General features: G+C 70.5%; 51 protein-coding genes and 10 pseudogenes (1 of these 61 cut by a window edge). 29 read left to right on the top strand and 32 right to left on the bottom strand.

All coding sequences use genetic code 11. The annotated features are described in order from the left end of the window. Positions 1–293, top strand: the end of a protein-coding gene (locus AMK22_RS18495; RefSeq protein ID WP_073786374.1) for a DUF475 domain-containing protein. It extends 856 nt beyond the left edge of the window; 293 of the gene's 1149 nt are visible here — the last part of the coding sequence; its start codon lies beyond the left edge, outside the window; it ends in the stop codon at positions 291–293. Positions 294–427: 134 nt separating this feature from the next. On the opposite strand, the gene AMK22_RS18490 is transcribed toward AMK22_RS18495, so the two are convergent. Continuing rightward, positions 428–1045, bottom strand: coding sequence for a TetR/AcrR family transcriptional regulator (locus tag AMK22_RS18490; protein WP_073786372.1), 618 nt, complete (start codon positions 1043–1045; stop codon positions 428–430). Between the two features lie 166 nt (positions 1046–1211). Here AMK22_RS18490 and AMK22_RS18485 point away from each other — a divergent pair, with 166 nt between their 5' ends. From AMK22_RS18485 to AMK22_RS18475, 3 genes are all read left to right on the top strand, one after another. Beyond that, positions 1212–1433, top strand: coding sequence for a hypothetical protein (locus tag AMK22_RS18485; protein ID WP_073786370.1), 222 nt, complete (start codon positions 1212–1214; stop codon positions 1431–1433). A gap of 144 nt (positions 1434–1577) precedes the next feature. Further along, positions 1578–1943, top strand: a complete 366-nt coding sequence (locus AMK22_RS18480) for a transposase (protein WP_073786368.1) — start codon at positions 1578–1580, stop codon at positions 1941–1943. Continuing rightward, on the top strand, positions 1913–2773 hold the full coding sequence (locus AMK22_RS18475; RefSeq protein ID WP_073786366.1) for an IS3 family transposase: 861 nt from the start codon (positions 1913–1915) through the stop codon (positions 2771–2773). The genes AMK22_RS18480 and AMK22_RS18475 overlap by 31 nt, the downstream gene beginning before the upstream one ends. Positions 2774–3110: 337 nt before the next feature. On the opposite strand, the gene AMK22_RS18470 is transcribed toward AMK22_RS18475, so the two are convergent. The 9 genes and pseudogenes from AMK22_RS18470 to AMK22_RS18430 form a co-directional block, all read right to left on the bottom strand. After that, on the bottom strand, positions 3111–4142 hold the full coding sequence (locus tag AMK22_RS18470; RefSeq protein ID WP_073786364.1) for a GNAT family N-acetyltransferase: 1032 nt from the start codon (positions 4140–4142) through the stop codon (positions 3111–3113). Continuing rightward, the gene (gene tdh, locus AMK22_RS18465; RefSeq protein ID WP_073786362.1) at positions 4139–5185 is read right to left on the bottom strand and encodes an L-threonine 3-dehydrogenase; all 1047 of its coding nucleotides are present in this window, start codon (positions 5183–5185) and stop codon (positions 4139–4141) included. The genes AMK22_RS18470 and tdh overlap by 4 nt, the downstream gene beginning before the upstream one ends. Next, positions 5182–5754: a pyridoxamine 5'-phosphate oxidase family protein gene (locus AMK22_RS18460; RefSeq protein WP_073786360.1), complete on the bottom strand. Its 573-nt coding sequence runs from the start codon at positions 5752–5754 to the stop codon at positions 5182–5184. The genes tdh and AMK22_RS18460 overlap by 4 nt, the downstream gene beginning before the upstream one ends. Continuing rightward, a complete protein-coding gene (locus AMK22_RS18455) occupies positions 5754–6485 on the bottom strand; it encodes a class I SAM-dependent methyltransferase (protein ID WP_158072063.1) in 732 nt (243 codons plus the stop codon). Before AMK22_RS18455 ends, AMK22_RS18460 begins: the two co-directional genes overlap by 1 nt. A gap of 260 nt (positions 6486–6745) precedes the next feature. Further along, positions 6746–7729 (bottom strand): acyltransferase domain-containing protein, encoded by a 984-nt coding sequence (locus AMK22_RS18450; protein ID WP_079186245.1) that lies wholly within the window; start codon positions 7727–7729, stop codon positions 6746–6748. Then, on the bottom strand, positions 7708–8085 hold the full coding sequence (locus AMK22_RS18445) for a lipocalin-like domain-containing protein (RefSeq protein WP_073786355.1): 378 nt from the start codon (positions 8083–8085) through the stop codon (positions 7708–7710). Before AMK22_RS18445 ends, AMK22_RS18450 begins: the two co-directional genes overlap by 22 nt. 52 nt (positions 8086–8137) lie before the next feature. Beyond that, the gene (locus AMK22_RS18440; protein ID WP_079186243.1) at positions 8138–9193 is read right to left on the bottom strand and encodes a 3-oxoacyl-ACP synthase III family protein; all 1056 of its coding nucleotides are present in this window, start codon (positions 9191–9193) and stop codon (positions 8138–8140) included. Next, positions 9190–9666 (bottom strand): annotated as a pseudogene (locus AMK22_RS18435) (zinc-binding dehydrogenase); the annotation flags it as partial. The gene AMK22_RS18440 and the pseudogene AMK22_RS18435, both read right to left, overlap by 4 nt. Positions 9667–9696: 30 nt before the next feature. Further along, on the bottom strand, positions 9697–10146 hold the full coding sequence (locus tag AMK22_RS18430; protein ID WP_073786353.1) for an SDR family NAD(P)-dependent oxidoreductase: 450 nt from the start codon (positions 10144–10146) through the stop codon (positions 9697–9699). A gap of 321 nt (positions 10147–10467) precedes the next feature. On the opposite strand from AMK22_RS18430, the gene AMK22_RS18425 reads away from it, so the two are divergent. Continuing rightward, positions 10468–11811: a hypothetical protein gene (locus tag AMK22_RS18425; protein ID WP_073786351.1), complete on the top strand. Its 1344-nt coding sequence runs from the start codon at positions 10468–10470 to the stop codon at positions 11809–11811. Between the two features lie 109 nt (positions 11812–11920). On the opposite strand, the pseudogene AMK22_RS39540 reads toward AMK22_RS18425, so the two are convergent. The 7 genes and pseudogenes from AMK22_RS39540 to AMK22_RS18395 form a co-directional block, all read right to left on the bottom strand. Next, positions 11921–12127, bottom strand: a pseudogene (locus AMK22_RS39540) (hypothetical protein); the annotation flags it as partial. A 366-nt stretch (positions 12128–12493) separates the two neighbouring features. Further along, on the bottom strand, positions 12494–13429 hold the full coding sequence (locus AMK22_RS18420; protein ID WP_073786349.1) for an alpha/beta hydrolase: 936 nt from the start codon (positions 13427–13429) through the stop codon (positions 12494–12496). Positions 13430–13531: 102 nt separating this feature from the next. Further along, positions 13532–15403 (bottom strand): SWIM zinc finger family protein, encoded by a 1872-nt coding sequence (locus AMK22_RS18415; RefSeq protein WP_073786347.1) that lies wholly within the window; start codon positions 15401–15403, stop codon positions 13532–13534. Continuing rightward, complete coding sequence (locus AMK22_RS18410) at positions 15400–19170, bottom strand: vWA domain-containing protein (protein ID WP_073786345.1); 3771 nt, start codon at positions 19168–19170, stop codon at positions 15400–15402. The genes AMK22_RS18415 and AMK22_RS18410 overlap by 4 nt, the downstream gene beginning before the upstream one ends. Beyond that, positions 19167–20321, bottom strand: coding sequence for an ATP-binding protein (locus tag AMK22_RS18405; protein WP_073786343.1), 1155 nt, complete (start codon positions 20319–20321; stop codon positions 19167–19169). Before AMK22_RS18405 ends, AMK22_RS18410 begins: the two co-directional genes overlap by 4 nt. 152 nt (positions 20322–20473) lie before the next feature. Continuing rightward, positions 20474–25387 carry a DNA-binding protein gene (locus AMK22_RS18400; protein ID WP_073786341.1) on the bottom strand — a complete coding sequence of 1638 codons (4914 nt, stop codon included), beginning with the start codon at positions 25385–25387 and terminating at the stop codon, positions 20474–20476. Next, entirely contained in the window at positions 25384–26250 is an 867-nt protein-coding gene (locus AMK22_RS18395) for a DUF4132 domain-containing protein (RefSeq protein ID WP_073786339.1), read from the bottom strand. The genes AMK22_RS18400 and AMK22_RS18395 overlap by 4 nt, the downstream gene beginning before the upstream one ends. Positions 26251–26972: 722 nt before the next feature. Between AMK22_RS18395 and AMK22_RS42370 the strand changes: the two genes are divergently transcribed. Together AMK22_RS42370 and AMK22_RS37605 are read left to right on the top strand one after the other, a co-directional pair. Next, positions 26973–27083: a hypothetical protein gene (locus AMK22_RS42370; RefSeq protein WP_391835500.1), complete on the top strand. Its 111-nt coding sequence runs from the start codon at positions 26973–26975 to the stop codon at positions 27081–27083. Further along, positions 27083–27274 (top strand): hypothetical protein, encoded by a 192-nt coding sequence (locus AMK22_RS37605; RefSeq protein ID WP_079186242.1) that lies wholly within the window; start codon positions 27083–27085, stop codon positions 27272–27274. The genes AMK22_RS42370 and AMK22_RS37605 overlap by 1 nt, the downstream gene beginning before the upstream one ends. Positions 27275–27381: 107 nt before the next feature. Here AMK22_RS37605 and AMK22_RS18380 read toward each other — a convergent pair. Both AMK22_RS18380 and AMK22_RS18375 read right to left on the bottom strand, forming a co-directional pair. Beyond that, positions 27382–27678, bottom strand: a pseudogene (locus AMK22_RS18380) (class I SAM-dependent methyltransferase); the annotation flags it as partial. Positions 27679–27879: 201 nt separating this feature from the next. Beyond that, the gene (locus AMK22_RS18375) at positions 27880–28881 is read right to left on the bottom strand and encodes an Lrp/AsnC family transcriptional regulator (protein ID WP_073786333.1); all 1002 of its coding nucleotides are present in this window, start codon (positions 28879–28881) and stop codon (positions 27880–27882) included. Positions 28882–29011: 130 nt separating this feature from the next. Here AMK22_RS18375 and AMK22_RS18370 point away from each other — a divergent pair, with 130 nt between their 5' ends. From AMK22_RS18370 to AMK22_RS18350, 5 genes are all read left to right on the top strand, one after another. Further along, positions 29012–30286 (top strand): MFS transporter, encoded by a 1275-nt coding sequence (locus AMK22_RS18370; protein ID WP_199883256.1) that lies wholly within the window; start codon positions 29012–29014, stop codon positions 30284–30286. A gap of 81 nt (positions 30287–30367) precedes the next feature. After that, positions 30368–30802, top strand: coding sequence for a transposase (locus AMK22_RS18365; RefSeq protein ID WP_242434032.1), 435 nt, complete (start codon positions 30368–30370; stop codon positions 30800–30802). Positions 30803–31031: 229 nt separating this feature from the next. Continuing rightward, on the top strand, positions 31032–31211 hold the full coding sequence (locus AMK22_RS42085) for a flavin reductase family protein (RefSeq protein ID WP_073786331.1): 180 nt from the start codon (positions 31032–31034) through the stop codon (positions 31209–31211). Positions 31212–31670: 459 nt separating this feature from the next. Beyond that, positions 31671–32408 carry a maleylpyruvate isomerase family mycothiol-dependent enzyme gene (locus tag AMK22_RS18355; RefSeq protein WP_073786329.1) on the top strand — a complete coding sequence of 246 codons (738 nt, stop codon included), beginning with the start codon at positions 31671–31673 and terminating at the stop codon, positions 32406–32408. A 114-nt stretch (positions 32409–32522) separates the two neighbouring features. Further along, positions 32523–33227: a pyridoxamine 5'-phosphate oxidase family protein gene (locus AMK22_RS18350; RefSeq protein WP_073786327.1), complete on the top strand. Its 705-nt coding sequence runs from the start codon at positions 32523–32525 to the stop codon at positions 33225–33227. Here the strand turns inward: AMK22_RS18350 and AMK22_RS18345 are convergent. After that, a complete protein-coding gene (locus tag AMK22_RS18345; protein WP_073786325.1) occupies positions 33172–33627 on the bottom strand; it encodes a hypothetical protein in 456 nt (151 codons plus the stop codon). The genes AMK22_RS18350 and AMK22_RS18345 overlap by 56 nt on opposite strands. Positions 33628–34215: 588 nt before the next feature. Then, on the bottom strand, positions 34216–35478 hold the full coding sequence (locus AMK22_RS18340) for a beta-ketoacyl-[acyl-carrier-protein] synthase family protein (protein WP_073786323.1): 1263 nt from the start codon (positions 35476–35478) through the stop codon (positions 34216–34218). Positions 35479–35544: 66 nt separating this feature from the next. Here AMK22_RS18340 and AMK22_RS18335 point away from each other — a divergent pair, with 66 nt between their 5' ends. Further along, a complete protein-coding gene (locus AMK22_RS18335; protein ID WP_073786321.1) occupies positions 35545–36162 on the top strand; it encodes a TetR/AcrR family transcriptional regulator C-terminal domain-containing protein in 618 nt (205 codons plus the stop codon). Between the two features lie 294 nt (positions 36163–36456). Then, a complete protein-coding gene (locus tag AMK22_RS41005; RefSeq protein ID WP_242434030.1) occupies positions 36457–36618 on the top strand; it encodes a hypothetical protein in 162 nt (53 codons plus the stop codon). Here AMK22_RS41005 and AMK22_RS42080 read toward each other — a convergent pair. The 4 genes and pseudogenes from AMK22_RS42080 to AMK22_RS38460 all read right to left on the bottom strand — a co-directional run. Beyond that, positions 36615–36824: pseudogene (locus AMK22_RS42080) on the bottom strand (NF041680 family putative transposase); the annotation flags it as partial. The gene AMK22_RS41005 and the pseudogene AMK22_RS42080 overlap by 4 nt on opposite strands. 100 nt (positions 36825–36924) lie before the next feature. Further along, entirely contained in the window at positions 36925–37377 is a 453-nt protein-coding gene (locus AMK22_RS18320) for a ParA family protein (protein ID WP_073786317.1), read from the bottom strand. A 682-nt stretch (positions 37378–38059) separates the two neighbouring features. Beyond that, the gene (locus AMK22_RS18315) at positions 38060–38398 is read right to left on the bottom strand and encodes a hypothetical protein (protein WP_073786315.1); all 339 of its coding nucleotides are present in this window, start codon (positions 38396–38398) and stop codon (positions 38060–38062) included. Further along, positions 38362–38733: a hypothetical protein gene (locus AMK22_RS38460; RefSeq protein ID WP_143203581.1), complete on the bottom strand. Its 372-nt coding sequence runs from the start codon at positions 38731–38733 to the stop codon at positions 38362–38364. Before AMK22_RS38460 ends, AMK22_RS18315 begins: the two co-directional genes overlap by 37 nt. 392 nt (positions 38734–39125) lie before the next feature. Between AMK22_RS38460 and AMK22_RS18305 the strand changes: the two genes are divergently transcribed. After that, a complete protein-coding gene (locus AMK22_RS18305; protein WP_073786312.1) occupies positions 39126–39632 on the top strand; it encodes an RICIN domain-containing protein in 507 nt (168 codons plus the stop codon). Positions 39633–40285: 653 nt separating this feature from the next. Then, entirely contained in the window at positions 40286–40933 is a 648-nt protein-coding gene (locus tag AMK22_RS39180; protein ID WP_143203580.1) for a hypothetical protein, read from the top strand. Between the two features lie 42 nt (positions 40934–40975). Here AMK22_RS39180 and AMK22_RS42075 read toward each other — a convergent pair whose 3' ends face one another. Together AMK22_RS42075 and AMK22_RS18290 are read right to left on the bottom strand one after the other, a co-directional pair. Beyond that, complete coding sequence (locus AMK22_RS42075) at positions 40976–41509, bottom strand: Ku protein (protein ID WP_384411625.1); 534 nt, start codon at positions 41507–41509, stop codon at positions 40976–40978. A gap of 410 nt (positions 41510–41919) precedes the next feature. Then, the gene (locus tag AMK22_RS18290) at positions 41920–42417 is read right to left on the bottom strand and encodes a hypothetical protein (protein ID WP_073786309.1); all 498 of its coding nucleotides are present in this window, start codon (positions 42415–42417) and stop codon (positions 41920–41922) included. Between the two features lie 93 nt (positions 42418–42510). Between AMK22_RS18290 and AMK22_RS18285 the strand changes: the two genes are divergently transcribed. From AMK22_RS18285 to AMK22_RS18270, 3 genes are all read left to right on the top strand, one after another. After that, positions 42511–43002 (top strand): winged helix-turn-helix transcriptional regulator, encoded by a 492-nt coding sequence (locus AMK22_RS18285; RefSeq protein WP_073786307.1) that lies wholly within the window; start codon positions 42511–42513, stop codon positions 43000–43002. A 120-nt stretch (positions 43003–43122) separates the two neighbouring features. Next, positions 43123–43320 carry a transposase gene (locus AMK22_RS42365; protein ID WP_079186237.1) on the top strand — a complete coding sequence of 66 codons (198 nt, stop codon included), beginning with the start codon at positions 43123–43125 and terminating at the stop codon, positions 43318–43320. A 146-nt stretch (positions 43321–43466) separates the two neighbouring features. Then, on the top strand, positions 43467–44018 hold the full coding sequence (locus AMK22_RS18270) for a WD40 repeat domain-containing protein (RefSeq protein WP_073786304.1): 552 nt from the start codon (positions 43467–43469) through the stop codon (positions 44016–44018). Positions 44019–44471: 453 nt separating this feature from the next. On the opposite strand, the gene AMK22_RS18260 is transcribed toward AMK22_RS18270, so the two are convergent. Further along, complete coding sequence (locus AMK22_RS18260; RefSeq protein ID WP_079186235.1) at positions 44472–44948, bottom strand: hypothetical protein; 477 nt, start codon at positions 44946–44948, stop codon at positions 44472–44474. Between the two features lie 190 nt (positions 44949–45138). Here AMK22_RS18260 and AMK22_RS42360 point away from each other — a divergent pair. Next, positions 45139–45735: pseudogene (locus AMK22_RS42360) on the top strand (transposase); the annotation flags it as partial. A 7-nt stretch (positions 45736–45742) separates the two neighbouring features. Here AMK22_RS42360 and AMK22_RS18250 read toward each other — a convergent pair. Further along, entirely contained in the window at positions 45743–46576 is an 834-nt protein-coding gene (locus AMK22_RS18250) for an alpha/beta fold hydrolase (protein WP_073786298.1), read from the bottom strand. Positions 46577–46633: 57 nt separating this feature from the next. On the opposite strand from AMK22_RS18250, the gene AMK22_RS18245 reads away from it, so the two are divergent. Together AMK22_RS18245 and AMK22_RS18240 are read left to right on the top strand one after the other, a co-directional pair. Continuing rightward, complete coding sequence (locus AMK22_RS18245; RefSeq protein ID WP_073786296.1) at positions 46634–47107, top strand: MarR family winged helix-turn-helix transcriptional regulator; 474 nt, start codon at positions 46634–46636, stop codon at positions 47105–47107. A 184-nt stretch (positions 47108–47291) separates the two neighbouring features. Continuing rightward, positions 47292–47818, top strand: a pseudogene (locus AMK22_RS18240) (transposase); the annotation flags it as partial. Positions 47819–48019: 201 nt separating this feature from the next. On the opposite strand, the pseudogene AMK22_RS18235 reads toward AMK22_RS18240, so the two are convergent. Beyond that, positions 48020–48298, bottom strand: a pseudogene (locus AMK22_RS18235) (transposase); the annotation flags it as partial. A gap of 460 nt (positions 48299–48758) precedes the next feature. Between AMK22_RS18235 and AMK22_RS18230 the strand changes: the two are divergent. From AMK22_RS18230 to AMK22_RS18200, 7 genes and pseudogenes are all read left to right on the top strand, one after another. Next, positions 48759–49292 (top strand): hypothetical protein, encoded by a 534-nt coding sequence (locus AMK22_RS18230; protein WP_073786439.1) that lies wholly within the window; start codon positions 48759–48761, stop codon positions 49290–49292. Between the two features lie 59 nt (positions 49293–49351). Then, positions 49352–50365 carry a hypothetical protein gene (locus AMK22_RS18225; protein WP_073786292.1) on the top strand — a complete coding sequence of 338 codons (1014 nt, stop codon included), beginning with the start codon at positions 49352–49354 and terminating at the stop codon, positions 50363–50365. Positions 50366–50399: 34 nt separating this feature from the next. Then, positions 50400–51731: a Dyp-type peroxidase gene (locus AMK22_RS18220; RefSeq protein ID WP_073786291.1), complete on the top strand. Its 1332-nt coding sequence runs from the start codon at positions 50400–50402 to the stop codon at positions 51729–51731. 64 nt (positions 51732–51795) lie between these two features. Continuing rightward, positions 51796–52680, top strand: coding sequence for a bile acid:sodium symporter (locus AMK22_RS18215; protein WP_073786289.1), 885 nt, complete (start codon positions 51796–51798; stop codon positions 52678–52680). 191 nt (positions 52681–52871) lie between these two features. Then, positions 52872–53072: pseudogene (locus AMK22_RS40995) on the top strand (transposase); the annotation flags it as partial. After that, positions 53054–54522 (top strand): annotated as a pseudogene (locus AMK22_RS18205) (ATP-binding protein). The pseudogenes AMK22_RS40995 and AMK22_RS18205, both read left to right, overlap by 19 nt. A 131-nt stretch (positions 54523–54653) precedes the next feature. Next, positions 54654–54953, top strand: a pseudogene (locus tag AMK22_RS18200) (helix-turn-helix domain-containing protein); the annotation flags it as partial. A gap of 488 nt (positions 54954–55441) precedes the next feature. On the opposite strand, the gene AMK22_RS18190 reads toward AMK22_RS18200, so the two are convergent. Together AMK22_RS18190 and AMK22_RS38450 are read right to left on the bottom strand one after the other, a co-directional pair. Beyond that, positions 55442–55885: a hypothetical protein gene (locus AMK22_RS18190; protein WP_073786287.1), complete on the bottom strand. Its 444-nt coding sequence runs from the start codon at positions 55883–55885 to the stop codon at positions 55442–55444. 68 nt (positions 55886–55953) lie between these two features. Continuing rightward, positions 55954–56424 carry a hypothetical protein gene (locus tag AMK22_RS38450; RefSeq protein WP_143203579.1) on the bottom strand — a complete coding sequence of 157 codons (471 nt, stop codon included), beginning with the start codon at positions 56422–56424 and terminating at the stop codon, positions 55954–55956. Positions 56425–56505: the final 81 nt, after the last annotated feature.

Below are 56505 nucleotides of genomic sequence, written 5' to 3'. Positions count from 1 at the left end.
TCGGCATCGGCGCGATGTACGTCCGCTCGCTCACGGTCTACCTGGTCCGCCAGGGCACCCTCGACGACTACGTCTACCTGGAGCACGGCGCGCACTACGCGATCGGCGCCCTCGCCGTGATCCTGCTCGTCACCATCCAGTACGAGATCCACGAGGTCATCACGGGCCTCGTCGGCGTCGTCCTGATCGCCTGGTCCTTCTTCTCCTCGGTCCAGCGCAACCGCAGGCTAGCGGCGGCCGAGGGAAGGCGCACGGGGTCCAACGAGAAGGTTGAGGTCTCCTCCGGCGTCTGAGCCGGGCCGCCAGCGCGAGCCGCAGGCCGCCGCCCGGCGGACGGTGTTCTCCGCGAAACCCCACCGGTGGCCGACCACCACACCCACCTCTTCGCCGGGTTGTAGAGGACCATCAAACGGTCGAGCATGCTTCCTCAGACCGTTGCCTCGTGCTGGTCCGGTCCCAGGATCTGGTCGATGTGGTAGCCGAGCATGCGTTCGGCGGCATCCGGTGTGCGATACCCAAGGGCGACGTCCACTCCGAGACTCATGGCAAGTGACCAACAGATGTCGGCTTCAATGCGCGCGTCGCCGCAAGGCTCGCTGCCTCGCTCCTGCCGGGCCGCAGTGATAAGCCCGGCGGTGAAGGAGAGCAGTTCGTCGTCGCCCGGAGCAAGGACCTTGGCCATCGTCGGGTCGGAAACAGCTCGCCCGGCCGCCGCCAGGGAGAACCGCATGAGCCGCACGCTGGCCTCGTCCGGACTGATCAAGGCATGGAGGCATGCACGGAGGACGGCTCCCGGACTCGTTGCACCAGCTGCACTGACCGCGTTCTCGATGTTTGCGTTCACGGCTCGGACGGCCCGATCGAGCGCGTCGCGGATCAGGGCCTGCATCGAGGAATAGTAGTGCTGCACCTGCCCCATGGAGACGCCCGCTTCGTCGGCCACCTTGCGCAGTGTCACCTGCTCAATGCCACCCCGAACCGCCAGCGCCCAGACCGCCTCAACCAGGCGCCTCCTGCGCTGCTCGTGATCCACGATCTTCGGCACCCGCATCCTTCCCCACCGTTTACCATGCAATTGCATTGCAACCGGCTGCCTATCGCATTACAGTGCAAGTGCACTGTAACCGTCCCGGCCACAGAGGCGCGGAAACCGCCCCTGACACGGCGCTTCTGCCCGACAGTGGCATTCTGAAGATCCAGGAAGGCATCACATGAAGTACGACATCTTTCAGGGCCTCGGTGTAGTTCTTCTCGTCCTCGGGGCGCAGGGAGCAATCCGCCAGCTCATCGACCACGACAATGCCGGCCTGCTCAGCTGGTTACCGGGCGGATTCGCAGCCAGCATCACTGTCTACGTTCTCGCTGCCGCGACAGGCGCAGTTGTTGCAAGCTGGGCCCGCGGCGCCGCGAAGGCAGTCAGCCGTCGCAGCTGACGGCTCACCTGGAGAGGTCAAGCAGTAAGCACGGTTGCGTGCTTCGCTGCGGTCAGGAGGGTTTCGATCTGCCTGTGAGGTTCCCCCGAGATGCGGGGATGGGTGACAGCGGGTCAGATCGGTTTCATGAGAGGAGCCCAGACGATGCCTGCGCCGAGGAAGTACCCGCTGGAGTTGCGTGAGCGTGCGGTACGGATGTACCGGACCGCCGAGCCGAAGCCCGTGATCCGCCGTATGGCCGAGGAACTCGGCGTGCACCATGAGGCCCTGCGCAACTGGATCCGCCGGGCCGAGGCCGACGCCGGCGAGCGTGACGACCGGCTGACCACCGACGAGCGCGCCGAGCTCGCCGCGCTGCGCAAGGAGAACGCCCAGCTCAAGCGTGCGAATGAGGTCCTGCGGACGGCCTCGGCTTTTCTCGCGGCGCAACTCGACCCGACCCGACCCAGGCGACGGGGCTCCTTGACGAGCACCCACGCCTGGGAGTCGAGTGCGTCCTGCGGAAACTGAACATCCCCTCCTCCACCTACTACCGCTGGCGCCAGGCCGAGAAGGAACCGTGCGAGCGCCGCCGCCGGGACGCCGAGCTGACGGGCATGATCCGGCAGGTCCACGACGAGTCCGGCGGGATCTACGGCTCACCCCGAGTGCACGCCGTCCTCAAGCGCGAAGGCGTCCACGTCGGCCGCAAGCGCGTCGAGCGGCTCATGCGCCAGGCCGGCCTGGCCGGGATCAGCCCCCGCCGGGGCACGGGCTTCACCCGACGTGCCCCGGACGCCGATCTGGCCCCCGACCTGGTGCAACGCGACTTCACCGTGACTGAGCCGAACCGGCTGTGGGTTACCGACCTGACCCTGGTCACGACGCTGGAGGGCCCGTTGTGGCTGTCCGCGATCCGCGACGCGTTCTCCCGCCGGGTGGTCGCCTGGGAGACCTCCGCCCGCGCGGACGCCAACCTGGTCCTCACCTCGCTGGAGTATGCCCTGACCAGCCGCGAAGTCGCCCCCGGTGAGCTCATCCACCACGCCGACCACGGCTGTCAATACACGTCCGTGAAGCTCACAACACGCCTGGTCAGGGCCGGTATCCAGGCGTCCATGGGCTCGATCGGCGACTCGTTCGACAATGCCCTGGCGGAGAACCTGTGGATGGTCATCAAGACCGAGTGCATCCGCGGCCGTGTCTTCGCCACCAGGGCCGAAGCGAACCTCGCGCTCTTCGAGTACACCGACGGCTTTTATAACACCCGCCGCATCCAGAAGCGGCTGGGCTACCTCAGCCCGATCGAGTTCGAGGAGAAGCACTACGCCGACCAGGCAGCGACCGAACAAGTGACCTGAAACCACGTCAACCCGCCCTGAGCAGATAGTCAGCCACTCCCGCGCAGCGGGGGAACCTCAGTCCCGTAGAGAAGCACCAGAACAGCATGCGAAGTCAGCAGCGGAACAGAACGCACCCTGGTCCGAGCCGCCTCGGTGACACATAAAACCTGACGACGGGGTGGCGGGGCAGACCCCAGGCCGGCCGCGAGCGGTGGCCCGGGCTGCCTCGATGTCGGCGATCGCCACAGCGGTCACTTCCCCTGGGCCATCAGGTCCGTCGTCGGCACCAACTGGATCCCGGTGCAGACATCGCCGACCAGCCGCCATGGACGAGCACGCTCATGAAGGCGGAGGTTCAGATCGGTGTAGTCCAGGCGGTGAGGGTGCGGGGGGGCAGGCCGTAGCGGCGTTTGAAGACGGGATTGCGCCGGCCGCCTTCGAACCAGGGGCGGCGGTTGGCCATGGCTTCACGTAGCAGTTCGGCGAAGGCGATGTAGAAGGGGCTGAATCCGGGGCAGGCGTCGTAGTCGATGCCGCACGCCCAGAAGTGCAGCCGGGTGGGGTCGACGAGGGCGAGCGCGGAGCCCACCAGGTGGCCGTTGATGCGCAGTTCGAGGACGCGTACGTCGTTGCCAAGCGCACGAACGAAATCCTGGAAGAGGCCGGGCCGGTAGTAGTCGGAATTGTGGTGCTTGGCGGCGGTGGCGCGGGCGAGGCGGACGAAGCCGTCCAGGTCGGCTTCGTGGGGCGGGTGGAACGAGGTGGTCAGTCCTGCGTCCTGCGCTTTGCGCAGGTCGTGGCGCATGTTGCGGCGGGGGGCCTTGCCGAGGCCGTTGAGGTAGGTGTCGAAGTCGGGTACTGCTCGCAGGTCGAGGCCCCAGCCGGTGTCGATCTCAACGGGGTGCAGGCCCGCTTGGGCCAGGATCTTCGTGTGCGGGTGGGCGGTGTCGATGTTGGCCAGGCCGATCAGGGCCGCGTCCCAGGCGGTGGCTTGTCGGCGCAGGGCGCTCAAGAGCGTGTGGGCGGCGGTGTCGCCGGCATGGAGGTGGAGGGGCAGGACGGTGTCGAAGCAGTGCCAGACGTGGCTGAAGACGACTGGCATGTCGACGGTCTGCGGCAGGTGGTCGGCGAGGACGCGCATGGGGTCGACACGTTGTTGCAGATAGGCGGGGAGTCCTGCGACCGCCAGTCCGGTGTGGTCCCGCACCAGCAGGTAGGCAGTCTGTTGCACCGGGTGCAGGGGGTGCTCTTCGAATGCGCGCAGGAAGGGGCGCCGGTAGAAGACAGGTGCGTCGGCGGCGTTCATGAGGGTGTCCCATTCCGCGCCGCAGTCCTCGATCGAGGTGTGGACCGTGACGGTGAGGCGGTCGGTCGGGGTTCGGGTCATGCCGTGGCTCCTGTCGGCTCGGACCAGGTGAGTACGACCTTGCCGGCGCTGCCCTCGGCGGCCGCGGCGAATGCCTCGTCGTGCTCGTCGGCGGGGAAGCGGTGTGTGATCAAGGGCTGGGGGTCGAGCCCGTCTCGCAGGAGCTCGCGCATGCTGTGCCAGGTGTCGAAAACCCGCCGTCCGCTGATGCCGTGGACGGTGATCATGCGCAGGGAGAGATCGGCCCAGTCGGCCGGCACCGGTTCCGGCGGCAGACCCAACAATCCGACATGGCCGCCCCGGTCCACGTGGGACAGGGTTTCGTGCAGGGCTTGGGGGTTTCCGGACATCTCGAAGGCGACATCGAAGCCAGTGTCCATGCCGAGGTCGGCGAGCAGGCGGGAGACAGCTCCGGGGGCGGCCTCGACGGCGTGATGGGCACCGAGTGTCTGGGCCAGCTTCAGCCGGAAAGGGTTGACGTCGGTGACCGCCACCAACCGGGCACCGCGGTGGACAGCCACCGCGGCGGTCAGCGCGCCGATCGGCCCGGCGCCGGTGATCAGAACGGTGCGGCCGCCCAGGTCGAAGGTGTCCGCGGCGTGCACCGCGTTGCCGAACGGATCGAAGATCGCGGCCACGTCCAGGGAGATGCCGGGGGCGTGGACCCAGATGCTCCGGGCCGGCAGCGTGATGAACTCGGCGAACACGCCGTCGCGTTGAACACCGAGCCCCTGCGTCCCAGTGCACAGATGCCTCGCCCCGGCCCGGCAGTGGGCGCAGCGTTCACAGGTCAGGTGGGCCTCGGCCCCGACGAGCTGCCCCGGCCGCAGCGCGCCGACGCCCGCCCCCACCTCCACGATCTCCCCGACGAACTCGTGCCCGACCACGCGCGGCAGGGTCAGGGTGCGCTGCGCCCAGCCGTCCCAGCGGTGAATGTGCACATCGGTGCCGCAGATCCCCGTGCGCAGGACCCGGATGCGGACGTCCTCACGGCCCATCGACGGCTCCGGTATGTCCACATAGCTCAGGCCGGCGGCCGCCGTGGTCTTGACCAGCGCCTTCACAGCCGATCCACATCCTCGGCGGCAGCCTCGCCGGGGAGCGGGGCGTGGAGACGGTCCAGAGGCACGGCGATCCGCCGGTCGTTCTTGTCCTCCAGCCAGCCTTCGAGGTCGAACAGCCACCATGCGTCGACGTCGACGACGTAGAACCGTCGAGGCCCACGGCCCTCGAACTCCGCCCTGTCCAGACGCCATTGCTCGCGCACCTGCGGGTCGGCGAAGTTCCGCTCGTAGTACCACTGGCTCAGGGCGGTGAGTTCATCGGCGCCGACCGCCCGCGCCGTACCGGTGAACTGGGCTCCGTCCAGGCCCAGTTCATTGTCGATTCCGGTCATGAACAACGACGCGGACAGCCGCCCGTCGGCCTCGATGTCGACCGAGTGCCGCGCGGCCCGCAGGGAGTACCACAGCAGGCGCAGCGGACCGCGCAGTGGCACGAAGTTCACCGTCGACGCCCAGGCGCCGTCCGGGCCCACCGTGGCCAGGGTCATGAAACGGGCCTGCTCGATCAGGAGGTTGCTGCGCGCGACCAGCCGCTGCGTCCGGTCGGCCGCGGGCCGCGACGGGGCCATCACAGTTCCTCTTCCTTGACCGCGTCGAGGATCAGCGCGTGCGGCACCCGTAGATAGTCCGCGCCGAAGCCCGCCGGGGCGTCATCGGTCACCAGGTGGGAGGGCTGGGCGGGGGCGCCGAACCCGCACTCGGTCAGTGTCCGGCGCAGCGCGGCCGTGCTCCACAGCCGCGCCACGACATGCGCGTCGTGGCGGCCGAAGCGCAGATCGAGTCCCAGCGGCGCGCCATCGTCCCTGGAGCCCTGGTCGTACATGCGGAAACCGTAGGAGGCGTAGTAGTCCGGGTCCGGGTGAAAGCCAGGGTTCACCGGCAGCGTCACGAACCGGCCCCCGGGTCGCAGTGCCCGCGCCGCGGTACGGCACATCGCCGTCAATTCCTCGTACGTGGTGGCGTACGGCAGCACGTACACGCCGAGGACGATGTCGAACGAGCTCACCATGTCCTCCGGCAGGGCACCGGTCACGTAGGTGATTCCTTTGGGCTCCCGTTCCTCGGCCTGTCGGGCGTGGGCGACCATGCCGTCCGCCTCGTCCATCCCGACCACCGCGTCGGCGCCTTGCTCCGCGAGCAGTCTGCTGTAGATCCCGCTGCCGCACCCGAGGTCCAGGACCCGCAGGCCCTTGAGTGCACCGACCGCTTGCAGCACGGAAGGGATCTCCAGATGCCGGCGAAAGGATGTGCGGGAGAACTCCTCGTACAACAGGGCTAGTTGATCGAACTGACTGGTCACTTTCACTCTCCTCCGGTTGAGGTTCGAGTCCGGGGAACTTGCGGAGTTTCAGGAATCTCCGAGCCCGCGCCCCCGCTCGGTCGCGCACGCGACCGCTGTCTCGCCACGGCATGCGGGAGGCGCGGGCCTGGAGGCACAGGAGGTGTATGCGGCATCCGTCAGGTACCGGGCCGGGCCCTGTTTCACGGGCGATCGCCCGTGAAACAGGGCAGCGACCGTTGATGACGGCGTCGGCCGTGACGTCGAATGACGTTGCCGGCCTATCGGCCCGCACCCGGTGGGCCGAGAGGAGTCAGGGTGTGGGCCCCGGGGAGTACTTCCCCCACTGCGTGGGCAAGAGCGCGACCGATGCCCAGTTCAATGAACAGGCGGCCCCTGGGCGGCGCGAGCCGGATGAATGCATCGATGGAGTAGGCGGGCATCACCCAGTTGTCGGCCAAGGCCTCGCCGAGCTTGTCGCCCTCGGTGTAACACCGGCGTCGGGTCGACGAGTAGACGGGCACGCGCAGCGGTCGTTGGTCCACCTCCCCGACCAGGCTGAGGAAAAGGTCGCGGTATTCCCACAGGGCGGGATCATGCGCGCGCAGGGGCACAGGCAGCATCTTGCGGCGGGGCCCGGCGAGAGCCATCAGAGCTGCCGCGGCATCGGTGGTTCCACTGACGACGGTCTGGCGGGGGGTGTTCACGCAGGCCAGGGCGAGGTCATCGCGCGCCGTGCGAGCCAGGAGGGCCTGTGTCTCCGCCTCCCCGGCCTGGACGAGCACGAGCGCCCCCCGGGTGCCGGGCCTGCGATAGACATCGCTCAGTGCGCACACCAGACGGGTGCCCTCTGCGATGGTGAGCGCCCCGGCCGCAACCAGGGCGGCACACTCGCCGAGGCTCTGCGACACGATCAGTGACGGCACGGTGCCCGCCCGGGCGAGGATCCGGGACAGGGCCACCGACGCGGCGAACTGGGCCAGCATGCTCGTCCCGTGCGGTGCCGTTCCGGCCGGCCTGCGGCCCAGGAGCACGTCACGAAGTGCGGCGTGTGCCCGGTAGCCGTGGCAGGCCATCGCCTGCGTGACCTCTGCGAGGACCTCGCCCGCCACGTCCCATGATCCGGCCGGAAGGGCGGTGTTCGTGCCTTCGCGGAGGCCGGCCAGGGCCCCGGTGGGGTCGGTTCCCTGCCCGGCGGCAAGGTAGACCGTCGCGTCGTCACGTATGTGCGGGAAGCCGTCCATCAGCGGCCCAGCCGCTTCCATACGACCGTGACGGCGGGGAGACCGTTCGACGGTTCGGCGCGCAGGATCAGCAGGCCGTCCCGAAACTCGACGGTGCGGGAGAGAGCGGCGTTCTCCCACTGCGGGGTGCTGCCGACGATCGTGTGGTGGACGACCACATCGTTGTGGAACTCGTACCGTCCGGCGTAGCCGATGTATCCGCCCGAGCCGCCGATCTGGGCGGACAGGCAGCCGTCCATGGTGTACATGATCTGGCCGTGGGCGTCCTCACCGAGCGGGTGGGTGGTCTCGCCCTTCTCCGTGCTGGTCAGAGACAGCAGTTTCCAGGTGCCGGCGAGCAGAAGTGGGTCAGCGGTCGGCTGTGAGGCCTTGTCCATGTTCGGTGTCCTTTGTTCTGGGGTGGAGGGGGACCGGGAGGGCATGGGCCGGTCACCACCAGGTGAGCGCGACCGCCCCGACCGTCATGCCGGCGCCCGCCGCGGCGAAAAGGATCTTCTCGCCGCGGCGCAGCGGCGCGACACGATTCATGTGGTGCAGTGTCAGCGGCATGGAGCCGCACCCGGTGTTGCCATACAGGTCGCCGGTCACACCGACCCGGTCGGGGTCGATGCCCAGGACGTCGGCGATTTCCCGCAGCATCACCGGGTTGCCCTGGTGGAACACGAACCGGTCGATGTCCGCGAGCTTCCACCCGGCCTCGTCGGCTGCCTGGAGGGCGAGGGCGGGGACCTTCTCGACGAACACCCGGCGCACGACCTTGCCGTTCATGTGGAGCTTGTCGCGGCACGCCTCCAGGGCCTCAGGGGTGAGGGGCTCACGGGTGCCGCCGGCCATGATGCCGACCTCGTCGTGGAACTCACTGTAGGCGGCAAGCGCCACACCCTGGATGCCGTAGCCGTCGGGGACGGGGCCAACCGTCACGGCACCGGCACCGTCGCCGAACAGGGCCACGGTGGCGCGGTGAGAGCGGTTGATGTATTTCGAGTACTGGTCGGCTCCGACGAGGAGGACGTTCTGCACGTTCGGCAGGGTGTTGATGAGGCCACGCGCCACCGCGAGACCGTACACGAAGCCGCCGCAGGCGGCATTGAGATCGAAGGCCATGCCGTCACCGTCGAGCCCGAGACGGCGCTGCAGGGCCGTCGCGGTGGCCGGGGTGACCTGGTCCGCAGTGGACGTGGCGAGGATCAGCGCGTCGATGGGCCCGGCTGCGCCTTCCACGGCCTCGCGGGCCGCCGGCTCGCACATGGCGGAGGTGGACTCACTGACTGGGGCGACGCGGCGCTCCATGATGCCGGTCGCAACGGCAACCCACTCGGGCTCCGTCGACGCCCAGTCGGCGACCGTCCGGTTCGTGACCACCCCACCCGGTACATAGGCGCCCAGAGAGCGGATGCCGACCGGTACCGGCCCCGGCTTCCCGATTTCCTCTGCGGCAACGCCGTCGGCGGGGCCGGCGCCCGGCCGGTAGAAGGTGCTCGTCATGAGAGATCTCCGTCCTGTTCCTGTAGGCGGTAGCGGTTGATGGCGTCGATGTGCCGGGCGCGCTTCTCGTGGTCGTGCACGCCCAGGCCCTCGGCGGGGGCGAGGGCGAGGACGCCGGCCTTGCCCTGGTGGAGGTTGCGGTGCATGTCGTAGGCGGCCTGGTCGGTGTGCTCCAGCGGGTAGACCTTCGACAGCGTGGGGTGGATCTTGCCCTTGGCGACCAGGCGGTTGGCCTCCCAGGCCTCGCGGTAGTTGGCGAAGTGCGAGCCCACGATCCGCTTCAGGGACATCCACAGGTAGCGGTTGTCGTACTCGTGGGTGTAGCCGGAGGTCGAGGCACAGGTGGCGATCGTGCCGCCCTTGCGGGTCACGTACACGCTCGCACCGAAGGTCTCGCGGCCCGGGTGCTCGAAGACGATGTCGACGTCCTCGCCGCCGGTGGGTTCGCGGATGCGCTTGCCGAACCGCTTCCACGATCAGCCCGCCCACCGACGATTGCAGGATCAAGCTGGGCCGGGTGGAGAGGGCGAGGTGAGGATGGGCAGCACGGCACAGGCCGGCCGTGGCGTTGGGTTGACGCTCATCACGTGGCCCCGGTCGGCCTGGCTGCTCAGCCCCAACGGCACCAGTACGGGTGTGCCATCGTCGTGCAGGGGCAGCAGCCCCGCACTGTGCACCACAATGTCCAGACCGCCCAGGGCGACAGACGCCCGTTCCACGACATCGTCCGCGGCCCCGGGGCCGGCGACATCGGCGGCCAGCACGGCGACCCTCCGGCCGAACGCCTCAACATCGTGGGCGGTGTCGTTGAGATTCTCGGCGGTGCGTGCCGACAGAGCCAGATCGGCACCGGCCTCAGCCAAGACAAGCGCGACCGCACGGCCGATGCCCCGGGATGCGCCAGTCACCAGTGCCCGGGCTCCACCGATCCGAAAGACGTCAAGAACGCTCATCACAGCTCCAGTGGTGTTGCGGTGCAGTACCTGCTCACGTGATCCCAGGCGACGTTCACAGCGGGTCGCTCGGGTCAGTCAGGGCGGGTGCGACGGTGGCCGTGGCCATCAGCCCGTCCTGCACCCGGGTCCGGGGCAGGTAGCGGCCAAAACGAACACAGCGGGTTGCGCCTTTCGTTGAAGACGACAACCAGTACACCGCACGGATGTTCCGGCGGGCAGACGGTCGAGGCGGTGAATGCGCTGCAACCGCTGCACCATTGCGCGCTTGTGAATTCCGGGCAAGGGTGGCCTAGTTGACCGGAGGCAGAGAGGGAAGACGTGCCGAAAACACCCAATACCCGCCTGCGGACGCTGCTTGCGGAGGCCGACTGGAGCGGCGCCCAGCTCGCTGCGGCCTTGCGGCAGGTGGCTGCCGAGCACGGACGCCAGCTGGCCTGCGACCGCTCCATGGTCTCGCGCTGGCTGTCCGGCACCGCGCCCCGGCCGCCGGTGCCGCAGCTGCTGTTGGAGGCGCTCTCCAGGCGCCTTGGGCGGCCCGTGAGTGCCGTGGAGGCGGGCCTGAGCCGCCCCCCGTGCACAGTGCTCGATCTGTCCTGGGAGGCTGACCCGTTGCGCCGATTAACTGCACTCACACGCGCCCACCTCGACCCTGAACGGCGCCGCCTGCTGCACGCTGGGGTGTACAGCCTGGCCATGCTGGCCATTCCCGTCGTGGCATCGCCCGACGCCAAACCGTTGTCCGGGCCGGCGCCAGGTTCAGACGGTGCGAGAGGCCGGGCAGGGCGGGGGGAGGTCGAGCAGATGCAGACCATGGCGCGCGTCTTCGCCGAGGCCGCCCAGCTCCACGGCTCCGGCCATGTCCGCACCGCGCTGGCCGCCTATCTCGGCCACGATGTGGTCGGCTACCTGCAGGCCCCAGCCGCCGAGCACACACACCGGCAGCTGCTCACGGGGGCCGCCCAGCTGATCACGCTGCTCGGGACCATGAGCGCCGACAGTGGAGCCGACGCCCTGGCCCAGCGCTACCACCACACCGCCGCCCGCCTCGCCGCCGATGCCGGTGACCGGGCAGTCTTCGCGATCACGTTGCGGGCCATGGCCACCCACGCCCACGATCTGGGCCACCACACCCCCGCGGTGATGAACCTCGCCGGGCGCGCCGCCGACGCCGCCCGCGACGCCCCGCGCATCATCCGCGCCTATACCCAGGCCCACCTCGCCGTCACCGCCGCGCCCGAGGACCGGCACACCGCCCTGACCGCGCTCCACCAGGCCGAGCGCCTCCACCAGCAGGCCGATTCCGCTCCTGGTCCGTTCACCGCCTATCCGCTGGCGGCCCTGCACTACCAGCGTGCCCAGACCCTGGCCGCCCTCGGCGACCGATCCCATGCGATCGGCGCCTACACCACCTCACTGCGCCTGCGCACTCCCACCGAACGCCACGCCCGCACCCTCACCCACGCCCACCTCGCCGAAACCCTCCTCGCCCACGGCCACCTCGACGCCGCCCTCACCCACTGGACACACTTCCTAGACAACTACCCCCACCTCAGCTCCGTCCGTGCCTCCCGCCGCCTGGACGTGATGCGCCGACACCTCGTGCCCCACCACCGTCACCGGCCTGCAGCAGCCCTCCTGGACCGCGCTGCACCCCTGCGCTGAATTGGCTATGACGGCGGCGACATCAAATGGATCCTGCATGATCAAATACATGCCTGCGGACCGGCCAGATTCGACCAATCCAGGGACATATTCACCCGTATGCCATTCCCGTGCCCCGGGGCACCACCCGCAGGCGCCGGTGCTCGGGCCGGGGCACACGGTCCGGCGCCCCGTCGAACCAGTAGATCCGCAGCAGCGGCTGCCCGGTCCCGGTCTGCGCGGTGCCGGCGAAACGGCGGGGCCGCAAGAGCCCCATTACCGCGCCCGTACTCCAGGGCCTGGCCACCGGCCTGCCGGCGCCACGCGAGCCCGGCATGCCCGGCGGCACCGGGCTCGGATCCCGCTCGCGCACCTCACCCGCGCCCTGCCCCGCCTCACCCGCACACGTCCCTGACCAGCACAAACAAGCACCGGACACGGCCGTCACCCCTTACAGGCACCCATGGGCGTGCCACCACACCCACGACAGACACGAGATCAATCCGGCAGAACCACGGAACCACAGCTCAGCACGCCGAACAGCCAAACCGGGCATCCCTGCACAGCACCCGGATACAGCCGCCACTCGCCACTGCACCCACCCATGAATCCCCAGCCCAACGACAAGACATCAGGCCAGAGCAGCCCAACCACCAGAGATCTGAAAATCCGTCACACTTCGTGTCGCGACAGGATTGCCGGATCAGCCGATCAGGGTGTCCTTCAGCCAGGGGGCGATCACGGCCATCGCCTCGTCGAAGCGTGAGATAGCGCAGTGGCCGGTGTCCGGGATCAGTTCGACCCGGGTGTCCCGTCGGCCCTCGAACACCAGGGTGTCGTCCAGTGGGACGTGGACGTCCTCGGTGCCGTTGACCACCAGCATCGGCCCATTGGCGTTCTGGTCCAGCAGCGGGCGCAGGCCGAAGGCCGCGAAGGCCTCCTCACGCGCGGCCGTGCTCGGCATGGCGTCGAAGCCCAGAGCGTTGCCGACGATGCCGTCCATGCCGAAGGCGAAGCCGCGGCCCGGAGCGAACGAGCGCTCCACCGGGCCACCGAGCACCACAGAGGCATCCACCGCCCCGGTCAGTCCGGTCCGGGCAGAGCAGTAACCGCCCATCGAGATGCCGAAGTGGCCGACCTTCCCGTTGCCGATCGTGCGGGCGAAGGCGACCAGTCCGGCGATCACCTCGGCCCCACCGTCCGGTGTCATCGGCAGGTGGGCGGTCTCGCCGGTGCCGACGATGTCGAACAGCAGCAACCGTGCCGGCAGCGCGAGCGCGAGCTGCTCCCACATGCCGTGCAGGTCGGTCTTCCAGGAGTCCACCCCGCCGCTGGCCAGCACGACCGGCGCGTCGGCGGGCAGGCCGGGGGCGGCTATCAGATGGATCGGCAGGGTGGCCTCGCCGCCGTGGTACGGGACGGTCAGCGTGCGGCGCTCGAACTCCACCGGGAAGCCGGGGGCGGCGAGGGCGTACTGCTCGACCTGGCGGGCGAGCGCGGTGCGCTTCGGGCCGTCGGCCAGTGAGGGGAACTTGGCCCAGCCGTACGCCTGCGCGGCCAGGCGGTGGCGTCCGGCCTCGGCGTGCCGGGCGGCGAGGGCAGACCGGGCTGAGGGGGGAGGAGTCAGCTTGATCTTCAACCTCGAGCGCCGCCCGGTGGTGCGGAACGCCGGAAGGACCGGGGCCCGGGACCGTCCGAGCCCACCGGGCGGCCCGGGCGGTCCGGTGGGCTCAGCGGTGGGTCACGACCAGGACGCGGCCACCAGCGAGCGTTCCGTAGCTGCCAGGTGCACGGCCGAGGCGAGCCAGGCCCTCGCGTAGGCGTCGGCCGAGGGGTCGGTCAGGCGGCCGAAGGTGTCGCGGGGGCGGCGGCCCGCCTCCGTTGTCAAGGCCTGTGCGAGGTGGGCCGCTCCACGGAGTTCCGCCCGGGTCAGGCGGGCGGAGAGCAAGTCCGCGTCCGTCCCGCGGCCCGCCTCGGCCACGGCACGGCGACCGCCCGCGACACCCGTCTCCAGCAGGCGCCGGACACGCCACAGCGGTGCCTCCGCCAGCGGGTCGGGGCCCGCGGTGACCGGCCCGCAGGCCGCGGGTCCTGCCGCCTCGCGGGGGAAGTGCTCGCCCTGGAGCCGGTCGTAGCCCAGGTCGGCACGGCCCTTCCACGCGTCCGGCAGCCGCAGCGTGGCAGACGCCCCCGGCACCGGCCCGACCGCCAGCGGCCGGAGCGTCGCCGCCCGGTCCAGGTCGGGACGGCCGAGCACACGCAGGACGAGCCCCGGGTGTCCGGCGATCCGGCGCAGGTTGGCGGCGTGCGGCAGCTCCGGGTGGGGGTGTGCGGGGCAAAGCCGCAGCAGCGGTCCCCCATCGGCGACCCGGACGACGACAGAGTCGCCGGCCGCACCGATCACCTCGACGTCGCAGCCCAGCAGACCCGGCGGCGTACTCCCGGGCCCTCCCGCCTCGGGCGCGCCGTCGGCGAGCACGGCGGCCATCGCCTCCTGCACCGGTCGGGCGAAGAGGGCGGCGGCGGGATCCTCGAACCAGTCCACCCCGCGCAGTGGCGTCGCACTGACCCCCCGCCCTGCCCCGAGCCGCCCGTCCGCGGAGACGGTGGCGCCGACGATCCGCAGACCCCCGCGCGCCAACCCGGCGTGGTCGAGGACGGCACCGCCGAGCGCCACGGACGTCGACCCCGCGCCCTTCACGCGGGCGAGGCCACCGGGGCGCACGTCGGACACCGTGTAACCGGCGCCGTCCGAACCGACCAGGTGCGTGGTCACTCCGCCGTACCCCGTCGCGGACAGCACCGGCTCCCGGCACAGGCCGTACACCCGCAGGCTGCCGCCCTGTTCGTAGACCCGGCGCGCCGAGCCCGCCGCATCCGTGCCGGCCACCCCGGAGGCGAGCAGGGCGGCGCCGGCCAACAGCTCACGGAAGGCTCCGGTGAGGTCGGCGAGACGTTGTCCCCCGCTCCGCTCCCGCGCAGCCCTCAGGCTCCGTACGACTCGCAGCGCGGCCGCCTCGGCCCGCGGCAGCCCGGCCAGCCGCGCAGTGTGGGCGGCGCGGAGCAGCTCGGCCTGCACCACGGCGCCACCCGCCGTGACGCCGGCGGACAGGGCCTCGGCGGCGGCGTCCCACAGCGCCGTGGCGGCAAGGACCTGCGCCGCGGTGAGGGCGGCCGGCGAGACCGCCGTGGCCGCAACCTCGGCCTCGGGGGCGGGGGGTGCGGCCTCCTCGGGCCACGCGCCCGTGTCGGAGGCCGTGCCCGAGCCTGCGGCCCTACCCGTACCCGAGTCGTCACCCGCGCCCGCGTCGCCCTCCCCACCGGCGATGGGGGCCGCGCCCAGGACCGCGGCCCGGTGCAGGCAGCGCGGGGCCAACAGGCAGGTGCACACGGCCTGTTCCGCGTTCGTGACCGTGCCGGACGGGCCCGGGCGCAGCGTGACCGTGGCGTCCTCGCCGAAGCGGACCTCGACCGCCCCGTCGGCCATGGCGGAAGGCCGGTCGGCGCAGCCCGAGATCGCCGCGTCGAGCTTCTTGCGCAGCCGTGCGCTGAGCTGCTCCACGGCGTCGGCGAGGACGTCGGGGGCGACGGGAGGCAGGAGTACGGTGCTCAACGGTGTTCTCCACGGAGGCGGTCGCCCACCCAGCGGGCGAGTTCGAGCGGACTGAGGGCGGCCACCGGCATACCGGCCGCGACGAGTTGGCCCGCCACGGACACCGAGTAACGCGGCGTGCCGGTGTCGTCGAGCGCCGCGCAGCCCAGCAGGTGGGCTCCGGAGGACGCCAGGGCACTCACCTCGCCCAGCAGCCCGCCGAGCGGTGCGCCCTCCTCGAAGTCGCTGACCACGACGACGAGCGTGCGGCTCGGCACGGTGATCAGCGAACGCGCATGCGCGAGACCGGCCGCGATGTGTGTACCGCCGCCGACCCGGACCTCCAGCAGCAGCGACAACGGATCCTCGACCCGGTCGGTCAGGTCGATCACCTGCGTGGAAAAGGCCAGGAAGTGCGTGGACAGCGTCGGAACCCCGCCGAGGACCGCGGCCGTCAGCGCCGACCAGATCACCGACGCCTCCATCGAGCCGGAGACATCGACGACGAGGACCAGGCGCCAGTCCGCCTCCTTGCTCGCGCGCGTGCTGAACAGCGGGCGCTCCGGTACGACGACGAGCCGGCCGTCCTCCGTCCGCCGGGTGTGGGCGAGATTGGCCCGCAGGGTACGGGCGAGGTCGAGGCGCCCGCCGGGCCGTCGAGTCGGGCGCGGGGTGGCCAGGCCGGTGAGCGCCGGGCGCAGGCGGGTGGCCAGCTCCCGGGACAGCTCGTCGACGAGCCGCTTCACCAGCGGACGCAGCCGGGCGAGCTGAGCCTCGGGCATGCCTCCGGCCAGGGACAGCACCGAACCGAGCAGCTCCACGGACGGGCGTACCGACGCCGGATCGAGCTGCGCGAGCACGTCGGTGCGACCCGCGTCGGCGGCCTCCGCGAGGACCTCCTCGCGTACGTCGGTGCCGAAGAGGGCCTCCAGCTCCTGCGCCCACTCCCGCGCGGTGGGAAAGGACGGGTCCTGACCGCCGCCTTGACCTGGTGCGCCGCCGTCCAGGTCCTGGGCGCCTTCGCCGCGCCCGCGGCCGTAGAGCTCGTCCAGGGCGCGGGCGTAGCGGCGCGCGTCGCCGGTGAGCCGTTCCTTGTGGCGGCCGAGCAGCAGCCGCCAGCGGTCGGCACGGCCGAGCCGTCGGTCCGCGTCGTCCGCAGGGGCGCTGTCCGCTGCGCGTGGGGGTGTGGGACAGGGATTGCCGGCCGAGTCCGGGCCCGGGTCCGTTCCTGCGGCGGCGTCCGTGCCCGGCAGGCCCAGGGCCTTCAGCGCTGCCGATCCTGCCGCGTCGGCGGCCGCCCACAGGGCGAGCAGCTCGGGCGGGGCGTCGAGCGACAGGTCGAGCCGGTCGCCGAGCCGCTCCGTCACGGTGGTGAGCAGCCTGTCGCGCGCGGCCGGGGCCAGCGTGTCGAAGCCGCCGCGCAGGGCCGGGAGCCGGTCGAGGAAGTCCTGGTCGGCCAGCGCGTCAACCCGGTCCATGAGCGCGGCGAGCGCGTCCGGCGACGCCTGGAGCAGGGGACCGGCGGCTGTGAGCAGCCCGGCAAGACGCTTCGCAAGCGCCCGGCGCGTGTCCGGAGCCGTGGCCCCGTCGATCCAGCCGGCCGTACGCTCGCCCAGCCCGGCCGCGTCGTCCAGGTCGAGCAGCACCCGTACGGCCAGGGCCGCGCCTTGGATGAGCGGGGAGCCCCCGGCCGCCAGCTCGGCGAGCGCCCGGTCCAGCCGCAGGCCCAGATGGCGGGCGGCCGTCCGGTCCGCCAGCGCCACCAGTGCCCCGGCGTCGGCGCCGCTGTCGCTCCCCGCGAGACCGGGCAGGGACCGGACCGCGGCCTCGAGGAGTTCCTCCGTGAGCGCGCCGGCCGTCGTGCGGGCGTCCTGCGTCGTGCCGGGGTAGTGGCCGCGCCGCAGTCCCTCCAACAGGTCCAGGGCCTGGAGGAGCTCGGGCAGGTCGGCGCTGTCGGGCAGCACGGCGGAGGCCTCGTACAGGCGGGCGTCGACCAGTTCGGACAGACCACAGCGCGCGGCGGCGGTCAGCCCGGTGAGGATCTGGGCCGGGGTGGGGCCGCCCTCGGCGGCCTCGTGGCGCGCGGTCGCGGCGAGCGTGCCGGCGGCGGCCTGGGCCGCGGTCACTCCGCGCACGCCCGCGAGGTCGAGGCGCGCGGGCACGGACGGCGTCCACGTCAGACGCCACCTGGTGCCGAGCGCGGTGCCGTCGCCCGTGCTCGCCACGTCCAGGGGTTCACCGTACGAGGCGCCGATCACCAGCAGCCGCTGGAGCAGCACTTCGCGGCGGCCGTCCAGCGGCGAACGGAGCGGGTCGAGGCGCAGGTCGCGGCGGTCGGGGTCGTCCGGTCGGGGCAGCCGCAGCTCCGCGAGCTCGGCCTCGACCGAGGGGCCGAGACCGGACCGGGGCGCGTGCGGGCTGATCCGGCCGCGTGCGGTGCCGACGAACACGGCCTCCAGCGCGCGGGCCAGGGCCCGGCCCCGGCCGAGGGGTTCGCCCTGCCCGAGGACGGTGGTGACGGCTTCCAGGAGTTCGCCGCGCCCGGGCGCGGGCAGTCCGCGCAGGGCGGCCAGGTCGCAGGCCAGGCGCAGCGTCTCGGCGGCCTCGCCGGTCCCCGCGGTGTGGCCGCTTCGGCGCATCTCGCGGCACAGTCCGGTCACCGCGTCGGCAGCCGCCTCCCGGATCCGTTCCGGATCGCCGGCCGCGGTGAGCACCGCCTGTTGCCACAACGGGTCGCGGATTCCGGCCGGGTAGCCGGACCGGGAGTCGAGCAGGTCGAAGGAGTACGGCACGAGGGAGGTCACCTCCGAGCCCTCGGTCGCTGCGGCGCCGTCTTCCCCAGTCCTGCCGGCCGCCCAACCCCCTGCCGTGTCCGTACCGGACGCCCATGTGCGGGGCCCCGCACCGCGCGGCCCGCCGGACGGGACGGCCGCCCGCCCCGTAGCACCGGAGACGCCCGCCGTCCCGACCCCGGCCTCCGCTCCGGCGTCCTCCTCCGTGGACGCGAGAAGCGCGGGTGCGTGGAAGGCGCCGATCACGGCTGCCACCCGGCGCCCGTCCGCCGAGGCAGAGGCGATCACCTGCCGCATCCGTTCCTCCCGCGCCAGGTCGGCGGCGGGTACGACGGCGTCGGCGCGCAGGGCCCAGCCCACGCCCAGTGCGGCCCGGCGCACCGCGTCCGGGGCGCACCCCGGAGCCAGCACCTCCACCGCGCGGTCCCACAGGTCGTCACCGTCCCGGCCGGTCCCGGCGGCGGCGAGCGCCTCGGTGTACGAGCGCCGCACCCGCGCCGTCCCGTCGCCGGGAGCAGGGTCGGGACCGGTGTCCGGACCGGCGTCGAGCGCACCCGCGGCACCCGAGGGCGCATCGGCCTTTGGACGTACGGCCTCGCTCCCGTCCGGCTCGCGCACCGGCCCGAGCGCCCCCGCCGACCAGCGCGGGTCGCCGAGGGGAAGGTCGCAGCACACGACCTCCACCCCGCGGCTTCCGGCCCAGCGGACCGCGGCGAGCTCCGGGGAGAAGTCCGCGAACGGGTAGAACGAGAGCCGTCCTTCCTCGCCCGCCCCGGCCAGGGCGACCGGGGCGACGGTTTCGGGGTCCGCCAGATGTTCCAGCCAGGGCTGGAAGTCGGTCGGCAGCTCGACGCAGACCACCTCGGCCCGCGCCTCTTCCAGCAAGGCGGGTACCACCGCGGCCAGCGCCGGACTGTGGTGGCGCACTCCCAGCAGGTACGGCGCACGCGATGCGGCCAGTGCGTCCACGGCCGTTCGTGGATCGACGGTCGTCAACGCAGGCTCCCGCGCAGGTCCCAGAGCCGGCGCCACATCGCCGAGCCGTTCTCGGCACGGCGGCGCACCGGACCGTCCCAGTAGCCCAGCAGCCGCGCGTGGTCGGCGGGGTCGTCCTTGCGGACCACGCCGAGCAGGTGTCCCGGCAGCAGGTCGAGCACGTCCTCGCCGGCCAGGTAGGCGGCCGCGAGCCCCAGCGACGCCGCCACCTGGACGGCCTCGGCGGTCGACATGACCGTGCCCGGCCGCTCCACGTCCCAGCCCTCGGTGGAACGGCCGGAGCGCAGGTCGCGGAAGACGGTGACGAGGGCGTCGAGGACGGCATCGTCGACGGCGAAGGCCGCGCCCGCCCGCTGCACGGCGGCGACGGCCTGGCTGCGTATCAGGGCCGCTTCGGCGTCGGCGTCGGCGATCGGGTCGACGGCCTCGAAGTTGAAACGGCGCTTCAGCGCGGCCGACATCTCGGAGACACCCTGGTCGCGCAGGTTGGCGGTGGCGATGACGGTGAAGCCGGGGGCGGCGCGGACGACCGCGTCCTCGGTGGCGGTCAGCTCGGGCACGCTGATCCGCCGGTCCGACAGGATGGAGACGAGAGCGTCCTGGACCTCGGGCAGACAGCGGGTGATCTCCTCGACCCGCACCACCCGTCCGAGCCGCATGGCGGCAAGAACGGGAGAGTCCACCAGGGCCTGCGGGGTGGGGCCCTGGGCGAGCAGCAGGGCGTAGTTCCAGCCGTAGCGGAACGCGTCCTCGGTGGTGCCCGCCGTGCCCTGCACGGTCAGGGCGCTGGTCCCGCTGACAGCGGCCGCGAGCAGCTCCGACAGCATCGACTTGGCCGTACCGGGCTCACCGGTGAGCAGCAGCCCGCGCTCTCCGGCGAGGGTGACCACACAGCGTTCGACCAGCGCGCGCTCGCCGACGAACTTCGGGGCGATCACCAGCTTCGACGGCAGACCGGCGCGACGCCGGGGCAGGGCCAGCTCCACGCCGTCGCTGCCGCAGACGAACGTGACCACCGCGCGCGGGGTGAGCGCCCAGCCGGGCGGCCGCGGGCCGGGGTCCTGGGCGGCGAGGAAGGTGAGTTCGGCGGCGTGGCGTTCCTCGGCCGGCTGGCCCTGCCGGACGGGTGCGGTCTGTTCGGTGACGGTCATGCGGGTTTCCTTCGTCATGGTTCGACAGGTGTGCGTACGGGGTGGAGGGCCGGCGCGGCGCACCCGGGGCGGGCGCGCCGCGCCATGCTGACGACGAACAGCCGGTCAGCGGCGGCTCAGGTGCCGTTCGGCGGCGTCACGGTGACGGCGTCTCAACGGCGGCGCCTCGTACGCCGCACCTTCAGCTCCTCGAAGCGCGGGAGGTCGCCGTCGAGGACGCGCTGCCAGGCCCGGGCGAACAGCTCCGCGACCGGTTCGGTCGGCACCAGGGCACCCAGCACCGGCCGGCAGCCCGTGGCCACCCCGTACATCGGCAGCTTCCACTGCTCGACGGGCAGGACGGGCGCCGACTGCTCCGCCCAGGCGCCCGGCAAGAACAGCGAGCGTCCCGCCCGGGTCCGCACGGCCGACACCACCAGGTCGGTCTCGGCCAGTTCGGCCCGAGCCGCCTTGAGACGGGCCGGCTTCCACCCCGTCCATCGCGCGGTGTTGCGGTCCGTCGGGTCGGGCATGGCCAGCAGCATCAGGTACAGCGTCGCCGCGTCGGCGGTCAGACCGCGCGCCTCGGCGACCTCGGCCACCCGCTCGGGCACCGAACGAGACGGATCCTGGGGCCACCACAGGCCCTGGTCGTCCGCCACGCCGGCCGCGGGCGCGCCCGGGTCGGCCAGCAGTCGTGCGAACGCCGGGTCGTACGCCCACCGCAGTGCCGTCTCGACCCTGGTCGGCTGCTGATCCACGCCGCGCAGCGCCACCAGGTACGGGCAGGAACCGGTGGAGTCCAGCAGGGCGGGCCGTACGGCCGGCTGGGGCTGGCCGTCCTGCGTGGCCATGAGCACCGCGCCGTACCGCTCGTGGTCCGGTGCCGTCTCCGTCGGGGCACCGGCCACCTTCCGGAAGTCCGCGAGGCTCGTGTAGTGCCCGGCGGAGAGCAGCAGTTCGGGTGCCTCAAGACGCTGCCGCACGGCGGTCAGCGCACTCGGCAGCGCCGCCCGTACCGGATCGCCGGCGGGCAGCCGGTGGGCCAGCCAGGCCGTCAGGCTCATCGAGCCGACCAGCACCGCCGAGGTGAACGGCGCATCGGCGGGGGACGCCGTCGCCGGATGATCGCCCTCGATGCGCCACGGCACGTCGACGCCGAGCTCCGGCGACGACGCCGGTTCCAGCAGCGCCGGGAGCGCCCGGTGCACGGGCCAGCCGCTGCTCGCGGCGCGCGCAGCCTCCACCGCCAGCCAGTCGGGCACCTGCCGGCGCCGTCCCACCTTCTCATTCCACACGGCGGCCGCCGACGCCACGTCCGGGCCCTCGCTCCACAGCCGTGCCGGGTCGTCGGGCAGGAGCGCCGCGAGCACCGCGCGGCGTACCTCGACCGGGAGCGCGCGCAGTTCGTCGCGGGCGTGTCCCGCCTCGGCCACCTTCAGCCCGAGCGCCTTGCGCAGCTCGGCCGGCAGGAAGTTGTTCTCCCAGCTGTCCACGTCGGGCATGCCCGCGAGAACGATCCGGGCCAGCGCCCGGGACACACCGGTGAGGCGGCTGAACTCGTCGGCGGCCTCGGGCAGGAAGGGCGCCGCCTCACGGGACCGCGCCTCCCCGAGGAAGCCGGTCAGCCAGTCGGCGCCGCGCACCCGGTCGCCCACCGGCGCTTCACCGCTCACGGTGTAGGGGCCGGGCACCTCGAAACGGCCCATCGGGTCGTGGAGCAGCGCGCCGAACTCCCATCCGTCGTCGACGCCGGAGTTGTGTTCGGTGATGCCGAGCGCGGCACCGCCGCCCAGGGGCAGCACACTGCGGTGAGCGACGTTGCGCCGCTGGCCGTCCGGCGTGTCCAGGTGGGGCGTCGCCAGGCGGACCAGGACCCGGCGCCAGTGGCCGGCCGAGGCCGCCGTCGAGGCCAGCCCCAGCGCGTCCACCCGGCCGAGGACTTCGAGCAGGGCTGCCCGGTGTGCCGGGTCGCTGCCGGGTGCGACGGCCCGGTAGGCGATCGCGGCCGGCTCGTCCAGGAGCGAGACGAACGGCAGTCCCGAGTAGGGCAGTGACGGCAGATCGAAGTGCAGCCGGCCCGGCAGCGCCGTGGCGGCGGTGTCCGCGCGCACGGACGCCAGAGACTCCAGGTATCGGTGGGTCACGTCGGTGTCCGCGCCGTAGCGGTAGTAGTCGGTGGTGACGATGCCGTCCAGCGCCTTGGCAAGCACGTGGTCGCTCGCTCCCTGGCCCCGGATCTCCGTGGGCTCGGCGGCGGGGTCGAGCCGTGCGGCCACGGCGTCCAGCGCCTTCTGCTGCCGCACCGCGAAGCACAGCACCTTCACCACGCCGGCGATCAGCTCGGGTGCCGAGACCTGCGGCAGCGCGGCGCTCACCAGCTCGGGAAGGTCCGCCACCCGCTCCGCGAGCACGGCCGCCTTCAGCAGGACGCCGGCCGACTCCGCGTCGGCTCCCCGCAGCGCCACCGACCCCTGCGGATCACGCGCGCGCAGCATGTACAGGTACGGCAGCGGCGGCAGGGCCTGAGCCGCGGTCCCGTACAGCTCGTTGCGGTGGTCGCACTGGGCCGACGTCGTAACCAGGCCCTCCGGGTCGCTGAGCGACAGCTCGCGCCACTGCTGGGTCAGTGCGCGCGGCCGGTCGTCGCCGGGGAACGTCAGCGCGGCGACCGGCCTGTCGGCGCCCTTCGGAAGGGTGACGACCCGTCCGGTGGTGTCCTCTCCGTGGTGGCCGCCGTCGGGCAGCCGCACAACACGCCAGCCGAGGAGCCCGTCCGCGGACGTCCCCTGGGCCGAACCCGCCACCGTCGGGGCGGGCCGCAGCCAGCACGAGCCGGCCGCCAACTCGGCCCCGGGGGCGTGCCGCAGCAGCGCGTCGGCGAGGAAACCGGGCTGCGAGCGCCGGCCGTACGCGCCGCCCATGGGGTCGTACTCGAGCCAGCCGCCCCTGTCCTCCCCGTCCCTGTCCTGCCACACCCAGTACGACGTACCGTCGGACAGCAGCGCGCGCTCCGCGGGCAACTTCGTGTCGCCGCTGTGGAGGACCCCGCCGCCGGTGGTGCGGCCGCCGCCGGGCAGCTGCAGGCTGAGGTGATCCGAACGCATGGCCCAGGAGTCGGCGCCGGCGAGAGTGAATACCGTGTCGGGCTCGGCGTGCCAGTAGCCCTGCGGCTCGCCGCGGCCGTACGTGCTCCAGAACACCAGCAGCGCACCGTCCACGTAGTGGAAGCCCGTCCGCCACACGGACGTGGTGGGCACCCGCAGATCGTGCACGAGCACGGTGGAGTCGGCGTCGATGACGCGCACCTGCGTCGCGTTGGCCACGATCAGATACGGCCAGGCCTCGACGACCGTCAGCCCCTCGGTGGTGTGGCGCCCCGGTGCCAGCTCCGTCAGTGCCTCCTCCCATGCCGGCCAGCGCAGTTCCTCCCACAGACCGCCCCGAAGCGTGCGCGCCACGGCCTCGCCGAGATCGGCACCGGCGGCGGCCGCGACCTCCTGCGGCGCGAGCACGAGAGCCTCGGAGGGCAGCCACGAAAGCCGCTCGATCGCCTTCGGCAGTCCGGGCAGTCCGGCCGCCACCGACGAGGCGGCCACCTCGCGCATCCACTCGGTGAGCATCGGGCGGCCGCCGGGTGAGGCGGCCAGCCTCCGCATCACGTCCGCACCTGAGGAAGCGCTGTTGTAGCTGTTCGCCCCGCGCCCGAAGGCGGGCCAAAAGCGCGGGTCGGCTGCCAGCGCGACCAGGTCCCGCGGCTCCTCGCCGCGCGCCCAGTCCGACAGGTTCAGGGCGTTTCCGCGCTGGTGGTGGGCGGACTTCTCCTCGGGGTCGGCGACCGCGATCTCCAGCGAGAGCAGGAGGTCCAGCAGGTTCACGTCCTCGACACCGATCCTCAGGAACCGCTCGCCCTCGGGCCGCGCCGCCAGATCGGCACGCAGCCGGCCGGCCGCCCGCTCGACCAGTTCCAGCAGGGCGGGCGGTGTCGGGCGCGGCCCCCAACCGCGATGCCGGGCACTGTGGAAGCGCTCCAGCCAGCCCGCCGCGCCGTCGGAGCACTGCTCCTCCTGGGGCAGGTCGGCGCCCGCGAGACCGGCGTCGGCCCCCGACTCCGCCAGGATTCCCAGCCACAGCTCGGTCATCTCCCCGCTGTCCCCGGGCGGGGTCATCGACAGCAGCGTGCCCCGCACGGACGGAACGCGCCGGGCCAGCGCGACCAGCGCGCTGCGGTGCGACTTCCACCAACCGGCGGCGGCCCGCAAGGTGGCCGGCAGCGGAAGGAGGTCGGCGAGGTAGTCCTGCTCCGCCCCGCTGCCGGACAGGGCCGCGGCGCGGGCGAGCCGCCTCAGCTCCACCGCGGCCTGGGCGGACGGCGCGAGACCGCCGGCGGTCCGGCGCACGCACAGCCGCCGGAACCGCTCGTACGCCTCGACGGGCGCCAGACGGGCCGACAGGTCCTTGCCGTAACCGGTCAGGACCTTCACCGGCAGCGCGCCGGCCAGGGCGAACTCCAGGAACACGGCGTCGAGCCGGTCCTCGTCGACCGTCAGCCCGTGCTGCGCCTCGCTCGTGCGGGCACGGCCGAACAGCTGACCGGCGTACGTGCTGTTCTCGACGCCGAGGAAGACTCGCGCCGCCTGCTCGTAGAAGACGGGCAGGAAGTGCGGGACGGCCGAGGCGAGCCGCCCGGCCAGCTCGTGGCAGGCGTCCAGGGCGGCCTTGGGCTTCGTCCTGGCCTGCCGGGCCAGCCGGTCCAGCTCCGGCACGACCGCCAGGGCGTGGTGCCCGTCCTGGGGGTGGTGCACCAGCACCCACTCGGGAAAGCCGAGTTCCTGGCGCCGACCGAGACCGACCAGGGCCGGCTCGCCCTGCGGCTCGAGTCCGAGGAAGCCGGCGGCGAGGTCCTCGGCGGGGCCCAGTTCGGCCGCGGCCAGCCGCACGACGACCCGATCCTCGCCGAGCGCCGCGTGGCGATAGGCGCGCGCGGTCAGCTCAATCGCTGAAGGGCCAGCACCCCGCGCGTCGGCCGGGAGGACCGCGCCTGCCGCGAGCAGCTCCTCGTTGTCGTTCCCAACCGTCCCGGTCACGCGTCCCCACCCTCTTCGATCGTGCGGCCGGCGTACAGCGCAGCGGCCATGCGCATCCCTTCGGACCAGGCCACCGGCCCGACCTCGGTCAGCCGCACCGCGCGGCCGTCCTCGTCGTGCCAGCTCAGCCCGCCGGTCTCCGACTCCCCGTCCCAGTACGGCTCGCCGATCCACACCGACGCCTCCGTGCTGCGGCCCCCATCACGCACCTTGCACGTGGCGTAGCCACCGGACACCCGGTAGCCGAGGCCCGTGGCACGCGCCGCGAGACCAAACCGCGAGGCGAACTTCCCGCCCGCGTAGTCCCGTACCTCCGTCGCCGTCTCCGGACGCCCGGCATCCGGCCCGTCCGGCCTGGCCCAGGTCGCCCGGTGGATCTGCTCCACTCTCTGGGTGATGCCGAGGTCGGCCGCGAAGTCCCTTACGTCCTCCAGGTCCGGCAGGAGCACGGGGTGGGGAAGCGTCACCACGCGCGGCGACAGCCGCACGGTCTCACCGTCGAGGTCGACCACCTTGAGCTCCCCGTCACCGGTGACGTCCCGCAGGAAGCCGACCTCGTCCGGATCGTCGCCCACGACGGCCATGTCACGCAGCGCCGCCTGCCACGCCTCGTCCGGCCACACCCGCGCGATCAGCTCGGTCGGAACCGGAAGCGACGACACCATCCAGGCATCCACCTGAGCCACGCACGACGCCGCGTGCCGGTCCAGCCACTCGGACAGCTGCCTCAGCCGGTCGACCTCGGGACTGTCGCGCAACGCCTTCGGCAGCGCCTTCAACTGCCGCCCCCCGACGCGCCGTGCGACCACACGCCCGTCCTCGAGGGTGATCTCGTACCCCTCACCCGCTGCCAGCCACGCCATCAGCCGTGCCCCTCCGCCTGTCCATCAGATGTCAGCGCAGCCCGAACCAAGGGCCACGAAGCCCCTGAACTGCGATGTAGAGGAGAGACTAACGAGGGCCACTGACAACGCAGGTTGCTCCGCGGTGCCCTCGCGACGGCCTGGCAGGGATCTTGGTGCTGCCGGGACGGCAGGCGTCGCGGCCGACGGCGGGAGGCGGTACGGCCGACGGAACGTCAGCAGGGCGTTGCCTGGCGTGAGCAGGACATTGGCCGATGGCGCGGTGCCTCCGTACGGCGTGCCGGATTCGCGGCACCATACGTCGACGGCTGGTATGAAGACGACGCCGACTTCATGCCGGTCCGAGGCGCTCGGCGGGTGGTTCCGCCGACGGAGGCGAGGAACGCCCGCCTCTTCTCGGGCGGGCCGAGCGCACTGCCGAGTTTGCGGCCGAACGCCTCCCAGTACAAAGCGGCCACCTGCCGCTCGGCCCCTTCGGGCATCCTCCGGCGCGGACGGGGGCGCCACTGTCGTCCCGGCCTGCCGCTTCCTGCGATGCGTCCACGGTCACCTTCTCTCGTTCTCCCGGCACCGGGCTGAGCTGTACTGGGATTTGTGGAGTCCCTGATGCCAGGGTTGCGGTCCTGGCGGAGGAGAACCACCAGCACCATGGCAGCACCGCGTAAATACCCCGACGAGCTCCGCGAGCGCGCGGTCCGTGAGTTCCGTGCCGCCGAGCGCCGCTGATCGGGCAGGCCCGTGGCGAGTCGGGCGGCACCTACGGCGCCCGCCGGATCACCCGGGCCCTGCGCCGCAGAGGCGTCGACGTGGCCGCTGCACCGTCGAGCGGCTGATGGCCGAGCTGGGACTGGAAGGCGTCATTCGCGGGCAGCGGCGGCGGACCACCGTGGCGGAGCCGTCGGCGCCCCGCCGGCCCGACCGCGACGTCACCGCCTCGCGGCCGGATCCACTACGGGTGGTGGATAGGACCTATGTGCGCACCTCGTCCGGGTGGGCATACGTGGCGTTCGTCCTGGACGTGTAGTCCCGGATGATCGTCGGCTGGCAGATCGCAAACCACATGCGGGCCGAACTGCCGCTGGACGTCCCGGAGCTGACGCTGGAGACGGAGGATCAAGAAGGACTCCGGCCTCATTCATCACAGCGACCGCGGGTCGCAATACGCATTTCGGCCACGGCGAGCAGTCCGCCGGGGGCGGCGAGGGCGGTCAATGCCGCCTGCTGGTCGCCGAGATGGTGGACGACGTCGGCGGACCACATGAGGCCGGCCGCGCCGAGCTTGCCGAACTCGTCCGGGAGGCCAGCTTGTTGGGTGGCGATACGGCTGTACGAGCGTGTACGGGCGCGCTCCAGCAGGGCGGGCGACTGGTCGACGGCGACCACCTCGGCGTCGGGGAACGCGTCGGCGAGCAGGCCGGCGACTACGCCCGGCCCGCTGCAACCTCTGTTGCCACTTCCGGGACACCGGGACGCCGGGACGCCGGGACGTCGGACAGACCGGACGGGAAGGAGAGCTCATGGGCGAGCGGTCCCCCCATCGCCGCCGCACCCGCCCAGGCCGGCGCGCGCGGCGCCGCCGGATCGCAGCGAGGGCGAGGGAGCACCACCGGGTGGCGGCCGGCCGAAGGTTCAGCGCCGCTGCGGATCAGCCCACGGATCCGGCGGGACCACCCCGGTGCTCCGCCCGTCCTCGTCCACCAGACGGCCGTAGATCTTCACCTGTCGCAGCACCAACCGCCGTTCGGTGACCGTCACTCCGGGCAGGCCGGTGGCGATCCGGACGAGGATCTCCTCCAAGTGCTCGAACGACCGCAGGTTCAGGATGACCGCGAGGTTCGTCGGGCTCACCACCGCCGCGCACATCCGGGTCTCCGCCCAGCCCGCGATGCGGTTGCCGACGGTGCGCAGTTCGGCGTCGGGGACGGTCAGCCACAACAGGGCCATCGTGTGCCAGCCCGCCAGCGCGCGGGCGACGTCGCAGCGGAACGCGATGTCGCCGTTGCGTTCGAGCCGGTTCAGGCGGCGCTGGACCGCCTTGGGGGTGGTGCCGAGTGCCGCGGCGAGATCCGTGTAGGTACGCCGCCCGTCGCGGCCCAGGGCCAGGAACAGCGCGCGGTCCAGCACGCCGAGCGGATGGGCTTCCCGCTGCGGTGGGCCGAGTACCTCGCGGATCTGCTGGGTCTGCGACCGGTTCATCACGCCCAGCCGCCACACCATGCCACCGAACAGGCTGCCGAACACGTGGCTGCGCGTCCGCAGCACGTGCGGCGACAGGGGCAGGCCGTGCAGCAGGATCTCGGTGGTCGCGGCCAGCGTGGACGCGACGATGTTGGCGTACACGTGGTAGTCGCCGGTGGTGATCCCGACCGTGCTGACGTAGGGCAGTTCCGCCAGCTCCGCCGCCACGGTCATCTCCGTACCGGGCGCGCAGACGAACTCCACGATCGCACCGCGCGAGCGCGCGTCGCTGCCCGCGACGCTGATCCACGCGGCACCGGTGTCCACGAGCCGCTGCCAACGGCGGGCCAGCGTGACCGGGGCGACGCCGAGTACCTCACCGAGCTTCGTCCAGCTCGCCCGCGGGCTGACCTGGAGGGCGTCCACCAACGCCAGGTCGGTCTCGTCCAGCAACCTGTCCGTTTCCCTCGCCGATCAAGCCTCCAGAGGAAGTATCCATCACTTTTCAAGCCGCATACGGCTCCCGATCAATGCTCGACCGACACAAGGACGCCAGAGTCGGCGGCTCGGGACGGAGCGCACCATGGACCACCCCACCGGCGTCGGGGACAGACCGATCACCCGACAGGACGGGCTGTACCGCAAGATCAGCCGGAAGCTGCTGCCCCTGTTGCTGGTCTGCTACACGTTCGCGGCCCTGGACCGGGTCAACATCGGGTTCGCGAAGCTGCAGATGTCCGAGGACATCGCAATCAGCGAAGCGGTGTACGGCCTCGGCGCGGGCATCTTCTTCCTCGGCTACGTCCTGTTCGAGGTCCCCAGCAACCTGCTGCTGGCCCGGATCGGCACCCGCAGGACGATCGTCCGGATCATGCTGCTGTGGGGCCTCACGTCCACCGCGATGATGTTCGTGCACGACACCACGAGCTTCCTGATCCTGCGGTTCCTGCTCGGCGTGTTCGAGGCCGGCTTCGCGCCCGGCATCATCTTCTACCTCGGCTTCTGGTATCCGTCGCGGCTGCTGGCCACGCCCATGACGGTGTTCATGCTCGCCGGGCCGCTCAGCGCGATGGTCGGCGGGCCCGTGTCGACGTGGATCATGACCGGATTGGACGGTGCCGGCGGCCTCACCGGCTGGCAATGGATGTTTCTCCTCGAAGGCGTTCCGACGGTCCTGCTCGCATTCGTCGTGTATGGCGTCCTCGCCGACTCCCCCGCTCAGGCGCGCTGGCTCGACGACCACGAGAAGGCTCAGCTGGCGCGGGACCTCACCGTCGGGTCGAAGGCCCGGAGCAAGCACGAGTTCCGCCAGGTGCTGCGCGACCCCCGCGTGTACGGGCTCGCGGTGAGCTACTTCTGCCTCATCGGCGGGATGTACGCGGTGATCTTCTGGCTGCCCACGATCCTGGTCGGCAACGGCGTCGAGAGCCTCACCACCGTCGGGCTGCTCTCCGCGGTGCCGTACGCCGCCGCGATCGTCGCGATGCTCGTGGTGAGCAGGCGTTCCGACCGGCTTGCTGAACGGCGCCTGCACAGTGCGGTCCCTGCGGTCCTGTCCGGGCTGGCCATGGCGGTCGCCGCGTTCAGCACCGGCAACCTCCCGCTCTCGCTGCTCGCCCTCACCGTCTCGGCTGCCTGCAGCTGGGCGCCTACGCGGTGTTCTGGTCGATGCCGTCGGCGTACCTGTCCGGCACGGCCGCCGCGGGTGGGATCGCGCTCATCAACAGCATCGGCCTGCTCGGTGGATTCCTCAGCCCGATACTGCTCGGCCGTCTCAAGGACGGCACCGGCTCCGACGTCCCCGGGCTCCTGGTCCTGGTCGGCATGTTGCTGGCCAGCGGCATCGGGATCGCGCTGATCCGGCTTCCCGTCCGCACCCGCTGAGCCCCCTGGAAGAAGAAGGAGCAGGCTGCGGGCCACCTACAACCGCTACGGTGGAGTGAGGCAGATGCTCGCCGCCCTCGATCTGGCCACCGGCAAGCTGTACTACCGCATTCGCCCGCGCAAGCGGTGGCGCGAGTTCCTCGACCTCCTCAAGGCTCTGCGCGCCCGCTGGCCCGGGCAAAAGCTTTATGTGGTGCTGGACAACTTCTCCCCGCACAAGCACGCCAACGTCCGCACCTGGGCAGCCGACAACGACATCGAGCTGGTCTTCCTGCCGACCTACGGCTCCTGGCTGAACTGGATCGAGGCCGAGTTCGCGGCTCTGCGCTACTTCGCACTGAACGGCACCGATCACCGCAGCCACGACGAACAGAACGCCGCCATCGCCGCCTACGTCCGCTGGCGCAACACCCGAGCGGAACCGAAGACCAACTTCGCGCCCGACTCACCGATCCGGTCATGGACCGATTACCCGACCAAGGCTGCGTGACGAGCCACTAGTGCCGCTCCCGGCAAGGTTTGCCCCGTCGCACCGTCCCGCACGCACGCTCGCGGCGTTGGCCGAGAGCCCACGTAGCCCTTCCCCAAGCTCTCGACTTCGTTCGAGCAGGGGAGACCCCATCCGAGGGCTTTCGGCTGCCTTGCGATCGCACGCACCGGACGACGCTCCTTCAGGGCAAACCTTGCCGGTCACGGCACTAGGCAGCCGCACGGAGGCCGTGATCCAGGAGACCGGCCGCTTCACCGTGAACGTCCTCGCCATCGGACAGCACGCTCTCGCCGACCGCTTCACCCAACACCGCCCCTTCGGCGACGAGGAGTTCGCCGGGGTGCTGTGCGCCATCGGCCGCCCCCTCACGGCGGAGGGCCGGAACTGGAATAAAGCGCCGCCGTCCTGACGTGTCGCATGACCCGGCACCTGAAGGCCGCCGACCACACTCTGATCACCGCCGAGGCGACCGGTGTCCGCCTGCCACCCCACGGCGGCCCCGGCGAGCCGCTCCTCTGTCTGCACCGGCGGTACGGAAGACTCACCGAACAGGGAGGCGACGCCGGCACCACCCCGTCCAGCCGGACTCGGACAAGGGAAACGGACAGGTGCCGGTGCCGTCGGTCGACCGCCGCTTCTGGCGGACAAGGCCGACGGCGACGAACGCGACGAGATGCGCAACGTCGTCCACCCCGGGCCCGCGTCGCGAATCGGCGCTGCAACGCGGGCCCGGGAAGGGTCGAGACGCTGATCAGTGAGTCGCAGCGCGCAGGCGGGGCCATGGCGCAGCGAATCGGACGCCGGACCTCGCTCCCGAACGACTCGACCCGACCAGTCACCGAACCCCGCTATCGAAGGGCTCAACCTGATGGACCTGCTGGACACCGCACGCCACATCGAGGCGACCCGGGCGGTGGGCGCGCGCGTGTGGCGCATGGCCGAGAACCGGCTCGACGACTCCGTCCCTGCCTGTCCGGCGTGGCGGATCCGCGATGTCGTTCACCATCTCGGCAACGTCGCCTCCTTCATCCACGCCTGCGTCGAGCAAGGGGCCGGCGAACCCGAGTTCACCGACGCCGAGATGCTCCCCGACGACCGGTTGCTCCCGTGGGCCGCCAAGGAATGGGACCGGGTTCTGGACCGTCTCGCCGCAGCCGACCCCCTGGCCGCCGCGTGGAACTGGTCCACCCAGCCGCACGTCGTCTCCTTCTGGCCGCGATGTCTCACCCACGAAGCGTTCGTCCACGGCTGGGACGTCGCTGACGCCGTGGGGCAATCACTGACGATCCCCGCGGACGTCGCCGCCGACGGCGTGGACGAGATCCTCGCCGTCCACCTGGCTGCCGGGGCCCGCGACGGCAGGCTCTTCACCCGCACCGGCCGGTTCGAGGTGCACAGCACCGACACGGGCGACCGCTGGCTCGTGGAACTCGCCGCGGCGACCGTGCACACCAGGGCGGCGACACCGGGCGAACCGCGCGACGCGCAGATCGCGGCCACGGCCGAGGAACTGTATCTCGACCTGTGGGGCCGGACACGGCTGAACCTGGAACCGCACCAGCGACACTGGGCCGATCAACTCGCCGCTGGTGCACCGACAAGCTGACCGGACCACGTCCGCGCCCGACCCGCCCGTCTCGGAGCCGCCGGCCGCGCCATCGGCCATGTCCACCACGTTGTGAAGTCCTCCTACTGCCCACGCGCTTGCGAAGGAGCTGCCGTGAAATACAGCCAACTCCGGACTACCCTGCCGGAAACGGACCGCACCCGTCACCGCCGTCTGCGGGAACAAGGGAGCCTGGACCGTGCCGAACTCGACGCGATCCTGGATGCCGGCTTCGTGTGCCACTTCGGACTGGTCATCGACGGGAACCCCATGGTCGTCCCCACCGTCTACGGGAGCGACGGGCGCAACCTCTACTTTCACGGGTCTGTGGCCAGCCGAGGCCTGGTCGCCTCGCCCGAGGCGACGGTATGCGTCACCGTGACGCACGTGGACGGCCTCGTCCTCGCACGGTCGGTGTTCGAACACGGCATCAACTACCGCAGCGCGATGATCTACGGTGTCCCGCGCCTGGTCACGGATCCAACGGAGAAGCGGGAAGGGCTGCACTGCCTGACCGAACAATCCGCGCCCGGACAGTGGGACTACGCACGACAGCCGAACCGCAAGGAAATGGCGGCAACCTCCCTGCTCGCCCTGTCGCTCGAGGAGGCATCGGTCAAGATACGCACCGGCGCCCCGGAGGACGGCGACGGACCCGACGCCGCCCTCGGGATCTGGGCGGGCACCCTCCCCCTCGTCACCGCCTGGGGCGAACCCGAAGCCGACCCACTCCTCCCGGACCACATCGAACCGCCCGAACACATCACCGCCCGACGCAACACCCGCGCAGGACAGGCCGGGCGGCAGCACACCCCGTGACGGCGCACTCGGGAAGCAGGCCGATCCCGGCGCAATACCACTGCCCGCTGCTCACCGCCCGGAGAGCAGCGGCGGCCTGCCCGGCTTCGCCCGGTTGCTGCCATCGGGATCGACTCGACCGAGCGTCCGGGCCCATGGGTGTCAGGTTGCGCAGGGTGTCCCCGCCCGGGATCTTCCCGCCGTTCTCCACCAGGCCGTGCTTGCGCAGGTCGGAGAGCGCCCCGAGGTGCGAGGCGGTGCGGGCCTGCTTCCGCTCGGAGGGCTTGTCCTTGTCGGTATGCCGGTAGCTCATGTGCGGGGCTGAGATCTGCTGGATCTGCTCGACGGTCGCGACCTTCAGCACTCCGAGCACGCACAGCACGTCACCGCGCAGGTTGTTCGTCGACCCCACCGGATTCATCTACCGCTTCCCCGCCATCAGCTCTGCTCCTTCGCAACTCGCGACCAGCCGCCGGCTCGCCACCGCTGCCGGCCGCGCCCGGCCTGTGAGGTCGTCCGGGCCCCCGGAACCCGATGCTCTCCTCCAATACGGACGTCAGGAGGGGAGAAGAGGGCTTGTGACGACGCGACGTACGGCCAAATGTGCGCCGCGACCTGCTGGTTTCCCCAGCTCCTCTTGGTCGGGCACCAAAGTGGGTCCCCAAGTGACCGCCCAAGTGCGCACCGCAGGGGGCCGGGCCGACTTGCTCGGTGCTGGTCGGGCCCGTGGTCGGGCCGACCACGGTATACAAGAGGGCCCGCCAGCGCCGGGCTCACCACCGTTCTACGCAGGGTCAACCCACACATCGAAATCAAGTCCGCCGATCTCGACGTGAAGCTCGAAGAACCGCCGCCCGGCCACCCGCCATGACGGGCCGGAGGCCGAACGGCGGCGCCGGACAAGCCGACCCATATGGGCCGACCACGGCGTGAAGCCGGTCGCAGCGCCGGGCGGGAGCCGCGGGCTATCGGCGGCGGCCCTGTACGGACCACGGTGCGTTCGCGTGGGTCATGGTGTGGTCGGGGCTGTACGGGACGCGTGGTGCCGTGAGCCGGTGACGACGAGTGAGACGTTTTGCCCACCGAAGCCGAAGGAGTTGCTGAGCACGGCCTCCTGGGGGACGTCTCGTCGCTCTGCGACGACATCGAGATCGATGTCGGGATCGACGTCGGCCGCGGTGAGGTTGCGGGTCGGCGGGATGACGCCGTGCTCCACACTGAGGACGGCGATGAGTGCTTCGATCGCGCCGGCGGCGCCGAAGAGATGACCGAGCGCAGCCTTGGGGGCTGTCACGGTGGCGTGGCCGAAGACCTCCCTGATCGCGTGTGCCTCGGCGACGTCGCCGACCGGAGTTCCGGTGGCGTGGGCGTTGATGTGGCTGATCTGCTCGGGAGCCAAACCGGCTTGCGCGAGAGCCTTCCGCATGGCGGAGATCTGACCGGAGCCGTCGGGAGCGGGAGCCGTGATGTGGTGGGCGTCGGCGGCGATGCCGGCGCCCGCGAGCACCGCGTGGACACGCGCGCCTCGGGCGCTGGCATGCTCGGCGCTTTCGAGCACCATGACAGCGGCGCCTTCGCTGAGGACGAATCCGCTGCGGTCCGCGGCGAACGGCCGGGACGCCGAGGCGGGTTCGGCGGTGTGCCGCGACAGTGCTTGTGCCTGGGTGAAGCCGGCGACGGTGATCGGGGTGGTTGCGGCCTCGGTCCCGCCCGCGATGACCACGTCCGCCTCGCCGGCACGGATGAGCCTGGCTCCCAGGGCGATCGCCTCGGCACCGGAAGAGCACGCCGAGACGGGCGTGTAGACACCGGCCCGTGCACCGTATTCGATACTGATCAGCGCCGCCGCCGCATTGGGCATGAGCATCGGGACCGTACGTGGCGAGACGCGCCGGGTCCCGGCCGCCTCCAGTACGTCGTCCTCCTTCAGCAGCGTCCCTACGCCGCCGATGCCCGTGCCGATCGCCGATGCGAGCCGGTCCGGGTCCACCTCTGGGGCACCGGCATCGGCCCAGGCTTCGGCCGCCGCGATGAAGGCCGCCTGCTGCGAGCGGTCGAGCCGCCTGGCCTGTACCGGCAGCAGCAACTCGGCGGGGTCGATCGCCATCGTTCCAGCAACGGTGTCGGGAAGGCCGGCGTCCTCGTGGCCGGGCAGGACGCCGCCGCGGATGCCGGACTCGCCGGCAAGCAGGGCGTCCCAGGTGGAGGCCACGTCTGCCCCGAGTGGTGTGATCGCGCCGAGTCCGGTCACGACGACTTCAGTCCGGTGCATGCCCCTCAATCTTTCTTGTATGCGATACAAACGAACAAGCTCTGTTGTATCACATACAATTTGGGCGTGGAGAAGAAGCGAACCGAAGCCCGATCAACGCCGGCCCGTTCGCGTGACCGCGGTCGCGCGACGAGGCGCCGTCTGATCGAGGCAACTGCACGGCTCTGCAAGGAGCGGCCCGGCGCCGAGATGAGCGTCACGGAGATCGCAAACGCGGCAGGTGTGTTCCCCAATCAGGTCACCTACCACTTCGGCTCCAAGGACTCACTGCTCGTGCACGCCGCCTTCCTCGGCCTGCTGCACGACGCCCGACGGCTCGAGCGCATCGGTCGCCAAGCCCCCGATGCGGCGACATTCCGGCGCAACATCGCCCGCGCCGTACTGGCCATGCCCTCGCTCCCGTCAGTCACGCGAGCACTCGCCGCCGGGATCTCCAAGCCCGAACTCGCCCCCGTGGTCGACCGGCACCTCCAGTTGCTGTTCCGGCAATCCGAGCGCTTCGTGAGCCAGCTCATCGACAGTCGCGGCTGGACGGCCCGTCGACCGCTCGACGTGGAGGCCAGGACGTTCTGGAGCACCGCGCTCGGCGCAGTGCTGCTCGTCCGCGCCGGGGCACACGGCACTGTCGCCGACCTCGACCTCGCCGGAGCATTGACCATCCACGACGAACCCGATCCCGGTTAGCTTGTCGTTTAACCTCGTCTCCGTTGGGGGTGGGGGATGGAGCAGGCGGTTTTCGAATCCGTCAGGTACTCCGCAGAGTGCCAGGACTGCGGTGCGGAGCTGGAGTGCCGGGGAGTTCAGGCCCTGGTGGACGGCCGGTTGCGATGGGACGTTGAATCAACCTGTTTTGCCTGTGGATTTGCGGTAGCCGTGTGCGGTGGCGACGTGTCGGCCGAACGGCGGGATCAGATGCTCTGTGAGCATGGACCCGCGAGGCTGCAGGTGAGTAGTCCGCCGACGAAGAGCGTCGCCATCATGCGCGTGCTGCGGGCAGAGCTCGGCATTGACCTGAAGAACGCCAAGGCTGTGCTGCGCCGCGTGCTGGACGGTGATTACTCAGGAACGCTTCCCGAGATGGAACACCTGGCCCGCACGCTTCGGGAGGCCGGCATCGCTGCTGCCGCTACTCGCCCTTAACGCGTCTGATCTGGTAGCTCCGTGACGGTTCGCCTGGGTTTGGTGCCCTTCTTGTGGTGAGCCGGGCGGCTGTATGCCTGGCCGGTGGCGAGGACTCGGCCCACGTCGTGACGGGTGGCCGTGCGGTGGTTCTTCGAGCCGAGCGGCCGGCCTGGGCCGGGTCGGGACGGTTTCGGTGCACCGGCTGGAGAGCCGGTCTTCGCGCGCGGAAGGCAACACCCGCCCCACACGACAACGTCGGGTCCTGAATTCGCCAACACCATCGTAGAGAGGTGGGGGCCACCGCCGTTTCCAGTGGAAACGACCTCAGACCAGGTTGACGAACCCCAGGTGCGTCATCACCTTCCTGTAGTCCACGGAGGTCACCGAGTTGCGCAGGAGGATCGGCGGAGGACACTCGTCCTCGTAGAGCTTCTTGGCGTCGGCCGAGTACCGGATGCAGGGCAGCGGCACAGACGGGATGACGGAGTCATCCTCGTCCATCATGCGCAGCACGGAGTAAGGCATCATGCCGTAACTCGCTGGGAAGTCCAGGTAGAAGACCGTGTCGTCGCCCTCGTAAGAGCGCAGGATCTCAACAAACCAGTCGTGGCGGTCCGGGTCACGCGCGATGGCGGTATCAGCACCAGCCATGGCGGGGCTGCTGGGCACAACGCGCAAGTTCGGGATGTGCGCGAAGTCCTCGTCGTCATGGCCATCGCCAGTGCGGCACCTGGCCGGCAGCGCGACCTCGTCGAGGGTGGCGCGGTCGTAGAGCAAGTCGACCGCGGTCGGTCCTTGGGAGCAGTCTCGTCATAGCCGAGGACGGTTGTCGACGGCATGCTGCTGTCCAGGTCGAGAAGCGGGGGTCCACGGTGAGGCTGGTGGTCCTCATCGGGCTCCCCCGCGACCAACAGTCCGAGCTCTGTTTTCTCCCACTCGGTCTGCGGCTCGTAGTCCGCGTGCTCCTGGAGGAGACGGACGTGGCTGCGCTCGCGGCTCCCCCAGGACTGTCGGCGCTCAGCGGCCCGAAGTTCGGCTGCAGCCAGGGCGGCGGCGAAGGCCGCAAGGCGCTGTACCGCCGCGTCGTCCGACTCTTGCACGGCGGCGAAATACGCTGCGGCTTCGGCGGCCTCCAGGCCGTGGCGGCCGGTCTCCTTCAGCCAATTGAAGGCCCGCTGTTGCGCGGCGGATTGCTGCGGAGGTGCGAGCACCGCAGCAGTCAGCACGCACACCACGAGGTCGCTGTTCGCGGGAGCGGTCACGTCTGTGAATCCCAGCAGGGCAGGAACCGAATCCGAAGAGGAGCCCATGAACAGCGGGCCCGGCCCGGTCCCCCACGCCTCCGACGCCCGTCCCACCGGGGCCGGCCGCCAGAACGGAAACGGCCAGGCCGTCGACGGCGAGGTCGGCGTCGGCGGTGATGCGGGCGCCGGCGAACGCCGGGCCGTCGACACAGTCCTCAGGCTGCGTGCGGGGGCGCAGGGCCTTCAGAGGGCTGTGGGCGCCCTTGTAAGGCTGAGCGACGACCGTCAGTGACGATGTCGCGGTGCGGGAGCTCCAGGAGCCGCATGGGGGTGAAGGTGTCCGGGCCCTTGAGGGCCGCTTTGGCGAGCGGAGTGAAGGCGAAGCCGATGGCGGTGCGGGCGAGGACCTGGTACCAGGCTGCGGCGATGAGCATGCGGGCCAGGTCCTCCTCCTCGCCCTGGGCGCGGTCGATCGGCAGATCGCGGTTGTCGAGGTCCAGGTGTCGAACCGTCTCGGTCAGGCGTGCCGAGAGCTCGTTGCCGACCGCGCGCATCCGCAGTCCCTGCCGCGGTCACCGAATCCGCCGGTGCCCTCGACGCCCACCAGGGAGGCGTCGTCGACGGGCGCGGCCGCAGTGAAGGCCAGGCGCAGGCGCTGGTCGGTCGCCTTGCCGACGATGCCGACCTCGGTGCCGACTCCGGGCGGCGGGGGCAGGATGTGATCTGCGCGGTGCTGGGCGCGGTAGTTGTCGCGCAGTGCTTTCGCTCCGGCTGACAGTTCGCGGTCCAGGAATCGGCGCAGGGGGTGTGGGGGCTGCGCAGCCCGTCGACCAGGGACATGAAGGACCACCGCCGTTCGTCGGGCGCCGCCAGGGCGCGGAGGTCGCACGGTTCGGACGGTAGGGAGCAGGACTGACACGGCGTCACCCGCAGGAGGTAGCCGCCGATGCCTGCAGATCAGCGGTTCACCGGATCGAGGGAAAGGGGCGCCTGATCAAGTACCTGCTTCCAATCCCAGGGCTTGAATGGCCCGGCCCCCGGCCTCGTGGTGAAGGCGGCCAGAGGATGCCCGGTCTGTGGGGGAATGGACGGCTGGCAGCGGAGTGTGACAGCCGTCCACTGACCGAAGCACGCTTGCCGGAACCCGAGCGGTCGCGTTCCACCATTTGCGGTCTTTCATCGTGGTCTTCGGTTATGGGCGGCATTCCCAACCCCGAAGCCGCTACTGTTCGTACCTAAATGAACACGCTCAGTGATTAGTGCAGAACAGAGGAGTCCTCCATGCGCATTCGATCTGCCTGCGTCGGCGTCGCCGTAACGCTGGCTGCGACCGTACTCGGGGCGGGCACGGCCAACGCGACGGGACCGTTGAGCGGCACCAAGGTCCGCAACTGGCAAACCGGTTTCGTCCTCGGCGTCGCCACCAACTCCACGGTCGGCGGTGCCCAGATCCAGTACCAGAACGACACGGACGAACTGGCCCAGAAGTGGGCCATTGATCCGGTTACCAGCACGACCTTCGTGCTGCGCAACCTCAACAGCGACATGTGTGTCACTGCTCTGGGCGGCGGCGACGCGGAAGCCCTCCAGCAGCGTCCGTGTGACCCCCGGTGGGACGAGCAGGTCTTCTCCCTGGACGACTCGAACAAGCCCAGCCGGTACCTGCTGAAGAGCCAGGCGCACAACAAGTGCCTGAACCCCTACGGCACCGGGGCCAACGCATTCGCCAGGCTCGTCGCCTGCAACGCCACCAACGGGTACTCCACCCACTCGTTCGACGTCCGCTGACCTCGCTTCAGCGAGGTGCCTGGCCGACGTGGACGTGCTTCGGCTCGTTGGTCAGGCTGACCCCTGCACGCTGCTCCCGCTGCCCCTCTGCGGCACTGGAAAGCCCTGACCCCGGAAGCTGCAATGCCGGGGGCAGGGCTCTTTCGCTTTCAGTAGGAAACGTCGATGCAGTCGATTCCTGACCGGTGTCGACCTGGCGGAGCTTGTGTGCCACCGCGACACATGAGAGTGCTTCACCGGACTGAGCACCAATCAGACACACTTCCGTACCCCCGCCGAACGTCGACGACATCAGGGCCGGGCGCGTGCGTGTCGCGTTGTCCCGCGGTCGCTGATCGCGCTCCTGCTCGCCCTGTCGGACACCCACGACCAGGCCGAGTTCCTCACCGCCGACTGGGCCCTGGCGGCCACCGCGTACAACAGGTTCGCCGATGCACTCGATACGTCGGCAGAGGAACCCAGCACACAGTACGCATCACGTTCGATGACGGCGCACCTGTCGCACAGCCCGACCCGGCCGAGACCGCCGTAGGGCCAGGTACGGCAGGAAAGTGAGGTGGCGGGGCAGTGGTTCGGGCCGCCGCCCCGCAGCCGGGCCGGCCGGGGGCGTGGGCCCTGTTGACTCGCCTGTGCCGGTCGGTCAGCATGGCCCGGTGACAGACCAGGCAGGACCATCACCGTTACGGGTCATCGCCCTGCTCGCCGTCCTGGCGGGAACACTCAGCCTCTCCGGCTGCGGCAGCGGCGACGCCGCCGCCCCGGGCGCCTCCTCGTCCACGTCGGCGAGTCCGCCGTCCTCCGTCGCTGCCACCCCCGCGGCGCCTCCGTCCCCCACACCTTCCTGTGTCCGGGGTGACAAGGACTGGCTGGACAGCAATCTGCGTGGGCGCAGCGTGACTGGCTACCTGCCCATCGAGTTCGGCGGGCCGCCGAAGCTCTGTGAGCCCGTGACCGTCCACGTCGGCTATTTCGACGTCTCCTTCACCACCGTCATGGACGGGGCGAAGCCGAAGCAGGGCTACACGGTGGAGACGGTCGACCAACAGCAATTCACCGTTGACGGCTCAGCGCTGGTCGAGGTGAACCCGCCCTCCGGCGGCGGCAGTTCCGCCTCTTCGTGCACCGGGCGTCTGATGGTCATGTCGCTCGGCAGGCAGGTGGGGCCCGGCGACGTCAAGACCATCAGCTGGTCGCAGTACGAGGGGAACGGCGCCATCGGGAACGTGGGGATCTCGTTCAAGGAGAACGCGAGCATCGTCCGATACGACCTGCAGACCCCGACCGGGGCCTCCGCCTGCTGATCCGGCCGCCCGCGCACGGGGCGCGAGGGGCCACTGGCCGGCTCAGCCGACGACCGGCCACGCCAGCGACTCGCTGTGGAAGCCCTGTTCGACACCACCGACCTCTGCCGGCCTCTCGCCCCGGGCGATCGGGAAGGTCGCGCAGATCTCCTCCGGTCCGCCCTTGCCTACCCTCCTCTCCGGTTCACGCAGCCGTCCGGGGTGGCGGCGACGCCGCTCGGGAACGGGTGGCAAAAGCGGAGCCACCCGCTCCAACAGATCGTCGGGAACGAAATCAACAGGCACCCCGGACACACTGCCGATCAAGATCGGGTCGACCGCGTCGAGGTCGACGAACCCCTGGACCTCGATGGCCTTGGACCGGCCGGGCGCGATGTCGTCGAGTTCGCCCGGTTCGACGATCACGTACTCGCTGCCGGTGTCGTAGTCCTTGACGATGTCGCCGAGGTCGACCTCGCCGCCGGTGCGCTCGTTGACGCGGCGGTTGCGAACCCGGTCGGCGGTGCCGCGCTGGAGCCGGTGGAAGCGGATCGTGTGGCTGCCGGTGGCGGTGTACAGCGCGACCGGCAACGAGATGAGCCCGATGGATCAACGCGAGGGCGGACGCCGTGGTGGAGGTCTCGGTCGACGTGTGGGAGGCGACGGCGGCGGCCCGGGCCCCCTGCGGATCGACGCGCCGTCCCGGGCCGCGGTCGGGAGCCCGCGTTGGCTGCGACCGTGCCGGCCGCTCACCGCGGCAGCACGCCTCGCAGAGCCCGGCCGACCGCTGCCGCCCGCAGTCCTCGCACGGTGCGGCCCGACGGGCCGCGTCAGCGGCGGCTGCGGCTGCGGCTGCGGCTGTGGCTTCACGTTCCCGTTCCGCCCGCTTCTGGTCGGCGGGGAGCCGCATACCTGGCTGCCCTGCCGGAAGCCGATTCGCAATGGAGGGGGTGGCTCTACCCGGCTGTGTTACCGACCGCTTCGTTCCCCGGTTCGTTCACCGCTCATCAGGGCAGGCGGGTGTGTTCGGCTCGGCTGGCAGCGATCCGCTCACGCGCGAGCGTACGGGCCCGCTTGGTGTCGCCGCCGCTGAGCCGGGCGAGGATCGTCGCGAGCGGCCTGATCTGGCCCCAGCCGCCCCAGTGGCCCTCGGGGATCTCGGTAGGAAACACCCAGATCCGGCCGGCCTCACGCGGCCAGGCACCGTTTTCGGCATCGAGGATCGCCTCGGTGACCTCGGCGATGACGCTCGCACGCTTCTGCTCATCGAGCTGGCCCTCGGGGACGGACGGGACGATCTTGTAGCGAGGTGCGTCCACGAGTTCTCCGCCGACGTAGACGCCGGCCGGTCGGTGCAGCCAGAGCCAGGAGACGGAACGGCTCACCGGGTCGGCGGGGTCGAATCCCTCGTTGCGGATGAGGATCTCGGTGATTCGATTCAGCAACGCCGCCTCGGCGTCCGGCTGGAGAGCACCTGCGGGGATGTACACGTCGAGCATGGGCATGGTCGACCTCCTTCTGAGTTTAGTTCTTCAACTCAGGCCGAAGTCTATGCGGGCTAAGTTCAGCTTGTAAACTCAGGTCGTTACACTCGTCCCATGGAGACACGGCGAATCGACCCAGGGAACTGCTCGGTGGCACGCGCCCTCTCAGTAGTAGGGGAGCGCTGGTCGCTACTGATCGTGCGTGAAGCGCTGGACGGCGCGAGCCGGTTCGGGGAGTTCCACTCCCGCCTCGGGATCGCCAGAAATCTCCTGGCGACTCGGCTCGACACCTTGATGGCCGCGGGAGTAATGCGCCGCGTGCCGTATCAGGAACCCGGAGATCGGCAGCGCTTCGCCTACGAGCTCACCGAGCAGGGCCGCGCGTTGCGACCCACGCTCGTGGCGCTCCTGGAATGGGGCGACACGTACTTTGCCGACCCGCAGGGGCCGTCGGTCATCGTCCGCCACCGGCCCGTCCACGGTGCGAGCCCATGCGACGAGCCCGTCAGGATCGTCCTCGAGTGCACTGCTGGGCACAGCCACCTCACCCCGGAAGACATCTGCCGTACGCCCGGGCCGGGTGCGCGCTTCGTGGAGGGCTCCTGAGGGCCGTATTGGGCCGGGACCAGGGCCTGATGCGAGGTCGCCCTCGGTGCGCGGGCGCCGCCAGGCGGGGGGCGATACAGCTGGGGACGTTCATTCGTACGCGATTGGGGAGCTGAGGAGCTGAGGTCGTACGCCGACACTGACGACCTGTGGGAACGTGTAGCCCCGTCGTTTCCTGCCCGTCCGCCTCGGCGGCATCGGTATCCCGGACGGTTGCCGGCGGATGACCGGGCTGCGTTGCGGGGCATCGTCTACGTGCTGTGCAAGAGCGTGAGCCGGCGGGAAGTTCCGGCCGAACAGGTCGGTGCAGCGGTGTGACGGCCTGGCGCCGTCGCGGGACCGGACCGGCGCCGGCATCTGGCCCCGCCTTCACGATGCCCTCCTGGTCGAACCGTGCAAGGCCGGTCTGCTGGACATGGACGACCGCGGCCAGCTGCATGAGTGGCACCTCTATCGTGTCATTCATGTCCGGCAACGCGCGTGCTGATACGACCACTCGACTCCGATCCACCCTGACCGGCCACGAACACGGCATCTGGTCGCTGGCGACAGCCGTGGTGGACGGCCGACCCGTCGCCGTCACCGGCAGCCACGACGAGACGGTCCGTATCTGGGACCTCAGCGATGGCCGACCTGTGGGTGGACCCCTGGTCGGCCACAAGGGTCTCATCTGCAATGGCGAAGTATGGTCGGTGGCGACAGCCCTGGTCAGTGGTCGTCCCGTCGCCATATCTGGAGGCGGGAGCCATCTCATACAGATGTGGGACCTGGCCACGGGCCAACATGTGGGCGAGCCGTCCCTGGTCGGCAGCGGGGACGGGACGGTACGGATTTGGGACCCGGTCACCGGCCGGCCAATCGGCGAACCCTCGGAAGGCCACAAGGGCATGGTCTGGGGAGCGGCAACGACCCTGCTGGACGGTCGGCCCGTCGCCGTCACCGGCAGCAACGACAAGACAGTACGGGTGTGGGACCTGACCGGGCTCGCGGCGCCCGCCCGCGGACACACAGGTTGAACACCACCCTGTCACCGGACCGGCAACAGCGCGGCGAACTACGCCCACAACGCCTTGGCCGTCCGCATCCGTGCTTGTCCTCATCACCCCGAAGAAGCGGCAGTTGGCTGGGCAGCGTCAGGTGCGTGCCGATCCGGGCACGGATCACGCGTCGGGCTTTGCGTCCCGAACCTGCGGGCGCTGGTGCTCCGTCGCTGTGTCGCTGGCGTCTCCGGGTTCCTGCTGGGCGAGCCGGTGCACCGGTTCGAGGCCGGTGCCGCTGTCCGGCCCGGTGACACGGGCTCGAACTGGCCGTAGGGAGCCAAGGGCCGACGCCTCGTCGCGGCCGGCTGTATCCATCACGCGGCTTCCTCTCGCCATGCTGCCGGCACGGAACGTACGGCGCTGGCGACCACCCGAGCTCCGCGCCCTCGCCGCCCGCGTCGGCGCCCTCCCGTGGCCGCACAGAGGCCGTCAGGGACGGTCGCGCGCATTCGGTACGGAACGTACGGGCGAGTGCTCGGCGACCTGCGTGCGCAGGCGCTTGATCTCGTCGTACTGGGCAGCCGGCTGGGAGATCTCCAGGGCCTTGGACTCGGTCAGCTCGGCCGGCTGCTCATCTCGGATGACGACCCGCTCCTTCAGCTCGTCGACCTGCTTCTTGAGCCGGTCGACCCGGGCGTCCCGCGGGTCGACGATCTCTCCGGCGGCCCGGAGTTCCTGCAGCCGCTGTTCGAACTCCTCGGCGAGGTGCTGGTAAGTCCCGGGCCTGGGAGTGGCGTCGCGGCTCTTCTTCGGGTAGAAGCCGGTGCGGGTGACGTCGGCAGTAGTGGCAAGGGTCTTCAGGTCGACTTTGCCGCCGGGCGGGAGGTTGCCGACCAGGACGCGGTCCATGGCGGCCCGGATCGCGGCCTCGTTACGGGCCTTGTCCGCTTCGGTGAGGCGGGCCACGGTCAGCTCCTCCCTGCGAGGACGGAGGTGACGGCGTCGATCTCGGCGACGACCCGCAGGGCACGGTCGCGTTCGGGGACGAGCCGCTGCCTCTCGCCCTTGGCGATGCGGGGGCCGGTGATGAAGACGTCGATGGTCTGGGCTTGCCCGGCCCGGACCGGACGGTGGCAGGGGGGCCTGGGGGCAGCGGGCCGGGCGGCCTGCAGAGGCTACGTCTGCTTCGAGGACGAAGCAGGCTTCACCCGAAGGCCGCCCAACGGACGCACCTGGGGCCGACGCGGCAACACGCCGCGGGTGACGGTCAGCGGGCGGCGTTCGGGACGGCTGTCGGTGGCCGGGCCGGCTGATCGCAATGCGGCCCGGCTCGCGCACCCGGCTGTACCACTGCCTGCGCACCCACCCTGCAGACAAGGACAAACACCGCAGCATGGGCAAGCGCGACTTCATCGGTTTTCTCGACGGCGCCCACCAATTGCTCAAGGCACCCATTGTGCTGGTCTGGGACCGGCTGAACACCCACGTCTCCCAGGCGATGCGTGAGTTGATCGCCGAGCGTAAGTGGCTGACGCTGTTCCTGTTGCCTGCCCACTCCCCCGACCTCAACCCGGTCGAGGGGGTATGGGCACACGTCAGACGTAGCCTGGCCAACCTCGCCGTCGTCGCCCTCGACCGCCTTGAGATCCTCGTGCGTAACCGGCTCACACGACTCCAGTACCGGCCCGACCCCCTCAACGGTTCTTTATCCGGAACCGGCCTGGCCATCGATGCCCCAACCGCACCCCGATGAGCCGAAGTCAGTGATGCGGAAGGGCTTCGAGGAACTCGGCCAGGAGAACGTTGAACCCGGCCGGGTCCTCCATGTTGGGGAAGTGCGCGGCGTTCTCCACGGACACGGCGCGGCCGTTGGGGACTGTGTGAACCAGGCGCTCGGCCATCGCGATGTGGTCGCTCACGTCGAGGGCACCGTTGATCGCCAGGACGGGAACGTCGATGGATGCCGCACGCCGCCAGGTCTGCGGAACCGGTACGCGATGGTCTGGTTCGCCGACCATGTGCTTGGAGATCGTCCGGGATGCCATCGCGCGCAGGCAGTTCGCCACGTACGCGTCGACGTCACCGGGCGAGCGGTGCGGGCCTGCCGCGAAGCGCACGTGCCCGTTCAGCCAGCCCTCGATGTCTCCGGCGGCCAGCGCATCGTTCTGCTCCCCCAGAACCTCCAGGCTCCAGGCATCCTCGAAGTACGGTTCACTGGTCCCCACACCGCTGACGACCACCGCGCGAACCAGCTCGGGGTGCTCGAGCGCGGTATCAACCGCGGTGCCCCCGCCCATCGAGACCCCGACGAGCACCGCCGGCCCGGCATCGAGATGACGCAGGAGCGCTGCCAGGTCGTCGGCCGGGCGGAACGGCCGGGTCGCGTTCGAGGAGGCTCCGTGTCCACGGGCGTCAGGTGCGACGACCCGGTAGTGCGGGGCGAACGCCCGTGTCTGATCGTCCCACATCTCGTGGTCGAAGAACCCGGCGTGGAGCAGCACCAGTGGCTGCCCCTGGCCGGCGTCGTGGTAGGCGAGGGAGCCGTCGGAGGTCGTGAACGAATGCATCTCGGAGCGCTCAGCGAAAGCAGGCATGACAACCAAGGTGTCATCTTCCTCGAAAGTTGGCAACCGAGGTGTCATCCTTGGGGAATGACAAACACCGACACCCCTCTGATGCCCGACGAGCTCGCCGACCGACTGACGGAGGTGTTCGCCCTGGTGGGGCCGCTGTACCGGCGGGTGCACCGCAAGGTGGAACAGGCCCAGCCGATCGAGGGGCTGTCGGTCGGCGTGCGCGCCGTCCTGGATCTGCTGCACCAGCACGGACCGATGACCGTCCCTCAGCTCGGCCGCTCCCAGACACTCAGTCGGCAGTTCGTGCAGCGCATGGTCAACGATGCCGCCGCGCAGCACCTGGTCGAGGCCACCCCCAACCCCGCCCACCAGCGGTCCTCACTCATCCGACTGACCGCCGACGGCACGGCGGCCATCACAGCGGTGCACGCCCGCGAGCACGCGGCCTTGCGGCAGGTGGGCGGCGACCTCACCGGCGCCGACGTGGATGCGTGCGTGCACGTCCTGACCCGGATGCTCGCGCTCTTCGACGACGTCGACGTCAACTAACTGTGCTTACGTGCAGGCCGCCCGAATTTGATGAAGATCAGCTACGACTGCTTCACGGAGAACCCGTACGGCAACCATGGGCGTAAGTAACCGCAATATATGCCAATTAGGGTCTGTGTGATGTCGTGATCAATCTTGCCGATGCGGATCCGCCGGGAGGGCGGATCCGGTAGGAACGAGGGTTGTGACACGCAGGCAACTCACTGATGAGCATTGGAAGTTGATCGAGCCGTATCTGCCGATCGGCGAGTACGGCCCGTACCCCGAACGACTGCGGGATCAGTTCGAGGGGGTGATCTGGCGGTTCCGGTCCGGTGCCCAGTGGCGTGAGATGCCGAGCGAGTTCGGGCCCTGGGCCACCGTCTACGGACGCTTCCGGGTCTGGCGGAACGTCGGCGTCTTCACCGCCCTTCTGGAAGGTCTGATTGCCGAGGCCGCCCGGCAGAGGAAGGCGGACTTGTCCCTGGTCAGCGTGGACTCCACTACCGTCCGCGGTCACCACGACGCCGCCGGGATGCGCGTCGACAAGGAGGTCATGGATGCCCTGGTGGAAGCTGCCGCGGAGGAGGAACAGGCCCGGCAAAAGGGGGCAGCGAGACGGGACAGAACGGGCAAGGAGAGGGAAGCGCCCCCGAGCGGGAAGAGCGGCGACGCGTCCGGCGACGGCACAGGCTCCGCTTGAAGGAGCGCGGCCGCGGAGCCAGAGGCGGTCAAGGTGACCGAGGCGCACAGGGCGCTGCTGCGGGAGGCGGCCCGGGTGTCGTCGGCGACGGTGCTGTGTCATCGGGACGCCTGGGAGTTCATCACGGCCCACGCGGGACGGCGGCCGCACTTCCGGGCGCCGGCGCGGACTCCTCCCCGGCACGATCAACTCCAAGATCATCCCAGACCGGTCAGCCAACGTGACAACGCCGTCCAGCGCTATCTGCTTGAGCCGGGCGAACACGCCCAGGCGTATCCACTCGGCACGACGGCTGCGGATCGTGGTGGCCGAGCAGATTGTGTCGGCGATCGCCTCGTAAGAGCAGCCGAAGCGAAGCAGTTGCAGGAGCTTGTCGACGATGCCCCGGTCACTGATGCGCCGACGGTGGCAGCCGAGCGGATGATCCGGGTGGTACTCCGGCCGCTCGGCAGCAGGGCTGTGAATTGGCCCCAGGGCGGCTCTGTCAGCCATGATGGAAGCGCGGGCACAAGTCTCCCCAGTGATCACAGAGCGTCGCAACTCCATGATCACCAGGACTTGTGCCCGTTCTGCTGCCGGGGTCCCTAACCACACCTATCCGCGCGACCTCTAACTCCAGCAAACCGAGTTACACCGTTCGTTTGACCCTGTCGCACATTCGGTGGTGACTGTAAGTCGTTGCCGTCGCTGACAGTGTTGTTCCCAGGTCAGCGCAGGTAACGCCACCAGCGAGGCAGCGCCCATCTGGCTTGAAGACGCGTCTGCGTCTGCTGCACTTGGACGCCGGACCAGGCACTGCGACGATGACGTTCAGTCACCACCGAATGTGCGACAGAGCGGTTCGTTTGACAGTGTCCCCATACGGGCGGCTCGGATTGATGACGCTGTGTGCTCGCATGCGGCGGCCGACGCTGCGTGTGAGGATGGAAGCGGGGTTTGTCCGGCCGGTAGGCGGCGGGAGGAATGGCCATGGAGATCAAGCCGCAGGCGGCCGTCATCGCCAAGGACACCGATCAGCTCGAACAGGGGAAGTACGGCCCGATTTTCCCGAAGACACCCGCGTGTTACGGCTTCACTATCGTCGCGAGGGTGAAGCCGGGCCGGGCTGAAGCCATGCGGGAATACGGCTACGCCCTGGCCAGGGCGCTGGAGAGCGATCCGTATCTTCTCGCGCCGCTGAAGCTGCACTATCTGCGTTGGGTGCTCTTCGACGATGACACGCGTTTCATGTATCAGGGGATCTTCGACACCGATTTCGACAAGTACACCGAGGACGCCATCGCGCTGTTCAGCAAAGCGGGAGTGAGCACTGCTTTCGAGAATCTCGAAGGGTTCCCCGAGGACTGGAGAACCAACCCTGAGGCGTTCGTCAGGTTCGTGCGTCAGCACCACTGCCCGAGCTTCATTGAGTACGGGGAGTACCCCTACGTCACGGCCGACGAGATCAAGAAGGCGCTACGCGTCAAGAACGCCCTGTCGGACATGCTCGACCAGTTGCAGTGAGAATCCGCGGCCTGCGGCGCGAGCCGGCGCGCAGACGGCCCACCGTTGAGGGAGGCGGAATGAACGAGGTCACCACCGCCCGCACGTACAACCAGAATCACGTCCCGCGCTCCCCCACTCCTGGCCGGCGGCGAGTGAGCATCTATGTCTCGTGGAGCTACCCTGCCGAGTCGGGCAGGAGCCCCGCCGAGCTCGACAACCGGTTCTCCACGATGACCGAGGTCCGGCGGGTGGCCTGGCCCGCCTACGAGGACCCGAAGTGGTCTGACCCGCTGCGATTCCAGCAGGGCATCGCGGGATCGCTGGAGCTGTTCTTCTTGGCCTGGGTGCCGTTCCAGCGGTTCGTCGAGGAATGCACAGGACACCCCGTCCCCGTGTACCAGCGCATCGACCAGGCCGGTTTCCGCACCCCGCTCGACGAGCGGGTGCTGGCCGACACCGACACCCTGTTCGTGTTCGGGCTGGACCACATGGTCACCGGCCAGGAGGCGGAGCCCGGCGAGGTTGAGGCGCTGCGGGCGTTCCTCGGCCGAGAGGACGCCTGCCTGATCCTCGGGCCCCACCATGACGTGGGGGCATCGGACGACCTGGCGGTGCGGAACATCGAGTACCACCATCACGGCGATCCCCTGGTCCCTCGGCAGCAGCGCTTTGCCGGATACCTCCGGGGCGTGATGCGGGAGCTCGGCGTACCGGTGGAGAACCGCTACGGGTTGCGGCCGGCCGTGGGGGAGCAGAACCAGATCGCCCCGTTCTCCGCTTTCAGGGACCGGGACGCCAAGGGGTGGCTGGAAGGAGTCACCAACTTCAACTTTCACCAGCACCTGCCGCACTACGCCGTGACGACGGACGAGCCGGACATCGTTCACGTCCTGGCCATGCAGCCGATCGACACCTCCAGGCCGCATCCGTTCACCGAAGCCGGCAACAGCGCGTTCAACGCGTTCCTCTGGATGCCCCCCGAAGGTGAGCGGGCCGGCGACGTCCTGCTCGCCGACTCCACGATCTTCAGCTCCTTGTTCGGCGGCGATGAGAGCCTGCGCAATTTCTGGCGGAACCTCGTCACCAAGTAGAGACGCGGGCCATCGCGGCGAGGAGGCGATTTCCGTGAGCGGAACGCAAGCGGCACTGGAGCTCGACGACATTCAGAGCGGAGTACTCGCTCCCCGGCCGACCCCGTACGCGGCGACCTATCTGGTGTTCCACATCGGTGACCGGGCGCACGGGAGGGAGCTGATGCGGCGCGCGAGCGCGGTGGTGACCTCGGCCGCCGACTTGGTCAGCCCCTCGGGGGAGACGTGGGTAAGCGTCGCGCTCACCTGCCACGGGCTGGAGGTCCTGGGTGTGCCCAGCGCCTCGCTGGAAACGTTCGCGTGGGAGTTCCGGCAGGGGATGGCCGCCCGCGCCAGAGCGCTGGGCGATGACGGCGAGAGCAGCCCCGAGCACTGGGAAGCACCACTGGGCACCCCGGATGTCCATGTGGTGCTCACCGCGGTCGCACCCGACCCCGAGCGGCTGGAGGCAGCCATCGACCGGGCTCGCCCCGCCTACGAACAGCTCACCGGGGTGACCGCGATCTGGCGGCAGGAATGCTACGCGCTGCCCACTGAGACCGAACACTTCGGCTACCGCGACGGTGTAAGCCACCCGGTCGTCGAAGGCAGCGGCATCGCAGGGTCGAACCGGCTGGAGACGCCGTTGAAGGCGGGCGAGTTCGTGCTCGGCTACCGGGACGAGATCGGCGGCATCCAGATGCCGCAGCCGGAGACGCTGGGACGCAACGGCAGCTACGCGGCCTTCCGTAAACTCCGCCAGGACGTCGCCGCGTTCCGCCGCTACCTGCGTCAGGCCGCCACCAGCCCTGAGGACGAAGAGCTGCTGGCCGCCAAGATGATGGGCCGCTGGCGCAGCGGAGCTCCGCTGGCGCTGAGCCCGCAGCACGACGACCCCGCTCTCGGTGCGGACCCCGGCCGACGCAACACCTTCCTGTACGCGCGGGAGGATCCGGCGGGATTCGTCACCCCTGCCGGTTGTCACATCCGCCGAGCCAATCCCCGTGACGCCTCGGTGGCGGGCGAGGTGCGACTGCACCGCATGATCAGACGCGGCGCCGTCTACGGTTCGCCACTGCCCGATGTGGATCTGGAGAACGACGGGGTGGACCGGGGACTGATGTTCGCGTTCATCGGGGCCCACCTGGGGCGGCAGTTCGAGTTCGTCCAGTCCCAGTGGATGAACGACAGTGTGTTCTTCGGCGCGGGCGATGCCAAAGACCCCGTCGCCGGGTCTCACGACGGCAGCGGCGGCTTCACCGTTCCCCGGCGGCCGGTGCGCCGGCGCCTGCCCCCGCTGCCGCGGTTCGTCGTCACCCGCGGCGGCGAGTACTGCTTCCTGCCTGGCCTGCGCGCCCTGCGCTGGCTCGGCGATCTGCGGGACTGACCGTACGCGAGGCACGCCCCGGCATCGGCCCGAGACGGCTCCGCAGGCCCGAGGGAGTCGCCTCATGGAGACACTGCATCTGCTGTTCAACGCCATCACTGTCATCTTCATCGCAGCCACCATGTTTGCCGCTGGTCTCGGAACCACCGTCGCGGCTCTGCGGAGCGTCTTCACCAACATCCCCCTGCTCGTGCTGGCCCTGCTCGCCAACCTGGTGGTCGTCCCGCTGCTGAGCTGGGGCATCGGCATGCTGTTCGGCCTGCCCGCTGCGGCGTTCATCGCCCTCGTCCTGGCTGCCTCCTCGCCGGGCGGGCCCTTCGGGGCGAAGCTGGCCATGGTGCAAGGCGGTGATGTTGTCGCAGGCGCGGCCATGCAAGTGCTGCTGGCCACCATTGGCAGTCTCACTTTCGCCCCCACGGCCAACGGGATCCTCAGCGCCTCCGGTGTCGGCCAGGGAGTCTCCCTCGACATAGCGGCGCTGGTGGGAACCGTGGCCCTGCTGCAGCTCCTCCCGTTCGCAGTCGGCCTGCTGCTGCGCCACTGCGCGACGCCCACTGCACGAGCGTGGCACCCCCCAGCGACCACGGTCTCGAACGTGACTTTCCTGATCGTGCTGGCGGGCATGCTTCTCGGGAACTGGCATGACGTCCTCGCCCTGCTCGGCTCGCTCGCCCTCCTGGCCGGTTTCGTCCTCGCGGCCGCCGCCTTCGCTGCAGGCACCCTGCTCACCACCGGGCCGCCGGTACGCCGCACCACCATGGGAGGCATCGCCGCCGTACGCAACGCCGGGCCCGCCCTGGCCGCGATCGGCATCGCCTTCTCCGGCCAGCCCGCCATCCTCGGCGCACTCGCCGCGGTCCTGCTCAGCGGCCTGGCAGCAGCCCTCCCGATCGCCGCGGTACTCAACAGCCGCAGAAACCGCCCCCCAACAACCAGACGGGCACGCTGACCAGGACACCGCCTCCCGTCGGCTGTACCCGCGCGATACACCGCCGATGGCCCTTGCCGGGCCGGACGTCCTTCGCCAGTCGGTCGAGGCAGTCCACGAGCCGGGTACCGGTCGTGGTGACCCGACCAGCCCGTGCTCGCCCGGTACACCGCGCCTGGCGCTCTGTGCGTCGATCGGTTCCAAGGCCTGGCATCGTTGTCGTCGCCGCGTCTCACCCGCCTCGCGCCGAACAGCGCTTCAACGCCGGGCGTCCTTGGCGGGCTCACCGCCAGTGGTGAACGAGGTTTCTGTGGCGGATGCGCACGGGCGCCCCATGGCGTGATCTGCCCGAACGGTACGGCCCGTGGCAGACCGTCTACCGTCGCTTCACCCAATGGGAGAAGGACGGGACCTGTCCTTGCCCGAGTTCAAGGCGGACGCGGTGGCGCTGTACTTGTCGGACCCGAGCCATACCTTCGAGGGCATCGGCAAGGGATCAGCCGGGAGACGCTGCGTAACCGGGTGCGGGCCGAGCTGCTGCCTGCCCGGACGGCGACGCTCCGTTGGAAGTCCGCCGCCTTCATCACCGTCATGTGCTGCCTGCTCGCCACGTCGCTCGGCACCCTGGTGCACGTCTTGGCCGTACGGCAGGCCCAGGCTCATGCACGCGACTCGGCTCTGGCGGAACTGGATCGCACCGTGGCCGCGTACGTCGCCGGGGAGCCCCTCGGCGACAACGCCGCGGTGGATCCCCCGGACCTCCCCGCGCCCCTGCGCGCGATGGCCGTGACGCGGCACGAACGCGGAACCCAGCTCGCTGACCACCAGGGCTGCCCGACCATGTGGGCCACCGCTCCCGTCTCCGGGGGCAAGGTGCTGGCCCTGCGTCTCGACTTCAGCGATCAGGCAGCCGCCGTCCGCAGCCTGGACCGGGCCATCATCGCCTCCTCCGGCGCCGCGCTCGGCCTCACCCTCGGGGCCGGGCTGATCTCGGTCTCCCGTGTCACCCGCCGACTGCACCGGATCGCCCATGTGGCCCGGCGCATCAGCACCGGTGATCTCGACGCCCGCGTGAACGACCCCCGGGCCCAGCATCCGGGCCGCGCCCAGGACGAGGCCACCGCCGTTGCGGCCGCGCTCGATACGATGGCGGCCACCTTGCAGGCCAAGCTCCACAGTGAACAGCGCTTCACCGCCGACGTCTCCCACGAGCTGCGCACCCCGCTCGCCGGACTCCACGCCGCAGCCGAGCTGCTGCCGCCCGGCCGCCCAACCGAGATGGTGCGCGACCGCGTGGGGGCCCTGCGCCGGCTGACCGAGGACCTCCTGGAGATCTCCCGGCTGGACGCACAGGCGGAGCGGGCCGACCTGGACATCCACGCACTGGGCCCGCTGACCGAGCGAGCGGTGCGGGCCACCGGTACGGAAACCGAGATCCGCATCGTACGGGACGCCCATGTGGAGACCGACCGGCGCAGGCTGGAGCGCGTGCTGGGAAACCTCGTCGCCAACGCCCACAAGCACGGCTGTCCGCCCGTCGTGGTGACCATTGACACCCATGTCGTGACCGTACGGGACCACGGCGACGGCTACCCCGCCTACCTCCTCGACCAGGGGCCCCAGCGGTTCCGGAGCCAGTCAGGCGGATCAGAAAGCGGAAAGAGGACCGGACACGGCCTGGGCCTGACGATCGCCACCGGTCAGGCCGACGTCCTCGGCGCCACTCTCCGCTTCTCCAACGCCCCCGACGGCGGAGCCGTCGCCGAACTCCGCCTTCCCCTCGAACCGGCCGACCAGCCGAGACAACCCCAGGGCCAGGAAACGCACGGGCCGGAGAAGGTCGTCTTCCGCACCACCCGCTGAGCTCACGGCACCGGACTGCAGTGGTGCCGTTCGGCGATGGACAGCACCGGTGGAGAACCCACCCCCTACTGACTTCGGCTCGTCAGGGTGATCTTTGTCGATGTGCCTGATGGGCCTGGGGTGCGGGCTGTATCTCGTGTTGTGCGAGATATGCGGATGGGGGCGGGCTGACCGCTGAGGGGCGGCAGCGTCGGGAGGCCGTACGGCGGCAGGCGGCCGAGTTGTTCGAGCAGAAGATCAAGCCGCTGGAGGTCGCCCAGCATCTCCGTGTGAGCCGGAAGCTGGCCTGCCGGTGGCACCAGTTGTGGCGGGACGGTGGGATCGGGGACCTGGTCTCGCGCGGGCCGGGCGGATCACGGTGCCGTCTGTCGCCGCGCTGCCTGGAGAAGCTCGCCGCATATCTGGAGGAGGGGCCGAATGCGCACGGATGGGACGTCGGTGCGGATGACGGGCTTGCCCACGGGGCGTGACCTGCAGGAACAGGGACTGCCCGATTTGAGGGGTTCACACCTCCGGTCGCATCTGCGGTCCCCTGCTGGAAGCAACCGCCCAGCCAACAGGCGCTCGTAGAGGGCACGCGCAAGGCGGGCGCGGTTCTGGGCGCAGCGGGCGGTGCCTTCCAGGGGTGCGGACAGGCGCCGGTCGGCTTCGCAGAGGGCGACTTCGGCGGTGGTGCAGCCGGCGCGGTCCTGTCGGCGGGCGCGGCCGCTGTTCATGTCTGCGGCCTCAGTGGGGTTCACGCGACCTGTTCCGGGCGAGCCGGTGACGGGGCTCTCCTCGCGCGGCTCTCTACGCGTTCGCGTCCCGCGCAGACCGGGCGGCTCGCCCGTGGCCTCGGCGTCGCCCCGGGAGAGGTGGTCGCCGCCTACACCCCGGAGGTGCGGGCCGCCGTCATCGTCGAGCTCAACCGGGCACTCGGCTACTGAGGTGGGCCGTCACCCGGTTCGGTCGGCGGGGCCGTCGCCCCCTCGTGGCCGGTCGTTGCTTCGGTGAGGCGATCCAGGCGCTCGTACAGGGTGCGGATGAGGAGGGCCCGGCCCTGGACGCACCGGACCATGCCGCGCGGTGGGGCGGTGAGGCGGCGTTCGGTGTCTTCGAGGATGAGGTCGGCGAGTGCGCGGGCTGTTTGGTCGTCGGGCAGTTGGTGGGCAATGGTGCGGAGGTCGTGGGCGACGGCGCGGGCGGCGCCGGTGAGCTGGAGTGCGATCTGGTGGTAGTCCGCGTCGTGCAGGCCCGGTTCGCTGCCCCATGCGAGGACGGCTTTGACCAGGCATTCGTGGGAGCGGCGGTCGAGGGGGAGTTCGGCTTCGATGCGCCCCTCGGGGTCGTGCAGGACGGTACGGGTTCTGCTCGGGTGTTTCATCGGGGCCTCGCTGCTGGGGCGGTCTCGCTCGGGTGGCCATGCTCCGCGCCGGGTTTTGGGCCCGGTGTTCAGCGGGTGCGGCAGGCAGGCGCGCAGGCCCATAGTTCGGTGGGCTCGGTGAGGAGACCGGTTTCGGCGGTGTGGGTGCCCAGTGACCGGTCGGCGTGGAGTCGTGCCCCGCACAGTGCGCAGCTCCAGCTGCGGACCTGGTCGAGTGTCAGCCTGGTCAGGTCGATGGGCAGGGCGGTGTCCGGGTGGTGTCCTTGGATTTTCTGTAGTGCGTGGTGCAGTGCGGCGGTGTCGGTGAGGGGTCGGCGTGAGGTGATCAGCCAGTAGGGGCCGGGCGGCGTTTGCTTGCCCTGGGGCGGGAGGACGATGTGGTCCGAGTCGCTCAGGGCGGTGGTGTGGGGGTGGTTCCAGGTGCGGGTGGTGCCTGCGGGCACGAGGACGTACGCGGTGCGGGTTGCGGGGTCCATGATGACCGGGCCCGCCTGGTTGCCGAGCCGTTCGACGGCCTGGAGTCCGAGGAACCGGGTCATGCGGATGGCGTGCCACGAACCCCAGGCTGAACATCCGTACATCTGGAAGGTTCACGCCGCAGCCGCGCTCCTCAGCCCCTG

The sequence above is a fragment of the Streptomyces sp. CB01580 genome (assembly GCF_001905795.1).
Taxonomy (GTDB): domain Bacteria; phylum Actinomycetota; class Actinomycetes; order Streptomycetales; family Streptomycetaceae; genus Streptomyces.
The sequence above is the reverse complement of the archived record's forward strand: the minus strand, read 5'-3'. Positions and strand labels throughout refer to the sequence as shown.

Coding starts and splice junctions, on each gene's coding strand:
- AMK22_RS18485 (WP_073786370.1), top strand. CDS start 1,212: ATGAAGTACGACATCTTTCAGGGCCTCGGTGTAGTTCTTCTCGTCCTC.
- AMK22_RS18480 (WP_073786368.1), top strand. CDS start 1,578: ATGCCTGCGCCGAGGAAGTACCCGCTGGAGTTGCGTGAGCGTGCGGTA.
- AMK22_RS18470 (WP_073786364.1), bottom strand. CDS start 4,142: ATGACCCGAACCCCGACCGACCGCCTCACCGTCACGGTCCACACCTCG.
- AMK22_RS18460 (WP_073786360.1), bottom strand. CDS start 5,754: ATGGCCCCGTCGCGGCCCGCGGCCGACCGGACGCAGCGGCTGGTCGCG.
- AMK22_RS18450 (WP_079186245.1), bottom strand. CDS start 7,729: ATGGAAGCGGCTGGGCCGCTGATGGACGGCTTCCCGCACATACGTGAC.
- AMK22_RS18445 (WP_073786355.1), bottom strand. CDS start 8,085: ATGGACAAGGCCTCACAGCCGACCGCTGACCCACTTCTGCTCGCCGGC.
- AMK22_RS18440 (WP_079186243.1), bottom strand. CDS start 9,193: ATGACGAGCACCTTCTACCGGCCGGGCGCCGGCCCCGCCGACGGCGTT.
- AMK22_RS18430 (WP_073786353.1), bottom strand. CDS start 10,146: ATGAGCGTTCTTGACGTCTTTCGGATCGGTGGAGCCCGGGCACTGGTG.
- AMK22_RS18405 (WP_073786343.1), bottom strand. CDS start 20,321: ATGACCGTCACCGAACAGACCGCACCCGTCCGGCAGGGCCAGCCGGCC.
- AMK22_RS18395 (WP_073786339.1), bottom strand. CDS start 26,250: ATGGCGTGGCTGGCAGCGGGTGAGGGGTACGAGATCACCCTCGAGGAC.
- AMK22_RS37605 (WP_079186242.1), top strand. CDS start 27,083: ATGGCCGAGCTGGGACTGGAAGGCGTCATTCGCGGGCAGCGGCGGCGG.
- AMK22_RS18370 (WP_199883256.1), top strand. CDS start 29,012: ATGGACCACCCCACCGGCGTCGGGGACAGACCGATCACCCGACAGGAC.
- AMK22_RS18355 (WP_073786329.1), top strand. CDS start 31,671: ATGGACCTGCTGGACACCGCACGCCACATCGAGGCGACCCGGGCGGTG.
- AMK22_RS18345 (WP_073786325.1), bottom strand. CDS start 33,627: ATGAATCCGGTGGGGTCGACGAACAACCTGCGCGGTGACGTGCTGTGC.
- AMK22_RS18340 (WP_073786323.1), bottom strand. CDS start 35,478: ATGCACCGGACTGAAGTCGTCGTGACCGGACTCGGCGCGATCACACCA.
- AMK22_RS41005 (WP_242434030.1), top strand. CDS start 36,457: ATGCGCGTGCTGCGGGCAGAGCTCGGCATTGACCTGAAGAACGCCAAG.
- AMK22_RS18315 (WP_073786315.1), bottom strand. CDS start 38,398: ATGCGCGCGGTCGGCAACGAGCTCTCGGCACGCCTGACCGAGACGGTT.
- AMK22_RS18305 (WP_073786312.1), top strand. CDS start 39,126: ATGCGCATTCGATCTGCCTGCGTCGGCGTCGCCGTAACGCTGGCTGCG.
- AMK22_RS18290 (WP_073786309.1), bottom strand. CDS start 42,417: ATGCCCATGCTCGACGTGTACATCCCCGCAGGTGCTCTCCAGCCGGAC.
- AMK22_RS18285 (WP_073786307.1), top strand. CDS start 42,511: ATGGAGACACGGCGAATCGACCCAGGGAACTGCTCGGTGGCACGCGCC.
- AMK22_RS18270 (WP_073786304.1), top strand. CDS start 43,467: ATGTCCGGCAACGCGCGTGCTGATACGACCACTCGACTCCGATCCACC.
- AMK22_RS18250 (WP_073786298.1), bottom strand. CDS start 46,576: ATGCCTGCTTTCGCTGAGCGCTCCGAGATGCATTCGTTCACGACCTCC.
- AMK22_RS18245 (WP_073786296.1), top strand. CDS start 46,634: ATGACAAACACCGACACCCCTCTGATGCCCGACGAGCTCGCCGACCGA.
- AMK22_RS18230 (WP_073786439.1), top strand. CDS start 48,759: ATGGAGATCAAGCCGCAGGCGGCCGTCATCGCCAAGGACACCGATCAG.
- AMK22_RS18225 (WP_073786292.1), top strand. CDS start 49,352: ATGAACGAGGTCACCACCGCCCGCACGTACAACCAGAATCACGTCCCG.
- AMK22_RS18215 (WP_073786289.1), top strand. CDS start 51,796: ATGGAGACACTGCATCTGCTGTTCAACGCCATCACTGTCATCTTCATC.
- AMK22_RS18190 (WP_073786287.1), bottom strand. CDS start 55,885: ATGAAACACCCGAGCAGAACCCGTACCGTCCTGCACGACCCCGAGGGG.
- AMK22_RS38450 (WP_143203579.1), bottom strand. CDS start 56,424: ATGACCCGGTTCCTCGGACTCCAGGCCGTCGAACGGCTCGGCAACCAG.